Annotated in this window: 46 protein-coding genes, 1 pseudogene and 1 riboswitch (2 of these 48 running past the window's edge); of the genes and pseudogenes, 34 read left to right on the top strand and 13 right to left on the bottom strand. The window is 37.6% G+C overall.

Features of this window, described 5'->3' with window-relative positions; genetic code table 11:
* A protein-coding gene (locus GTK57_RS05190; RefSeq protein WP_163121729.1) for a RelA/SpoT domain-containing protein crosses the window boundary here: on the top strand, positions 1-282 show its 3' portion. Its footprint begins 891 nt before the window's first position; only the last 282 of its 1,173 coding nucleotides appear in the window; its start codon lies beyond the left edge, outside the window; it ends in the stop codon at positions 280-282.
* 11 nt (positions 283-293) lie between these two features.
* Here GTK57_RS05190 and GTK57_RS05185 read toward each other — a convergent pair.
* The 3 genes and pseudogenes from GTK57_RS05185 to GTK57_RS05175 all read right to left on the bottom strand — a co-directional run.
* Positions 294-416, bottom strand: a pseudogene (locus GTK57_RS05185) (DUF3565 domain-containing protein); the annotation flags it as partial.
* Between the two features lie 47 nt (positions 417-463).
* Positions 464-706, bottom strand: coding sequence for a hypothetical protein (locus tag GTK57_RS05180; protein ID WP_163121725.1), 243 nt, complete (start codon positions 704-706; stop codon positions 464-466).
* Positions 707-756: 50 nt separating this feature from the next.
* Positions 757-951: a DUF3565 domain-containing protein gene (locus GTK57_RS05175; RefSeq protein WP_163121723.1), complete on the bottom strand. Its 195-nt coding sequence runs from the start codon at positions 949-951 to the stop codon at positions 757-759.
* A 108-nt stretch (positions 952-1,059) separates the two neighbouring features.
* On the opposite strand from GTK57_RS05175, the gene gshB reads away from it, so the two are divergent.
* The 9 genes from gshB to lpxC all read left to right on the top strand — a co-directional run bounded on the left by gshB (position 1,060) and on the right by lpxC (position 11,541).
* The gene (gene gshB / locus GTK57_RS05170) at positions 1,060-2,007 is read left to right on the top strand and encodes a glutathione synthase (RefSeq protein ID WP_163121721.1); all 948 of its coding nucleotides are present in this window, start codon (positions 1,060-1,062) and stop codon (positions 2,005-2,007) included.
* 20 nt (positions 2,008-2,027) lie between these two features.
* Positions 2,028-3,140: a phytanoyl-CoA dioxygenase family protein gene (locus GTK57_RS05165; protein ID WP_199287341.1), complete on the top strand. Its 1,113-nt coding sequence runs from the start codon at positions 2,028-2,030 to the stop codon at positions 3,138-3,140.
* A gap of 291 nt (positions 3,141-3,431) precedes the next feature.
* Positions 3,432-4,529: an undecaprenyldiphospho-muramoylpentapeptide beta-N-acetylglucosaminyltransferase gene (murG, locus tag GTK57_RS05160; protein WP_163121719.1), complete on the top strand. Its 1,098-nt coding sequence runs from the start codon at positions 3,432-3,434 to the stop codon at positions 4,527-4,529.
* 12 nt (positions 4,530-4,541) lie between these two features.
* The gene (gene murC / locus GTK57_RS05155; protein WP_152875224.1) at positions 4,542-5,990 is read left to right on the top strand and encodes a UDP-N-acetylmuramate--L-alanine ligase; all 1,449 of its coding nucleotides are present in this window, start codon (positions 4,542-4,544) and stop codon (positions 5,988-5,990) included.
* 56 nt (positions 5,991-6,046) lie between these two features.
* Positions 6,047-6,976 carry a D-alanine--D-alanine ligase gene (locus GTK57_RS05150; protein ID WP_163121717.1) on the top strand — a complete coding sequence of 310 codons (930 nt, stop codon included), beginning with the start codon at positions 6,047-6,049 and terminating at the stop codon, positions 6,974-6,976.
* 3 nt (positions 6,977-6,979) lie between these two features.
* Complete coding sequence (locus GTK57_RS05145) at positions 6,980-7,837, top strand: cell division protein FtsQ/DivIB (RefSeq protein ID WP_163121715.1); 858 nt, start codon at positions 6,980-6,982, stop codon at positions 7,835-7,837.
* 68 nt (positions 7,838-7,905) lie between these two features.
* Positions 7,906-9,168, top strand: coding sequence for a cell division protein FtsA (gene ftsA / locus GTK57_RS05140; RefSeq protein ID WP_163121713.1), 1,263 nt, complete (start codon positions 7,906-7,908; stop codon positions 9,166-9,168).
* 158 nt (positions 9,169-9,326) lie between these two features.
* Positions 9,327-10,514 carry a cell division protein FtsZ gene (gene ftsZ / locus GTK57_RS05135; RefSeq protein WP_163121711.1) on the top strand — a complete coding sequence of 396 codons (1,188 nt, stop codon included), beginning with the start codon at positions 9,327-9,329 and terminating at the stop codon, positions 10,512-10,514.
* A 124-nt stretch (positions 10,515-10,638) separates the two neighbouring features.
* Positions 10,639-11,541, top strand: a complete 903-nt coding sequence (gene lpxC / locus GTK57_RS05130) for a UDP-3-O-acyl-N-acetylglucosamine deacetylase (RefSeq protein ID WP_152875231.1) — start codon at positions 10,639-10,641, stop codon at positions 11,539-11,541.
* Positions 11,542-11,638: 97 nt separating this feature from the next.
* On the opposite strand, the gene GTK57_RS05125 is transcribed toward lpxC, so the two are convergent.
* Entirely contained in the window at positions 11,639-12,079 is a 441-nt protein-coding gene (locus GTK57_RS05125) for a DUF721 domain-containing protein (RefSeq protein ID WP_152875232.1), read from the bottom strand.
* Positions 12,080-12,184: 105 nt separating this feature from the next.
* Here GTK57_RS05125 and GTK57_RS05120 point away from each other — a divergent pair, with 105 nt between their 5' ends.
* The 9 genes from GTK57_RS05120 (at position 12,185) to recJ (ending at position 25,276) form a co-directional block, all read left to right on the top strand.
* Entirely contained in the window at positions 12,185-12,868 is a 684-nt protein-coding gene (locus GTK57_RS05120; RefSeq protein WP_152875234.1) for a M23 family metallopeptidase, read from the top strand.
* A gap of 262 nt (positions 12,869-13,130) precedes the next feature.
* Positions 13,131-15,833 (top strand): pyruvate dehydrogenase (acetyl-transferring), homodimeric type, encoded by a 2,703-nt coding sequence (gene aceE / locus GTK57_RS05115; RefSeq protein ID WP_152875236.1) that lies wholly within the window; start codon positions 13,131-13,133, stop codon positions 15,831-15,833.
* Positions 15,834-15,835: 2 nt separating this feature from the next.
* Complete coding sequence (locus tag GTK57_RS05110) at positions 15,836-17,785, top strand: 2-oxo acid dehydrogenase subunit E2 (RefSeq protein WP_163121709.1); 1,950 nt, start codon at positions 15,836-15,838, stop codon at positions 17,783-17,785.
* A gap of 105 nt (positions 17,786-17,890) precedes the next feature.
* Positions 17,891-18,093, top strand: a riboswitch (yybP-ykoY riboswitch).
* 17 nt (positions 18,094-18,110) lie between these two features.
* The gene (locus tag GTK57_RS05105) at positions 18,111-18,689 is read left to right on the top strand and encodes a TMEM165/GDT1 family protein (protein WP_152875240.1); all 579 of its coding nucleotides are present in this window, start codon (positions 18,111-18,113) and stop codon (positions 18,687-18,689) included.
* A 180-nt stretch (positions 18,690-18,869) separates the two neighbouring features.
* A complete protein-coding gene (locus GTK57_RS05100) occupies positions 18,870-19,667 on the top strand; it encodes an oxygen-binding di-iron domain-containing protein (protein ID WP_152875242.1) in 798 nt (265 codons plus the stop codon).
* A gap of 322 nt (positions 19,668-19,989) precedes the next feature.
* Positions 19,990-21,456 (top strand): IMP dehydrogenase, encoded by a 1,467-nt coding sequence (gene guaB, locus GTK57_RS05095; RefSeq protein WP_152875243.1) that lies wholly within the window; start codon positions 19,990-19,992, stop codon positions 21,454-21,456.
* 117 nt (positions 21,457-21,573) lie between these two features.
* The gene (glmM, locus tag GTK57_RS05090) at positions 21,574-22,905 is read left to right on the top strand and encodes a phosphoglucosamine mutase (RefSeq protein WP_163121707.1); all 1,332 of its coding nucleotides are present in this window, start codon (positions 21,574-21,576) and stop codon (positions 22,903-22,905) included.
* 10 nt (positions 22,906-22,915) lie between these two features.
* Positions 22,916-23,572, top strand: a complete 657-nt coding sequence (gene pdxH / locus GTK57_RS05085) for a pyridoxamine 5'-phosphate oxidase (RefSeq protein ID WP_163121705.1) — start codon at positions 22,916-22,918, stop codon at positions 23,570-23,572.
* The gene (gene recJ / locus GTK57_RS05080; RefSeq protein ID WP_163121703.1) at positions 23,573-25,276 is read left to right on the top strand and encodes a single-stranded-DNA-specific exonuclease RecJ; all 1,704 of its coding nucleotides are present in this window, start codon (positions 23,573-23,575) and stop codon (positions 25,274-25,276) included.
* 54 nt (positions 25,277-25,330) lie between these two features.
* On the opposite strand, the gene GTK57_RS05075 is transcribed toward recJ, so the two are convergent.
* Positions 25,331-26,107, bottom strand: a complete 777-nt coding sequence (locus GTK57_RS05075; protein ID WP_163121701.1) for a putative porin — start codon at positions 26,105-26,107, stop codon at positions 25,331-25,333.
* A gap of 416 nt (positions 26,108-26,523) precedes the next feature.
* Between GTK57_RS05075 and prfB the strand changes: the two genes are divergently transcribed.
* The 5 genes from prfB to GTK57_RS05050 all read left to right on the top strand — a co-directional run bounded on the left by prfB (position 26,524) and on the right by GTK57_RS05050 (position 31,273).
* Positions 26,524-27,619 (top strand): peptide chain release factor 2 gene (prfB, locus tag GTK57_RS05070; protein ID WP_163121699.1). Its coding sequence is split into 2 segments (ribosomal slippage): positions 26,524-26,595 and positions 26,597-27,619, totalling 1,095 coding nucleotides; the frame shifts between segments, so codons are not numbered across the junction.
* Positions 27,620-27,755: 136 nt separating this feature from the next.
* Positions 27,756-28,055, top strand: a complete 300-nt coding sequence (locus tag GTK57_RS05065) for an ArsR/SmtB family transcription factor (RefSeq protein WP_163121697.1) — start codon at positions 27,756-27,758, stop codon at positions 28,053-28,055.
* 22 nt (positions 28,056-28,077) lie between these two features.
* Positions 28,078-29,142, top strand: coding sequence for an alkene reductase (locus GTK57_RS05060; protein WP_163121695.1), 1,065 nt, complete (start codon positions 28,078-28,080; stop codon positions 29,140-29,142).
* Positions 29,143-29,240: 98 nt separating this feature from the next.
* A complete protein-coding gene (locus tag GTK57_RS05055) occupies positions 29,241-30,521 on the top strand; it encodes a 3-deoxy-D-manno-octulosonic acid transferase (protein ID WP_163121693.1) in 1,281 nt (426 codons plus the stop codon).
* Positions 30,522-30,562: 41 nt separating this feature from the next.
* Positions 30,563-31,273: a 16S rRNA (uracil(1498)-N(3))-methyltransferase gene (locus GTK57_RS05050; RefSeq protein WP_152875254.1), complete on the top strand. Its 711-nt coding sequence runs from the start codon at positions 30,563-30,565 to the stop codon at positions 31,271-31,273.
* Between the two features lie 2 nt (positions 31,274-31,275).
* Here GTK57_RS05050 and GTK57_RS05045 read toward each other — a convergent pair whose 3' ends face one another.
* Both GTK57_RS05045 and GTK57_RS05040 read right to left on the bottom strand, forming a co-directional pair.
* A complete protein-coding gene (locus GTK57_RS05045; protein ID WP_163121691.1) occupies positions 31,276-32,232 on the bottom strand; it encodes a mechanosensitive ion channel family protein in 957 nt (318 codons plus the stop codon).
* Between the two features lie 110 nt (positions 32,233-32,342).
* A complete protein-coding gene (locus GTK57_RS05040) occupies positions 32,343-32,930 on the bottom strand; it encodes a DUF805 domain-containing protein (RefSeq protein WP_152875256.1) in 588 nt (195 codons plus the stop codon).
* A gap of 280 nt (positions 32,931-33,210) precedes the next feature.
* On the opposite strand from GTK57_RS05040, the gene acs reads away from it, so the two are divergent.
* From acs to GTK57_RS05025, 3 genes are all read left to right on the top strand, one after another.
* Positions 33,211-35,157 (top strand): acetate--CoA ligase, encoded by a 1,947-nt coding sequence (gene acs, locus GTK57_RS05035; RefSeq protein ID WP_163121689.1) that lies wholly within the window; start codon positions 33,211-33,213, stop codon positions 35,155-35,157.
* A 137-nt stretch (positions 35,158-35,294) separates the two neighbouring features.
* Complete coding sequence (locus GTK57_RS05030) at positions 35,295-36,473, top strand: acyl-CoA dehydrogenase family protein (RefSeq protein ID WP_163124607.1); 1,179 nt, start codon at positions 35,295-35,297, stop codon at positions 36,471-36,473.
* Positions 36,474-36,952: 479 nt separating this feature from the next.
* Positions 36,953-38,266: a CitMHS family transporter gene (locus GTK57_RS05025; RefSeq protein WP_152875260.1), complete on the top strand. Its 1,314-nt coding sequence runs from the start codon at positions 36,953-36,955 to the stop codon at positions 38,264-38,266.
* A gap of 59 nt (positions 38,267-38,325) precedes the next feature.
* Here GTK57_RS05025 and GTK57_RS05020 read toward each other — a convergent pair whose 3' ends face one another.
* From GTK57_RS05020 to msuE, 3 genes are all read right to left on the bottom strand, one after another.
* Positions 38,326-38,940, bottom strand: a complete 615-nt coding sequence (locus GTK57_RS05020) for a riboflavin synthase subunit alpha (protein ID WP_163121688.1) — start codon at positions 38,938-38,940, stop codon at positions 38,326-38,328.
* Positions 38,941-39,085: 145 nt separating this feature from the next.
* Positions 39,086-40,195 carry a dimethylsulfone monooxygenase SfnG gene (gene sfnG / locus GTK57_RS05015; RefSeq protein ID WP_163121686.1) on the bottom strand — a complete coding sequence of 370 codons (1,110 nt, stop codon included), beginning with the start codon at positions 40,193-40,195 and terminating at the stop codon, positions 39,086-39,088.
* Positions 40,196-40,218: 23 nt separating this feature from the next.
* Positions 40,219-40,950 carry an FMN reductase gene (gene msuE / locus GTK57_RS05010; RefSeq protein WP_163121684.1) on the bottom strand — a complete coding sequence of 244 codons (732 nt, stop codon included), beginning with the start codon at positions 40,948-40,950 and terminating at the stop codon, positions 40,219-40,221.
* A gap of 375 nt (positions 40,951-41,325) precedes the next feature.
* On the opposite strand from msuE, the gene GTK57_RS05005 reads away from it, so the two are divergent.
* Entirely contained in the window at positions 41,326-41,976 is a 651-nt protein-coding gene (locus GTK57_RS05005) for a response regulator (RefSeq protein ID WP_152875267.1), read from the top strand.
* 71 nt (positions 41,977-42,047) lie between these two features.
* Here GTK57_RS05005 and GTK57_RS05000 read toward each other — a convergent pair whose 3' ends face one another.
* Entirely contained in the window at positions 42,048-45,539 is a 3,492-nt protein-coding gene (locus GTK57_RS05000; RefSeq protein WP_163121682.1) for a hybrid sensor histidine kinase/response regulator, read from the bottom strand.
* A gap of 184 nt (positions 45,540-45,723) precedes the next feature.
* Here GTK57_RS05000 and GTK57_RS04995 point away from each other — a divergent pair, with 184 nt between their 5' ends.
* From GTK57_RS04995 to GTK57_RS04985, 3 genes are all read left to right on the top strand, one after another.
* Positions 45,724-46,056, top strand: coding sequence for a DUF485 domain-containing protein (locus tag GTK57_RS04995; protein ID WP_152875271.1), 333 nt, complete (start codon positions 45,724-45,726; stop codon positions 46,054-46,056).
* Position 46,057: 1 nt separating this feature from the next.
* Entirely contained in the window at positions 46,058-47,767 is a 1,710-nt protein-coding gene (locus tag GTK57_RS04990; protein ID WP_152875273.1) for a cation acetate symporter, read from the top strand.
* Positions 47,768-48,018: 251 nt separating this feature from the next.
* The gene (locus GTK57_RS04985) at positions 48,019-49,992 is read left to right on the top strand and encodes a BCCT family transporter (protein WP_163121680.1); all 1,974 of its coding nucleotides are present in this window, start codon (positions 48,019-48,021) and stop codon (positions 49,990-49,992) included.
* A gap of 49 nt (positions 49,993-50,041) precedes the next feature.
* Here GTK57_RS04985 and omp33-36 read toward each other — a convergent pair whose 3' ends face one another.
* Positions 50,042-50,941, bottom strand: coding sequence for a porin Omp33-36 (gene omp33-36 / locus GTK57_RS04980; protein ID WP_267313487.1), 900 nt, complete (start codon positions 50,939-50,941; stop codon positions 50,042-50,044).
* A gap of 973 nt (positions 50,942-51,914) precedes the next feature.
* On the opposite strand from omp33-36, the gene GTK57_RS04975 reads away from it, so the two are divergent.
* From GTK57_RS04975 to GTK57_RS04965, 3 genes are all read left to right on the top strand, one after another.
* Positions 51,915-53,621 (top strand): GGDEF domain-containing protein, encoded by a 1,707-nt coding sequence (locus GTK57_RS04975; protein WP_163121676.1) that lies wholly within the window; start codon positions 51,915-51,917, stop codon positions 53,619-53,621.
* A gap of 102 nt (positions 53,622-53,723) precedes the next feature.
* Positions 53,724-54,575, top strand: a complete 852-nt coding sequence (gene blaOXA, locus GTK57_RS04970; RefSeq protein WP_163121674.1) for an OXA-1258 family class D beta-lactamase — start codon at positions 53,724-53,726, stop codon at positions 54,573-54,575.
* 74 nt (positions 54,576-54,649) lie between these two features.
* Positions 54,650-56,419, top strand: coding sequence for a P-loop NTPase fold protein (locus GTK57_RS04965; protein WP_163121672.1), 1,770 nt, complete (start codon positions 54,650-54,652; stop codon positions 56,417-56,419).
* 32 nt (positions 56,420-56,451) lie between these two features.
* Here GTK57_RS04965 and uvrA read toward each other — a convergent pair whose 3' ends face one another.
* Positions 56,452-57,671: the 3' portion of an excinuclease ABC subunit UvrA gene (uvrA, locus tag GTK57_RS04960; protein WP_163121670.1), read on the bottom strand. The gene runs 1,612 nt beyond the window's last position; only the last 1,220 of its 2,832 coding nucleotides appear in the window; the start codon falls outside the window, past its right edge; the stop codon is at positions 56,452-56,454.

Here is a 57,671-nt window from a genome sequence, read left to right as displayed (position 1 = left end):
TTAGATACATCTACTCAAAAAATTTCATATGAGTTTTTCCCGAAAGCTAGACATTCTGAAGCTTCTTTAAAATACAGTTATTATGAAAAACTATTTTCAAAAGAAGAAAAGTTAATCGTAACGCTTTTATCTACAGATGCTGTGGGAGGGTTAAAGCAAGCGTATCCAAATTATTTTGCTGACTCTGAATTCTTTCTAGCTCATATTCAATATATTAAAATGGCAGTATTAATTATTGATATTCAAAAAAAGTTAGAGCGTGTACAGTCTCCGATTAATTAAAATTATAGAAATTAATTTTTAATTAATTCATCATCACACTTTTTACATTCTAACATCACACCTAATTTTTCATTGCGACCATCTTTAGTTAATACCCAAGCACGATTCTGCCAAGGCGGAGTATTGCGCACATACTATCGATTTAGCATAAAATATTTTATCCAAAATTTAACTTAATCTACTAATACAACTTATAAAACCGATACTCAGGAAAAATTAACCCGACTATAAAAAGAATGGTAAATCCTATCCAAGTAAATAAAGCCATTGCACGTAATTGTTCTGTACTCCAATCTTCAGAGTTTCCATCAAAGAAAAAGATACTTTTCCATCCCTTAATGATATCTGCACCACCCCATGAAAGAATCCATTTACAAATTAAGCTAATGAAAATATACAAACAAATCCAAACAGGCGTAGACATAAATTTTAATTCTTAATTTTTATAAGTAAATAAAATATAACACTATTATTTTAATTATTTAACTCATCACAAAGCTTACATTCTAACATCACACCTAATTTTTCATTGCGACCATCTTCCGTTAATACCCAAGGACGATTTTGCCAAGGCGGGGTATGACGTACATGTTGATTATGCCCGCAAGCCAAATTTGCTACCCAATGATTTTCATCATCCAAATGAAAACCAATAATTGCTTGTAACATCAAAACATCCTCAACATAAAAGAATAAAAAGGATTACGGAAATTCAGAAAAAGAAATTAAGAATCTCCGTTATACTCCTAAGCAGATCATTTTTAAAAGAGCAGAAATATGCGCGTACTTGTTGTGATGGATCCCATCGAAAATGTAAATCTAAAAAAAGACTCATCAATGGCTATGCTTTGGGCTGCGGCACGACGTGGTCATGAACTAGGTTATGCATTACAACAAGATTTATATATTGATCAAGGCAAAGCATTTGGTCTGATTTCGCCTTTAAAGGTTTTTGAAGATTATGACCATTATTTTGAGTTGGGTGAAAAACAAAAAGAATCAATCGCAGCGTACGACGTGGTACTTATGCGTAAAGATCCTCCTTTCGATATGAACTTTGTCTATACCACGTATATTTTGGAACAAGCAGAGCGTGAAGGCGCATGGATTATTAACAAGCCGCAAAGCCTACGTGATTGTAACGAAAAACTATTCGCAACACAGTTCCCTGAACTTCAAGTGCCGACATTAGTAACATCACAGCAAAGCCTTATTCGTGAATTTATTGCAGAACATAAAGACGTGATTGTAAAACCACTCGATGGTATGGGCGGAACAGGTATTTTCCGTTTAACGATTGATGGTGCAAATACAGGTTCTACGCTAGAAATGCTGACGGAAATGGGACAGCAACCCATTATGGCACAGCGTTATATTCCTGAAATTGTCGATGGTGATAAACGCATTTTAATGATTAATGGTGAACCTGTACCTTATTGTCTTGCACGTATTCCGCAAAATGGCGAAACGCGCGGTAATTTGGCAGCAGGTGGTCGTGGTGAAGCTCGTCCTTTAACTGAAAATGACAAAGCGATTGCAGCAAAAGTTGGTCCATTTTTACGTGAAAAAGGATTGGTTTTTGTTGGTTTGGATGTCATTGGTAATTATGTGACAGAAATTAACGTGACAAGCCCAACGTGTATTCGTGAAATTGACAATCAATTTGGAACATCAATTGCCGATGATTTGTTTGATGTTTTAGAAGCAGACCTGAAAAACAACTAAGTTAAAAATGTGAGAACGTTGTGTTATCTGCATTAAAGAAAGTTTGGACATATCCAAATAAGAAAATAGTCCTACAAGAATTAAAAACAATAGCGAAAGCAAATCCGAAAAAGTTTGTGGTAGATGCCACAACACTTTTCGGATTTGCGAAAAGCTTTGAATCGCATTTAATTATTGGCAATCAACGGTTTAATGAGTTAGGTTTGCATCGTTATCGGGTAGAACTTGCATCTAAACTTGCGTACAACAGACGACAAAAACTCGCAAAAATGCTTACCCAAGATGAAGTGGAGCAATTTCAAAAAAATGGCTTTATTTTAAAAGAAAACTTTTTGCCTGAAGATGATTTTGAAAAGCTATCAAAAGAACTTTTAGAAACGCCATTAGAAACCAGAGAAACATTGCAAGGTGATACGGTTACACGTCGAATGGCGCTAGATGGTGAAACCTTAAAACAATTACCTGCAACTGAAAAATTACTGAATGATGCTAAATGGCAAGGGCTTTTGAACTATGTAGCAAGTTCTAAAGTTCAGCCCATGTATTATGTGCAAGTGATTTTATCGCATGTTCGTAAATCTCGTCCCGATCCACAAACAAATTTACATAGTGATACTTTTCACTCAAGTGTAAAAGCATGGTTGTTCTTAACCGATGTGGCAGAAGATGAAGGTCCTTTTGTTTATGTTCCGGGTTCACATATTGTGAATGAACAGCGTCTAGATTGGGAGCATCAACAATCTGTTGCAATGAATGAAAAATCGAATGCGCTGAGTCGTCGAGGTTCGTTAAGAATTCAGCAGAGTGAGTTAGAAAGTTTGGGGTATGGTCAGCCACAAGCATTTGCTGTGAAAAAAAACACATTGGTTGTTGCAGATACTTACGGTTTTCATGCTCGAGGACCAAGCGTGAGACCATCTACACGTATTGAACTTTGGGCTTATGGTCGACGTAGTCCATTTTTACCGTGGATTGGTTTTAACATTTTTGCATTTCCCATAGTTAAACAACATTTAATTCCTTGGTATTGGACGGGGCTCGATTATATTGAACAAAAATACCACCGAAAAAATCCGTGGCGAAAAGTTGGAAAGTTGAAAGCAACAGATCCTGCTGTAATGACAAGTAAATAGCTTAAATTTCACCAGAAAGTAAAAAAGAGTCATTTCGGCTCTTTTTTATTATTTTGAAAAATAAGGGGGAGAGAGCCAATAATTACAAAATTCCTCATAGATTCTCTAAAAATACGAGAATTTGCGTAGATTAATAATAAATCTAGTTTAAACTTTAATAACTGTAGAAAAAAACGATAAAATGCTGAGTGAAAAAAAGTAAATTAACTTTCACGTACTATACGTTTGTGATTACAATTGTTAGCTTATAACGAAATTTCATTAGCCCTTATTAAGTTGAAGAATTAGACCGTGACCGACGCTCAGAAAAAACAGCCTAAACATGTCATGATGATGGCAGCAGGTACGGGTGGACATGTTTTCCCTGCACTTGCCGTTGCGAAAGAACTTCAGCAACAAGGCATTGATGTCTCTTGGTTGGCAACACCGTCAGGCATGGAAAATCGTCTATTAAAAAATCATAATATTCCAATTTATCAAATTGATATTCAAGGTGTGCGTGGTAATGGCTTAGTTCGTAAGTTAACTGCACCTTTTAAAATTCTAAAAGCAACTTTAAGTGCAATGCGCTATATGAAACAGCTCAATGTTGATGCTGTTGCGGGTTTTGGTGGTTATGTTGCAGGTCCTGGTGGTTTAGCTGCGCGTGCTTTAGGTATTCCTGTCATTATTCATGAGCAAAATGCGGTTGCAGGTTTTACCAATACACAATTATCACGCGTTGCGAAAACGGTATGTCAGGCATTTCCAAATACATTTCCTGTAAGTGAAAAAATAAAAACAACAGGCAATCCTGTTCGTAAAGAAATTACTGAAATTTTAAACCCGACTTGGCGTTATCAAGAGCGTGAAAAAGCAGGCGAACCATTACGTATTTTAATCGTGGGTGGTTCTTTAGGTGCGCAGGCTTTAAATGAACGTGTCCCTGAAGCCTTAAAACAGTTAGATGTTCCGCTTAATGTTTACCATCAATGTGGTCAAAACCATGCGGAAACAACGCTTGCACGTTATGAAGGTAAGTCGGAACATTTGAATGTAGATGTTCAGCCATTTATTGAAAATATGGCAGAAGCCTATTCAACAGCAGATTTAATTATTTGCCGTGCAGGTGCGTTAACTGTAACTGAAATTGCAACCGCAGGTGTTGCTGCTATTTTTGTTCCTTTACCTTCTGCTGTGGATGATCATCAGACTGCAAATGCAAAATTTTTAGCAAATAGTGGTGCAGCAAAAATTTGCCCACAAGCAAGCTTAACGTCAGAAAGTTTAAAAGAAATTTTAGCACCGTTGATGAACCGTCAATTGTTGTCTGAAATGGCAGCAAAAGCGCGTCAACAAGCTCAACCAGATGCAACCCAACACGTGGTTCGTTTAATTCAAGAATTGTAATCCGAGAAAAATATGTCTCCATCAACACCAGCTGATCAAGCTAAAAAGTTAATTAAAGTGCCTGAAATGCGCCGTATTAAACACATTCATTTTGTGGGTATTGGTGGTGCAGGGATGTGTGGCATTGCGGAAGTATTAAAGAACCAAGGCTATAAAGTTTCGGGTTCAGATATCAAAGCATCGAAAACGACAGCACAACTTGAAGAAAACGGCATTAAAGTTTATATCGGTCATGCGGCTGAAAATATTCAAAATGCGAATGTTATTGTTGTTTCAACTGCAATTGATCAGGAAAACCCTGAAATTAAAGCGGCAATTGAATCTCGTATTCCTTTAGTTCGTCGTGCCGAAATGCTCGGTGAGCTTATGCGCTACCGTCATGGTATTGCTGTTGCAGGTACACATGGTAAAACCACAACAACAAGTTTAGTAACATGTATGTTGGCAGAAGAAAACTTAGATCCAACCTATGTGATTGGCGGTTTGTTGAATCGTACAGGTGTAAATGCTGCGCTAGGTGCAAGTCGTTACATCGTGGCGGAAGCAGATGAATCAGATGCATCATTCTTGCATTTACAGCCAATGGCAACCATCGTAACAAACATTGATGCTGACCATATGGATACTTATGGCGGTAGTTTCGATGTACTCAAAGATACATTTGTTCAATTCTTACAAAAGCTTCCATTCTACGGTTTAGCTGTTGTGTGTGGTGATGATGCGAATATTCGTGAAATCATGCCACGTATTGGTCGTCCGTTATTAACCTATGGTTTCAACGAAGATAATGACATTCGTGCAGTAGATGTTGAACAAATTGGTATGCAATCGCACTTTACGGTGCTTCGTAAAGATCGTGAGCCTTTACGTGTCACCATTAATATGCCGGGTGCACATAACATCCTAAATTCATTGGCTGCAATTGGTATTGCAACAGATGAAGGTGTATCTGATGGTGCCATTTGTCGTGCATTGGAAGGATTTAGCGGTGTTGGTCGTCGTTTCCAAGTTCAAGGTGAATTTGAGCTAGACGGTGGTAACGTGAAATTGGTAGATGATTACGGTCATCATCCAAAAGAAGTTGAAGCGACCATTAAAGCTGCGCGTGCAAGTCATCCAGATCGTCGTTTAGTGATGATGTTCCAGCCGCACCGTTTTAGTCGTACACGTGACTGTTTTGATGACTTTGTAGATGTACTTTCACAAGTCGATCAACTTTTATTGTTAGAAGTTTATTCAGCAGGTGAAAAACCAATTGTGGGCGCAGATAGTCGTTCACTTGCGCGCAGTATTCGTTTGCGCGGTGAGGTTGAGCCAACGCTCATCGATCCTGTAGAAGGTAATATTCAAAATGTGATGAAAAATGTACTCAAAGCAGGCGACTTGTTATTAACGCAAGGTGCGGGTAATGTTGGTGCAATTTCAATCGAACTTGTACAAAATAACTTATATTTAAAATAATCTCGGATTGAGATTTAAATTCAATTAAGTGATTTATAAAGTTTAAGGATATAAACGTGTCAAATGCTTTGAAGTTCGGCAAAGTTGCCGTTTTATTAGGTGGGAAATCTGCCGAACGTGAAGTTTCTTTAGACAGTGGTAATGCTGTTTTAGAAGCTTTACTTCGCTCAGGTGTGAATGCAGAAGGCTTCGATCCACAAGAACGAAGTGTGACTGAATTAGTAAATTACGATCGTGCATTTATTGTGTTGCATGGTCGTGGTGGCGAAGATGGTCAAATCCAAGGTGCGCTTGAATGGCTTGGTTTACCTTATACGGGTACAGGTGTTCAAGGTTCAGCAATTGGTATGGACAAAGTAAAAACCAAGCAAGTTTGGCAAGGTTCAGAACTTCCAACAGCACCATATCGTATTGTGACTAAAGATTCGGACTTACAAGAAATTGTAGATTCAATTGGCTTGCCATTCATTATTAAGCCTGTGCATGAAGGTTCAAGTATTGGCATGAGCAAAGTCGAAAAAATGGAAGACTTTGCAGAAGCAATTGCAAAAGCAACGCAGCACGATGCTGTGGTGATGGCTGAAAAATGGATTACAGGTCGTGAATTTACCATTGTCATTTTAAATGGTCAGGCACTTCCGGTGATTCGTTTAGAACCACCAAAAGACGTTGCATTCTATGACTACGAAGCAAAATACAACCGTAATGATGTTCAATACGGTATTCCTTGTGGCTTAACAGAGTCTGAAGAAAAGCAACTACAAGCATTATGCTTACGTGCTTTCCAAGCCGTTGGTGCAAGTGGTTGGGGGCGTATCGATGCCATGCAAGATGAACATGGTAACTTCTGGCTATTAGAAGTGAATACTGTTCCGGGTATGACAAGTCATTCATTGGTGCCAAAAGCTGCAAATGCAATTGGTTACAGCTTCGATGAGTTATGCGTTGTTATTCTTGAACAAACACTGACGGAAGCGACACACTAAATTATGGCTCAATTACCAGCCTCGTTGCGCCGTAAAAAAGCGGCAATTACATCGATACATGAAAAGCCAATGACGCGAAAGGAAAAGCTTTCGAACTTTGGTGGTTGGTTGATGTTATGTGTTGCTATTGCTGTTTTGTTGGTTGGAATATTTGGGCTATATAAGGTGATGACCGATGGGCAAGTTGCACAACTTAATGTTGCGGGCGCTTCGTCGGAGTCAGAACAGAAACAAATTTATACACACGTATCACCTGCTGTGAAAAACAATTATTTCACATCAGATTTAAGAGAAATTCGAGATAAAACACTCGAGTTGTCTTGGGTAGATCGAGTTGTAGTATCTCGATTATGGCCCAATTCAATTCGAGTTCGTGTTATGCCGAAACAAGCGATTGCGCGTTGGGGAACAGGTCGACTACTCAGTGATAGTGGTGATGTATTTACAGAAGTTGTTGTAAAAAATCATCAAAATTTACCACTTTTACATGGGCCAACACATCAGTCTAAAATGATGATGCGTCGATATAATGAAATTAATCAATTATTTCTGCCTGCGAATATGCGATTAAAAGAATTATATTTAACAGATCGTATGACATGGTTTATGCAGTTTGATTCAGGTTTACGTGTTATTGTTGATCAAGATCAAATGATGAGCAAGTTGCAAAGACTGAGTTATCTTGCAAAGAATGATTTAAAACCAGCATGGGGGCGAATTTCTGCAATCGATTTAAGATATAGAAATGGGCTGGCGATTCAATGGAAAAACTCAGTTGCACCTCAAATTGCAAATGGGCATTTTGTTGTAACGATTAGTGACACAACAAACATTGCGGGCGAAGTAGCAGTGAAGCCATAATAATAGGCTTTTAAATATAGGCTTTTTGCCAAAAATTAAACATATACAAGTAATGGTAGTAATAAATAATGAATGAAGCTGTTCCCTCGGTTGTTGCGATAGACATTGGGACACACAAAGTTTCAGTTTTGATTGGTAAGGTGCATGCGCCGGATAACATCCAAGTCATTGGGATGGCGACCGCTCGTAACCGAGGCATGAATAAAGGGAAAATTGTAAGTCTTGATAAGGTTGTTACGGCTATTAAAAATGCCGTACAAGAAGCTGAAGATATGGCTGAATGTCGTATTCATTCGGCTTGGATTTCTATTCCAAGCGCAGAGCTAAAAAGCTACTATGCTTCTGGTCGTACGCCAATTGATAATCATGATCACACAATTACAACCAGTGAAGTGGTACGTGCTTTAGATTTAGCAAAAGCAAGCCATCTCAAATCAGATCATTACTTGGTGAGTGCTGTTCCTTTAGGTTTCGATTTAGATGATTCTGGCGAGTGGGTACAAAATCCTATTCGTATGTCGGCACATAGTATGACTGCGCATTATCAACTGATGATGATGCCAATTAGCATTATGCAAAACCTAGATCGTGCTTTGAAAGGTGCTAACATTTTCGTAGAAAAAATGGTTATTTCAAACCTTGCAACGGCAGAAGCAACCCTACTAAAAGATGAAAAAGAATATGGTGTATGCTTAGTTGATATTGGTGCTGGCACAACAAATTTGGCTGTTTATTTAGATGGTCGTTTGGCGTTGGCACATACATTACAACGTGGTGGTGAAAACGTAACACGCGATATTGCAGCGGTTTTGCAAACATCAACAGAAGAAGCCGAACGTATTAAGCTTCTATACGGTTGTGTAGATTTAAGTGTGGTGAAGCCAGACCATATGATTCAAATACAAGGCATTGATGGACCACAAACCATTAGTCGTATTGAATTGGCTGAAATCATCATTGCACGGTATGAAGAGATATTTGCGCAAATTCGCCATGAATTAGAAAAAAGTGGCGCAATACACGGGCTTTATCATGGTGTGGTGTTAGCTGGTGATGCCTGCCAAATTGAAGGTATGGTGAGCTTTGCTCGTAGAACATTGGGTGTTTCTGCTCATTTAGGTAATCCACCTGTTGAAGTTGCAGCAGATGATCAGCATCAAGCCTCTTTAAGACGTTCACAATACATCACGGCAGCAGGTCTGCTTATGTATAGTCAAACTTATGCGCAAGATACAATTGTTGAACCTGAAGATACAGATGAGCTTTCTGTATGGGGACGTGTTGGACGTGCTTGGTCGGGCTTAAATGAGAAGTTAAAATCAATTTTTTAGTTGTATTTTTAGGGAATATTGTTAGGAAGTTGTATATAAAATAGCTGATACTTGACAAGTTATGCATTGAACAGCATCCTGAAAACAATTTTTATTAAGATCAAGGCAGTATACGGGCTTAAGTGACTGCCAATTATGAATTAGGATATCTAAAGACCATGGCATCATTTGAATTTTTTGAAGATGATCAAGCTGATAATAACGGTCAAGCCCGCTTCACTGTTTTTGGAGTGGGTGGTGCTGGCGGGAATGCTGTACAGCATATGCTTGAATCGGATATTCAGGGCGTAAAATTTGTTTGTGCAAATACAGACAAACAAGCTCTGGATCGTATGAATTCACAATTTAAAATTCAGCTAGGTGAGCAAAGTACACGCGGTTTAGGTGCAGGTGCAAATCCACAAGTGGGTCAAGCTGCAGCAGAAGAAAGCCGAGAGCTTATTCGTCAACAACTTGAAGGTACGGACATGGTTTTCGTAACTGCAGGTATGGGCGGTGGTACAGGTACAGGTGCTGCGCCAGTTGTTGCTGAAATTGCAAAAGAAATGGGTATTTTGACTGTTGGTGTAGTAACAACGCCATTCAATTTCGAAGGCAAGCGTCGTTTGCAATCTGCGGAAAAAGGCATTGAAGCTTTAGAAGCGCATGTTGATTCATTGATTATTATCCCGAACCAACGCTTATTGAAAGTGTTCCGTGATATCTCAATGAAAGATGCTTATAAGAAAGCAGATGACGTATTGTTAAATGCGGTACGCAGTATCTTTGATCTTGTGGTTCGTCCAGGTCACATCAACCTTGACTTTGCCGATTTGAAAACTGCAATGAGTACGCGCGGTTATGCAATGATGGGTGTGGGTTCTGGTCGTGGTGAAACACGTGCGCGCCAAGCTGCAGAACAAGCAATTCGTAGTCCATTACTCGATAACGTGACAATTATGAATGCCAAAGGTATTTTAATTAACGTAACGGGTGGCGATGACGTAACATTTGGTGAAATTGAAGAAATTACCGATGTAGTCAACCAAATTGCCGATTTGGATGAAGGTCAAGTTTTCTACGGAACAGTATTTGATCCAGATGCACGTGATGAAATTAGCGTAACTGTGATTGCAACAGGCTTAACGCGTAATGCAGCTGCTACAGTAGAACCTGTGAAACGTTCAGTTGCTCAATCACAAGTTTCTTCGGCAAATGTTGGTTCAACAGATGAAGATGATGTGCCTGCAATTCAACGTCAGCACAACGATTCGTCAACTTCTGCCAATACATCAGGTTCAACGGGTTCAGCTCGTCCGACACCTATGAGTATTCAAGAATATCTTAAAAACCAACAACATAAGTAATTTCTTTGCTTTTATTGTAGATTTGAGATAAACAAAAAGGTAGCTAAAATGCTACCTTTTGTTTTTTTAAAATGACTAAATATGCTAACGTATAGCTGTTTGATAAACAGATGATTAGAGAAACATGTTGAAACAACGTACCTTACAGCGTGTCGTGAAAGCGAGCGGTATTGGTTTACATAGTGGGCAAAAAGTATTTATGAATTTCGTGCCTCACCATGCCGATGGAGGTATTGTTTTTCGTCGTTCAGATTTAAATCCACCTATTGATATTCCTGCAGATGCTATGCTGATTCAAGAAGCTTTCATGTGTTCTAATTTGGTACAAGAAAATGCCAAAGTAGGTACAATTGAACATGTGATGAGTGCGATTGCTGGTTTGGGAATTGATAACCTAATTATTGAGTTATCTGCATCTGAAGTCCCAATTATGGACGGTAGTGCAGGGCCTTTTATTTACTTGCTTATGCAGGGCGGCTTAAAAGAACAAGATTTACCGAAAAAATTCATTAGAATTCTAAAACCTGTAGAAGCTTTAATTGATGATAAACGTGCGATCTTTAATCCGCATGAAGGTTTTCAATTAAACTTCACCATCGATTTTGATCATCCTGCATTTAAGAAAGAATACCAATCTGCAACGATCGATTTTTCTACTGAAACTTTTGTGTATGAAGTAAGTGGTGCTCGAACTTTTGGCTTTATGAAAGATTTAGATTATCTAAAAGCAAATAATCTTGCTTTAGGTGCAAGTCTTGAAAATGCAATTGGTGTTGATGATTCAGGTGTTGTGAACGAGGAAGGTCTACGTTTCTCAGATGAGTTTGTTCGCCATAAAATTTTAGATGCAGTGGGCGATTTATATTTGTTAGGGCATCAGATTATTGCCAAGTTTGATGGCTATAAATCTGGTCATGCTTTAAATAATCAACTTTTGCGCAATGTTCAAAAAGATCCAACAAGCTACGAAATTGTAACATTTGATGACGAGAGTCAATGTCCGATTCGTTACGTTAGTGTGATCTAACTCATTGTCTTTAAGTGTTAATGTTATAGTGTAATGTATCTATTGTGATGTATGTCGCACTATTCAATACTGTATTGTTAAGAAATATGTAGATTGATTATTTTTTATTACTTGCCAAACGTAACAAAGCTTGGCTAAGCTTGGGGTCAGCCACAAATTCAGCTGCACTTTTGAGCATTTCTTGAGTGTCAGCACTAAGAGATTTGGGTGATGCTTCATTTTTTTGAGGTATGTGGGGTTCTACTCTTAATCGGACATAGATTTTTTGTAAATCATGAAGTCCATCAAGTTGTGAAAGCTGTGCAATATATTGTTTTTGTAAATATGCGAGCTGACTAATCATTGCTTGATTTAAGCCAGTAATTGTTAAAATGCCATGTTGATAACAAGCGACATGCCATTGTTCTGGTTGGGGTAATAAGGGTTGAACTAATTTTGTAAGTTTCTGCCATGCAGCAACTTGTTGAGAGAGAAACGTTAAGTTTCCTGTTTTTGAGTGTTTTCTTGTTTGCTGAAAAACATTAATGGGTTCAGACATATTTTGTCCCTTCATAATTGTGTCTTATGTTATGCCCATTTTTCAGTAGATATCAAGGATGAGATCACCAAGAAACTTTAGTAAAAACAGTTTATGAGGTTTTTTATGCAAGTAAGACGTATTCTAATCGCTTTTTCGGTCGCAATTTCTGCGGCTTCTTTAGCATTTGCAGATTTAGTTCAAGTGAACGCTACACAAAATAATTCACCAGATCGTTTAGAACAACTTACTCGCACTTTAGCTCAAGGTAGCTATGCAGAATCTCAAGATATTGATCTTCCTGCAAATACGCAAATGACTGTTAAGCTTCGCGAAAAATCTGTTGAATTAAATAATGACTCAATTGCGAAAAAATACGGTTCAAAAGCATCATATTCTTCATCAAGTCCTTATTCATGGTTGGTGACACATCCTTTACCAGATATGAAACGTGTAAGTTCAGATTTTGGTGGTCGTACAATGGGTGGTCGTGCTGAAAATCATTCAGGTTTAGATTTATCTGCACCTTCGGGAACACCTATTTACGCAACAGGTCCTGGTATTGTAACGAAATCTGGTTGGGGCACAGGTTACGGTCAATATGTGGAAATTAATCATGGAAATGGTTATTTAACACGCTATGCGCATGCATCACGTTTGGTTGCTCGTGTTGGTGACCGTGTTGACGCTGGCGAACATATTGCAAATGTAGGTTGTACTGGTCGTTGTACTGGTCCACATTTACATTACGAAGTAGTAAAAGATGGTCAACGTAAAAATCCATCATCTTATTTAGCGATGTTGCCATAAGAAAGGAAATGACAGCATTGATGAGTCCGCATAAAGCTCATCTATAAACTGAATATATTTAGGCTATCATTAAATTTTGATAGTTATGTTTAAAAAACCGTCAATATTGGCGGTTTTTTGTTGTTTTGAGTAAATAAAAGTCAATGGGTATTTATTTATTAAATATTAGACCAAAACCGTATTCATCTGGAACGATATCTGCGCTAGTCAAAAGTGTGATACATATATGTATATATAATTAGGCATACAGAATAGGTGAAATATGGCGTTTTATGGCGATACAGATGCGCAAGAAACCCAAGAATGGCAAGATGCGTTTGACTCTGTAATTCAACACATGGGTACAGAACGTGGTGCTTTCTTGCTCGAAAAACTATATCAACGTGCGATTGCTAAACATGTTCCCATTCAGCGAATAAATACGCCTTACTTAAATACAATTTCAGTAGAAGAACAGCCTGCAATGCCTGGCGACCAAGATATGGAGCGTCGTATTCGCGCACTTATTCGTTGGAACGCGCTTGCAATGGTTCTTCGTGCGAATAAAACAGGTGATGATTTAGGTGGTCACTTAGCAAGTTTTGCATCATCTGCAACTTTATATGATGTTGGTTTTAACCACTTCTTCCGTGCGAATAATGAAAACTTCGGTGGTGATATGATTTATTACCAAGGGCATTGTGCTCCTGGTATTTATGCACGTTCATTCCTTGAAGGTCGTTTGACTGAAGAGCATTTAAATAATTTCCGTCGTGAAGTGGACGGTGTTGGTATCCCAAGCTATCCGCATCCATATTTAATGCCTGACTACTGGCAGTTCCCAACAGTATCTATGGGTCTTGGTCCAATCATGTCGATTTACCAAGCACATATTCAAAAATACTTAATGAACCGCGGTTTAATTAAAGAAGAAAACCGTAAGGTGTGGGCTTACCTTGGTGATGGTGAAATGGATGAGCCAGAAAGTACTGGTGCTATTTCACTTGCAGGTCGTGAAAAGCTAGATAACCTGATTTGGGTTGTAAACTGTAACCTACAGCGCTTAGATGGTCCTGTACGTGGTAACGGTAAAATCATTCAAGAACTTGAATCATTATTCCGTGGTGCAGGTTGGCGTGTGATTAAGGTAGTTTGGGGACGTCATTGGGATCCACTACTGGCAAAAGATGAAACTGGCGCACTTAAAGCGGTAATGGAAGAAACAGTTGATGGTGAATATCAACGTTACCAAGTAAAAGGTGGCGCATATACACGTGAGAAATTCTTCGGCAAATACCCTGAAGCGGCTGAACTCGTAAAAGATTTAAGCGATGAAGATATCGATAATTTAAATCGTGGTGGTCATGACCCGTACAAAGTATTTGCAGCTTATGCAGAGGCATGTACTGCGAAAGGTCAACCAACAGTAATTCTTGCGAAAACAGTAAAGGGTTACGGTTTATCTGAAGAAATTGAAGCGGTTAACAAAACGCATCAAATCAAAAAGATGCAAATCGAATCTTTAAAATATGTACGTGATCGTTTCAACTTGCCATTTAACGATGAGCAATTAGAAGAAGTGCCTTTCTATCGTCCAAGCGAAAACTCGCCTGAATTGAAATATATGAAAGCACGTCGTGAAGCTTTAGGTGGTTATTTACCTGCACGTCGTAAAGAAAGTGAACAACTTGCTATCCCTGAATTATCTGTATTTGATGCAGTGTTGAAAGGTTCAAATGGTAAAGAGCAATCGACTACGATGGTGATGGTTCGTTTAATTGCTGCACTTCTTAAAGAAAAAGCAATTAAAGATCGTGTAGTACCAATCGTACCTGATGAAGCACGTACATTTGGTTTGGAAGGCATGTTCCGTCAGTTGGGTATTTACGCAGCAAATGGTCAGCAATACACACCTGAAGACCAAGAACAGTTAATGCATTATCGTGAAGCAAAAGATGGTCATATGCTTCAAGAAGGGATTAACGAAGCAGGTGCGATGAGTGCTTGGGCGGCGTTGGCAACAAGTTATTCAACCAATAACTTACCAATGATTCCAATGTACATGTACTACTCTATGTTTGGTTTCCAACGTATTGGTGACATTGCATGGGCTGCAGGCGATGCACAAGCACAAGGTTTCTTGTTAGGTGCAACAGCAGGTCGTACAACGCTAAATGGTGAAGGTTTACAACACCAAGATGGTCATTCACACATTCTTGCAAATACCATTCCAAACTGTGTGTCTTATGATCCATGTTTTGGTTATGAATTAGCGGTAATTGTGCATGATGGTTTACAGCGTATGTATGTGAACCAAGAGCGTATTTTCTACTACTTAACTGTAATGAACGAAAACTACGAGCATCCAGAAATGCCACAAGGCGTTGAGGAAGGCATTAAACGTGGTATGTACTTACTACAAGAAGATGAAAAAGCCACTGTTCAATTGATGGGTTCAGGTGTAATTCTTCGTGAAGTCATTAAAGCAGCACAAATTCTACGTGATGAATACCAAATTCATTCAAATGTCTTCAGCGTAACAAGCTTTAACGAGCTTGCACGTGATGGTATGGCGTGTGAAGAATATAACCGCCTACATCCAATGGCTGATGTTGCAAAAGAAGCATGGGTATCTGAACAGCTTCGTGGCACTAAAGGTATTGTTGTTTCTGCAACAGACCATATGCGTGCATATAGCGAACAAATTCGTGCGTATCTTCCAGACAGCCGTCCATTCGTAGCATTAGGTACAGATGGTTATGGTCGTTCAGATTCACGCGCTAAATTACGTAGCTACTTTGGTGTAGATGCCGCGCACATTGTTGTTGCGACATTGAAAAAATTAGCAGATGAAGGTGAAGTAGATGCGCGCTTAGTTAAAGACGCAATCTCTACATTTGAATTAGATACAGATCGTCCTGTGGCTTGGGCTCCTCAAGCAACTCCATCTGTACAAGCTGTAGCAGACTACAAAGAGGAGAAATAAGTATGCAAATTACAACTCCTGATATTGGTGTAGACAAAGCAACTGTTGCTGAAATTTTGGTAAAAGTTGGCGATACCATTGCAGTTGATGACAGTGTTGTTTTACTTGAGTCTGATAAAGCCTCTGTTGAAGTGCCTAGCACTTCAGCAGGCGTAGTAAAAAGCATCTTAATTAACTTAGGCGACAGTGTTGCTGAAGGTGCTGTACTGATTGAGCTTGAAGGTTCAGGTCAAATGGAAGCTCCAGTTGCTGAAGCACCGAAAGCTGAAGAAAAGCCTGCTCCTGTTGTAGAAGCTAAAGTTGAAGCAACTCCTCAAGTAACAGCAGCAACTTCGCAAGTCGTTGATGTTCAAGTGCCAGATATTGGTGTTGAAAAAGCAATTGTAGGCGAGGTTTTGGTTGCAGTGGGCGATACCATTGCAATTGATGACAGTATTGTCGTTGTTGAATCTGACAAAGCAACTGTTGAAGTTCCAAGTACTGTTGCAGGTGTGGTTGAATCAATTAGCATTCAAGTGGGCGACAGCGTAAAAGAGGGTGTAGTGATTCTTAAAGTGAAAACTGAAGGATCTGCATCTACAACACCTGCTACACCAGCAAAAACTGAAACAGCTCCTGTAGCTCAAGCACCCGTTGCATCAGCGCCAACAGTAACGACAACTGCTGCAGGCCCTGTAGAAGTTGCTGTACCTGATTTAGGTGTTGATAAAGCCGCTGTGGCTGAAATTTTAGTTGCTGTAGGCGATAAAGTTGAAAAAGACCAAAGCATTATTGTTGTTGAGTCGGATAAAGCAACTGTTGAAGTGCCAAGTACAACAGCAGGCGTAATTAAAGAAATTCACGTGACATTGGGTCAAAATGTTTCTGAAGGTATTGCCTTAGTGACAATCGAAGCTGAAGGACAAGTAGTTTCTACTCCAGCACCTGCGGTAAAAGCTGAAGCACCTAAAGCTACTGCTCCTGTTGCAGAAGTTAAAGTACAAACGACTACTCCTGTTGCTACAGGTGGCGTAGATAAACTTACGAAAGAGCAAAATGCTGCAAATTCGAAAGTTTATGCAGGTCCTGCTGTTCGTAAACTTGCACGTGAATTAGGCGTTGTATTGGCAGATGTTAAAGCATCTGGTCCACATGCACGTTTAATGAAAGAAGACTTATTCGCTTATGTGAAAACACGTTTAACGACACCTCAAGCTGCTCCTGTTGCACAAACAGCAGTATCTGCAGGCTTGCCTAAACTTCCAAGTTTTGATGCCTTTGGCGGTGTGGAAGAGAAAGTATTGACACGTTTACAACAAGTGTCGATTCCACAACTTTCTTTGAATAACTACATTCCGCAAGTGACTCAGTTTGATTTGGCTGATATTACTGAGCTTGAAGCGTGGCGTAATGATCTTAAAGGCAACTTTAAGAAAGAAGGCATTAGCTTAACGATTATGGCCTTCATCATTAAAGCGGTAGCTCATCTTCTTAAAGAAGAACGTGAATTTGCAGGTCACTTAGCTGATGATGGTAAATCTGTTCTATTACGTAATGAAATCCATATGGGTATTGCTGTTGCAACGCCAGATGGCTTAACAGTTCCTGTATTACGTAATCCAGATCAAAAATCTATTAAAGATATTGCTGTTGAGTTGGGTGTGTTGGGTCAAAAAGCACGTGATAAGAAACTTTCTCCGAAAGATCTTCAAGGTGCGAACTTTACTATTTCAAGCCTAGGTGCAATTGGCGGTACAGCATTTACCCCACTTGTAAACTGGCCTCAAGTTGCAATTTTGGGTATTTCACCTGCAACAATGCAACCTGTTTGGAATGGTCAAGGTTTTGATCCGAAGTTAATGCTTCCATTGTCATTGTCATACGATCACCGTGTGATTAATGGTGCAGATGCAGCACGCTTTACCAATAAATTAACGAAACTTTTAAAAGATATTCGTACTTTATTGATCTAAGCCCCTCTTTGTATTTCTCCCAAAGGGAGAAAGAAATAGGATGAAAAACCTGCTTCGGCAGGTTTTTTTTTGGTTTGAAAATTCAACTGAAATTGTTTATAATGGCTACACTTCATTGGGGAGTAGCCGCCTTTTGCGCAAAGCGAAAGGGTGATGATCAACATATTTGTTCTAAACAAGAACATGGTCATCATAGCAAATAACCAAATGAGCTTTTCCTAAAGCTTTCTTTTGTTGGCAAGACCTTTGATTTACCACTCTGCACATTGGCTAGCAGGAGGGGTGAGTCATTGGTATATGTTATTGCTAGCCAGAGAAACACATCATGCTTTCAGCTTTTTTCATTTCTTTAGTTGTTGTTGCTCTTTCTGAAATGGGTGATAAAACACAACTACTTGCATTGCTTCTTGCCGCACGATTCCGTAAACCTGTTCCTATTCTTTGTGCTATTTTTCTAGCGACCGTTGTCAATCATGGTGTTTCTGCTGTACTTGGTCAATGGATTACAACTGTACTTAGCCCAACAATTTTATTATGGATTGTATCTTTAGGCTTTATTGGTATGGCAATTTGGATGCTTATTCCAGATGAACTAGGCGATGAGTCTGAAAGTATTAATAAATGGCAAAAATATGGTGTATTTGGTGCAACATTTGTTTTGTTCTTTTTAGCTGAAATTGGCGATAAAACTCAAATTGCGACAGTTGCATTGGCAGCCCGATTTGACAGCATTGGTTGGGTAACATTAGGTACAACTCTTGGTATTATGTTAGTGAACGCACCTGCTGTTTTCATTGGTAATAAGCTTGCTGAAAAACTTCCTATTTCACTTATTCATAAAATTGGTGCTTTAGTTTTCTTAGTGATTGGTATTGCTGCATTGGCACAACATTATTTCTTTTAAAATAGACTGAAAATTAAAAAAACCCGAGTTTTAAGCTTGGGTTTTTTTGTGATTTAAATCTCAAATGTTTGATATTATTAAAAATATTTAAACTATATTCGTTGTAAGTTTTTGTAATTAAATATATGTTATCCCCATATAGAAATATGTTTTTAAAAATTAAAAATTTGGGGATTTGGCATGGCATTTGACCGCACTACATCGCAAGTATTATTTGATAATGGGTCACATAAATGTATTAGCTTTACCAGTTTGGTAAAAGGCGAGGGTGTGCAGGCTAACCAATTTTTAATTATTGATAATGAGCGAGCAGCAGTCCTCGACCCAGGTGGTGACTTAACTTATGTTCCACTGACGATGGAGTTAAATAAATATACGCGTCTTGCCAATCTTGATTATGTAATGGCTTCGCATCAAGACCCCGATATTATTACTTCAATGCCACGTTGGTTGGTCTACACAGAAGCAAAAGTTGTGGCTTCAAAATTATGGGCACGTTTCTTACCCCATTTAAATTCGGCATTTATGAGTGACCGAATGAAGGGGAGTTGGCTAGAGCGTTTAGTTGAATTACCTGACCAAGGTCAAAGTATTCAATTAGGAAATTCTTCAATTATTGCTGTGCCTGCACATTTTTTACATTCTGTCGGTAATTTCCAATTCTACGATCCAATCTCAAAAATTTTATTTTCAGGCGATATGGGTGCATCTATGGTTGAAGATGCAGGTATACCACTTGAAAATTTTGAAGACCACATTCCAAAAATGAAAGGCTTCCATCAACGATATATGTGCAATAACAAAATTATCCGTCTTTGGGTGAAAATGGTGCGTACTATGGATGTAGAGAGTATTGTTCCTCAACATGGGACACCATTTATTGGCAAAGAACAGGTGAATCAATTCTTAGATTGGATTGAAACGCTTGAGTGTGGCACAGACTTAATGGATGAGCGTGTATTTACGTTTCCAACATAAATAAAAGCATAAGAATTGAACCTAAAAGGCAATATTTCTAAAAAATTTCAGTTAAAAATGATGTTTGGCTGATGAGTGAAGGATGGAAATATTGCTTTAATTTTGAATATTAAATTTGGGTTGGGCTTGTTGTACTAATTGTCGTTTTTTTGATTTAAATTTTCTAGATGTTATTGTTACGAAAAAATATATTATTTAAGTACCTGAGTTTTATTAAGTTAAAATGAAAAGCAAGAGTAAAAATAAATATTTGATAATAATCAATGAAATTTACATGTAAATTTGTTTATAATGGCGCACGGAAATTACCAGTGAGACTGTTATGTTGACCATCGTTCAAGAAGCCCTAACCTTCGATGATGTCCTATTACTCCCTGCCTACTCAACGGTCCTCCCAAAAGATGTCTCATTAAAGACACGTTTAACACGCGGAATTAATCTTAATATCCCTCTCGTTTCTGCTGCAATGGATACAGTGACTGAATCACGTATGGCTATTGCCATGGCACAAAGTGGTGGTATTGGTTTTTTGCATAAAAACATGGATATTGCGCAGCAAGCTGCAGAAGTGCGCCGTGTTAAGAAATTCGAAGCCGGTATGGTGAAAGATCCTATTACCGTGTCTCCTGAAACAACAGTGCGTGAACTTATTGCAATTACTCAAGCGAATAACATCAGCGGTGTACCAGTTGTAAAAGACGGTAAAGTTGTTGGTATTGTGACAGGTCGTGATACACGTTTTGAAACCAACCTTGAACAACCAGTAAGTAATATCATGACTGGTCAAGATCGTTTGGTGACTGTTCGTGAAAATGCATCTAAAGAAATTATTCAATCTCTTCTTCAAAAAAATCGTATTGAAAAAGTGATAGTTGTTGGTGAAAACAACGAATTAAAAGGCTTAATTACGGTTACAGATTTCCGTAAAGCTGAACTTTATCCAAATAGCTGTAAAGATGACTTGGGTCGCTTACGTGTTGGTGCTGCAGTTGGTACTGGTTTAGACACTCCAAGCCGTGTTGAAGCATTGGTAGAAGCTGGTGTAGATGCGATTGTTGTAGATACAGCACATGGTCACTCTGCGGGTGTAATTGAGCGTGTACGTTGGGTGAAAGCAAACTACCCACAAGTACAAGTGATTGGCGGTAACATCGCAACTGGTGATGCTGCTCTTGCACTTTTAGATGCAGGTGCAGATGCTGTTAAAGTGGGTATTGGCCCTGGTTCAATTTGTACAACTCGTATTGTTGCTGGTATTGGTATGCCACAAATCTCTGCGGTTGATAGCGTTGCGAACGCACTAAAAGATCAAATTCCATTAATCGCAGATGGCGGTATTCGCTTCTCTGGCGATATGGCAAAAGCGATTGGTGCTGGTGCAAGCACAATCATGGTTGGTTCACTTATGGCAGGTACTGAAGAAGCACCTGGCGAAGTTGAATTCTTCCAAGGTCGTTACTACAAAGCTTACCGCGGTATGGGTTCATTGGGTGCAATGGCGGGTGCAACAGGTTCTGCTGACCGTTATTTCCAAGACTCTAAAGCAGGTGCAGAGAAACTTGTACCAGAAGGCATTGAAGGTCGTGTACCTTACAAAGGTCCAATGGGCAATATCGTGCATCAGATGATGGGTGGTTTACGCTCATCTATGGGTTATACAGGCTCTGCAACAATTAATGATCTTCGTGAAAATGCAAAATTTGTGAAAATCACTTCAGCAGGTATGTCTGAATCACACGTACATGATGTAACTATTACGAAAGAAGCACCAAACTATCGCGTTGGTTGATTTTTCGTAGTTTTTACTCGAAAAAGCCGTCAGAGTTATGACGGCTTTTTTGTTTTTGGTGTAAAGTAATTAATATAAATGTGATGATGAAGATCACCATCAAGAAGTGAGTAGAACATGAGTTATTTTGGTACCGACGGAATTCGAGGCAAATTTGGTGAATTGCCAATTACACCTGAATTTGCTTTGAAATTAGGGTTTGCCGCAGGTAAAGTATTAAAAAATTATAGTAAAAAAAGTAAGCCTATTGTTGTTCTTGGGAAAGATACACGCCTTTCAGGTTATATTTTAGAAGCAGCGTTACAAGCAGGCTTAAATGCCGCAGGAGTTTATGTTCATTTACTTGGACCATTACCAACACCTGCTATTGCTCACTTAACACGTGCATTACATGCAAGTTTAGGTATTGTAATTTCAGCTTCACATAATCCGTATTTCGACAACGGTATTAAGTTTTTCTCCGGCGAAGGCAAAAAACTCCCTGATGAAATTCAAGAAGCCATTAACAAAGAATTAGAAAACGATATTTACATTGAAGATACTGCAAACTTAGGTAAAAGCGTACGTGTTAAAGATGCGAATGGTCGCTATATTGAATTTTGTAAATCGACTTTCCCATATCATTTAGACTTGAACGACTTAACCATTGTTGTTGATTGTGCAAATGGTGCTGCTTATAACGTGGGCCCTGCTGTATTCCGTGAGCTTGGTGCAAAAGTTGTTGCTATTCACAATGAGCCAAATGGTTTAAATATCAATGAAAATTGTGGTTCAACGCATCCTGAAAGCTTACAAAAGGCAGTTATAGAGAACAAAGCAGATTTAGGTATTGCTTTTGATGGCGATGCTGACCGTGTCATTTTAGTCGATAAAAATGGCGAGCAAATAACAGGCGACCATATTTTATATATTTTAGCGACTCAAGCGAAAAACAAACCTGCAGGTATTGTGGGTACGGTTATGAGTAATATGGCTTTGGAAATTGCACTTGATCAAGCACAAGTGAAATTACATCGTGCCAAAGTAGGCGATCGTTATGTACTTCAAGGTTTAGAAGATAATAAGTGGGCGATTGGTGGTGAACCATCAGGTCATATTCTTACCTTAGATAAGAGCACAACAGGCGATGCAATTATTGCAGCACTTCAAGTTTTAACCGTAATGGTAGAACAGAAAAAAGCGCTTCATGAATTGGTCGAGGGCTTTACACTATTACCAAATGTCTTGGTGAATGTTCGTTTGGCTGCAATGTTTGACCCGTATGCTGTGCCTGCTTTAGTTACTGAATTTAATAAAGCAGAAGAACAACTTAAAGGTCGAGGTCGTCTCTTAATTCGTAAATCCGGAACTGAGCCCGTAATTCGTGTTATGGTCGAAGGGAACGATTTAGAAGAAGTAACCGCATTGGCAAATCATTTGGCTGATGCTGTACGTGCTAATGCAGCTTAGGTAATTCATTATGAATGATGTTATTAAAGATTTGAGTGAACTTCGTTTAAGTTACCAAAAAGGTGAGTTACATGAAGATCAAATTGAGCAACATCCGCATGAACAATTCCTAAATTGGTTTAATCATGCTTTAGAGGCACAGCTACATGAACCGTATGCAATGTCTTTGGCGACAGCAAATTCGCAAGGTCGTCCGCATGTTCGTACGGTTTTGCTACGTGGTGCAACTGAAGCAGGTTATGATTTTTATACCAATTATGATAGCCAAAAAGGCATCGATTTAGCGACAAATCCGTATGCTGAATTATTGTTTTATTGGCAAGAGCAAGAACGTCAAATTCGTGTTTCAGGTCGAGTTGTGAAAATCTCTGAAATCGAGTCGACAGATTATTATCACAAACGTCCTCGTGATAGCCAAATTGCAGCGCATATTAGTACGCCACAAAGTGGTGTGATTGCCAATCGTGAAGAGTTGCAAAATCGCTTTCAAAAACTTCATGATGATGTTCAGGACAAATCTGAATTATCGAAACCCATTTTTTGGGGTGGTTACCGCTTAGAGCCTGAATATTACGAGTTTTGGCAAGGTCGTCCAAATCGTTTACATGATCGTATTACTTATGAAAGAATTGATGGTGTATGGAAAATTCAGCGATTGATGCCTTAAATGTCTAAAACTCTAATTAAACAAAGACCATTACTTACGCGCCCTGAAAATATTCAGGGCGTGCTTCCATTTGTCGCTGAAATTTTGGCGCGACGTGGTGTTGAATCTGAACAAGAGCTTGAATTAAAACTCAAAAATTTACTTGCTCCAACCATGAAGGGTTTAGATCAAGCTATTCAAATTATTGATGAAGCCATTGATCAACAACAAAAAATTGTAATTGTGGGCGATTATGATGCCGATGGTGCAACAAGCACAGCATTAATGATTTTAGCCCTTAAAGAAATGAATGCAGATGTTCATTACTTGGTGCCAGACCGTTTTAAATATGGCTATGGTTTAACGCCTGCTATAGCAGATTTAGCATTTACAAGTTATACGCCAGATCTATTAATAACTGTAGATAACGGCATTTCAAGCCATGCAGGGGTCGAGCAAGCTCAAGCACATGGCATGAAAGTGGTGATTACAGATCATCATTTAACCACCAAAGAAACGCCAAAAGCAGAGGCTGTGGTCAATCCCAATCAATTGGGGTGTGAGTTCCCAAGTAAAGCCTTGGCAGGTGTTGGCGTTGCATTTTATTTATTGGCGCATCTTTCAAGTTTCCGTGCGAAGCAAGCAAAATCATCTGCAAAAATGTCTCAGTATTTAGACCTTGTTGCGCTTGGAACTTATGCAGATGTAGCAAGTTTAGACTATAACAATCGAATATTAGTCGATGCTGGCGTTAAACGTATTCAGCAAAATTTATGTCGACATGGAATTAGCGCCTTATTAGATATTGCAGGACGAGATCCTGCATCTTTAAAAGCACAAGATCTTGGTTTTGTCATTGGTCCACGCATTAATGCGGCAGGACGCATGGAAACCATGGATATTGGTATTGAATGCTTACTTGCATCTGATATGCAAACTGCTTACCAATTGGCACAACAACTCAATGATTTGAATTTAGAACGTCGTCAAGTTGAAGGGCAGATCAAACAAGATGCGTTGCTCGAACTTGAAAAATTAGAACTTGATCAGAAAAATTTACCTTCAGCTTTGGTGATGTATGAAGAACATTGGCATCAAGGTGTGATTGGTATTGTTGCAGGTAGATTGAAAGAGCAATTTCATAGACCTGCGATTGTCTTTGCTTCCGATGAAGATGGCATTCATGTTAAAGGCTCAGCACGTTCAATTGACGGTATTCACATTCGCGATGCAATTGAATTGGTTGCTGAACAACATCCACATTTAATTAGTCATTTTGGTGGACATGCAGCAGCAGCAGGCTTAACGGTAAAAAAAGAACATTTTTCTGAATTTAAAGCTGTATTTGAACAGCTTATTGCCGCTATGGATGATGAATTATTTCAAGCGGTGTTATGGACAGATGGGGCATTACCTGCTGAAGCGATTCAATTAAATACCGTCGATTTAATTCAAAATTTAGCGCCGTGGGGGCAAAAGTTTCCATTGCCAATTTTTGAAGGTGTTTTTAAATTATTAGATTATCGTTGGCTGAAAGAAAAACATTTAAAACTTCGTTTAGCTTTAGATAATGGGCAAGTGGTTGATGCCATTTCATTTGGTGCAAAGGATAAATTTGAGTTTGATCCAATGCTTGATTCAGTACGATTGGTGTATGAGTTAGACCGAAATGCGTTTAATGGTAATGTGAATTTACAGCTTCGAATTATTCATTTAGAGCAATAAAAAAAGCCACTCATCAGAGTGGCTTTTTTTATGGGGAAGTAAATCTTTAAAGTCTTAGAAACGGTATTTACCAGCTAAACCAAAAGATTTGTAGTCATTGTCAGCAACATCACCGAAACCAATACGACCTTCTAAACTGACTTGTGGTGTAAAGAATTTACGTGCATTGATACCAAATTCTTTGTTATCTGTTAAGTCATTACTGTAATAATCTGCACCAATACTGAATGATTTGTCGATGTAGTAATCGGCAGCAAGATTGAATTCATCTAAGTCACCAAATGCTGCACCAGCTTCTAAGTTAATGTCTTTACCATTGCTTAGTGTTGTTACGTATTTAGCGCGAATAGTTGGATCTACACCGTCTTTACGATCGTTGTCATAACCTTTAGCACCAACAGCAACTAAGAAACCAGGTGCAGGCATGTAACCAACTTCAGCGCTATATAGTGTTGTGTCATCTTTAGCGCCATGTTTGATTTTTACATCTTGACGACCAACATTACCACTTAAATAGAAATCTGAATTTGGTACAAAATATTCAACACCAACACCGTAGTTATGGATTTTTGCATCATCTAACTTACTGTATTGATACTGAGCGTTTACGTTGCTTGCGCGGTCTAAATATGCAGCTTCTGCAAGTGGAGCATTACGTGTTTGAACAGGGTTAAAGTAGAAAGTACCATCTACACCATATGAACCGCTTGTGCTGCCGTGATCTGGATCGATAACACCGGCAGAAGCGCCTACTTCAGCTTGGTATGCATTTGCAGTGCCTGTAATGGCTAAAGTAGATAGTAATGCTGAGGCAATTGCTAATTTTTTCATGGATTGTACCCCTATCTTGTTAACTTGAATTTATACATTTTTTGTTACAAGTTTTAGTCTAGAGAAAAATGTAGAGTGGTCAATGAAGAGAAAGTTACAGCAATGTAAGTCTCGTAATGTTGTGTAATTTTAAAATTATAATTACTTGAATAATATAGTGAAATTATTATTGATTTTTTTACCTAATATTTGAATATAAATATAGAAATCACTAGTCTGATTAAAAAATAAACATGATATTTTGAGTCATCAATGAAAATTTTGTTTGAAAAAACCAATTTTAAATCATTTATAAATGCATTTTTCTTTTAAAGAATAAGCTCAAGTCGGGTAAAACATTTAAGTTCAAAACGGAGTATTGGGTATGTGATATAATTTGACGCTATTTTGAATGTTTTAAATTGCGAGTACTTCACGTGGAAATTAATCCTTATCTAAACCAATTAAAAGACTTAGGCGAACGTGGTCAAACACTACGGGGGTATCTTTGACTACGATCTGAAAAAAGAGCGTTTAGAAGAAGTTCTCCGTGAATTAGAAGATCCAACAATTTGGAATGATCAAAGTCGTGCTCAAGCAATGGCCAAAGAAAAAGGTGAGCTTGAAAACGTATTAAATGTCCTCGAAGGTCTATCTACACAATTAGAAGATGCGCAAGCATTACTCGATTTAGCTGTTGAAGCAGATGATGAGAGCTTACTTGTAGATGTACAAGCAGAATTAGATGTTTCTGAAGCAGAACTTGCTAAGTTAGAATTCCGTCGTATGTTCAGCAACCCAATGGATCCGAACCCATGTTATGTGGAAATTCAAGCGGGTTCAGGTGGTACAGAGGCTCAAGATTGGGCATCTATGCTACTTCGTATGTATATGCGTTGGATTGAACGTCATGGCTTTAAAGCAGAATTGATGGAAGAGTCTGATGGTGATGTTGCAGGTATTAAATCTGCGACCATTCGCGTAGAAGGCGAGTATGCATACGGTTGGTTACGTACAGAGTCAGGTGTTCATCGTTTAGTTCGTAAATCACCATTTGACTCGGGTAACCGTCGTCATACATCTTTCTCGGCAGTATTCGTATCGCCTGAAATTGATGACAACATTGAAATTGAAATCAACCCTGCGGATGTTCGTACAGATACTTACCGTGCATCGGGCGCGGGTGGTCAGCACATTAACAAAACCGATTCTGCAGTACGTTTAACGCATGCACCAACAGGTATTGTGGTGGCTTGTCAGAACCAACGTTCTCAACATGCTAACCGTGACCATGCTTGGAAACAGTTACGTGCAAAATTATATGAATTGGAAATGAAAAAACGTAATGATGCCGCTCAAGCGCTTGAAGATACTAAGTCTGATATTGGTTGGGGCAGTCAAATTCGTTCATACGTTTTAGATGATTCGCGTATTAAAGACTTACGTACAAGTGTTGAAAGTTCTAACACAGGTGCTGTGCTTGATGGTGATTTAGATAAATTTATTGAAGCGAGCTTAAAGCAAGGCTTATAAATTTTATTCGTTAAAAAAAAGCTCAATTGAGTATTTTTCATTAAATCGTAAAAAATCGATATTAATATCGTAAAAATACGATATATTATATGCAAAGATGCTGAATTGAGCTTTATTCATTTAAAGTGTCTGAATTATGGATATAGATTTAATTTTTAAGGCCCTTGCCAATCCTACACGTCGTCAAATTTTAGAATGGTTAAAAACACCTGAGAAATTTTTGTCGAGTGATGAATGTGGTGGTTTTAAACGTGGCGTATGTGCGGGTCAAATTGAAAACTTAGGTCAAGTTTCTCAATCGACCATGTCGAACCACTTATCTGTATTGCAACAGGCAGGTTTAATTAAAGCTGAAAAATATGGGCAATGGTCTTATTTTTCACGTAATGAAGAATTAATTCAGCAATATATCGAACAATTAAAGCATTCACTTTAATAACGTGAATAACGAGGCGAATATGGCTGACTTAGGCTCTCCTGTACAATTTGGTGATTTAAAACTTAAAAATCGTGTCGTAATGGCGCCTTTAACACGAAGCCGTGCAACAGATGATCGTGTACCAACGGCAATGATGGCGGAGTACTACGCACAACGCGCGAGTGCAGGTTTAATCATTTCTGAAGCAACGGTAATTGCTGAAGATGCAAATGGTTATTTAAATACACCAGGGCTTTTCACAGATGCTCAAGTTGAAGGTTGGAAGCAGGTTACTTCAGCTGTTCATGAAAAAGATGGCTTAATTGTTGCTCAATTATGGCATGTGGGTCGTGTATCTGACCCTGAATTATTGAATGGTCAAACACCTGTTTCTGCAAGTAATGTTCAGCAAGCAGGTCAGGTAAGTTTATTGCGTCCAAAACGTGATTATGTTGTGCCTCGTCCACTCGAAATTTCAGAAATTCATTCAATTACAGAACAATTCAAGCAAGCGGCAATTCGCGCTAAAGAAGCAGGATTTGACGGTGTTGAATTACATGCTGCAAATGGTTATTTAATCGATCAATTTCTACAAACTAAAACCAATAAACGTGATGATGAATACGGTGGTTCAGTTGAAAATCGTGCACGTTTCTTATTAGAAGTTGTCGATGTTTTAATTGAAGTTTGGGGCGCAGGCCGAGTGGGTGTGCATTTGGCTCCGCGTGGTGATGAACACGATATGGGCGATGATGCTCCACGTGAAACTTTTGGCTATGCAATGGAAGAACTTGGCAAACGTCATATTGCTTTCTTCTTCACCCGCGAATATTTAGCAGAAGACAGTATTTCTGAATATATGAAACAGCGTTCAGGCAATGTTCCATATATTGCAAATATGCGTTTAAGCCGTGAAGATGCAATTGAGCTATTGGCATCGGGTAAAGCAGATGCAGTTTCATTTGGTAAAGCTTATATTGCAAACCCAGATTTATTTGAACGTTTAGTTGATAATTCACCTTTAAATGAATTGAAGTTCGAAAATATGATTGGGACAAATGTGGCAGAAGGGTATATTGATTATCCTGCATTAAATAAAGCATAAGTCTTTACATAATAAAGTAATTCTAAAGAGCCACATTGATTAACAAGTGAATGTGGCTCTGTTATATTTTAAGTTAACCCTCTTTTAAGGCGATACATTTGGCTACTCCATTTTGGTATAACGCAGCACTTTCACTTTTAAAACCAGTCTATAAATGGAAAATTAAAAAGCGTGCAGATAGTACTGAACAATTACAACAGGAGTTGCTAGAGCGTTTTGGTCCTTTTCAAAATCCTAAAAATTTAGATGCCATTTGGTTTCATGTAGTATCCGTTGGTGAAACCAATGCAGCACAGCCACTCATTGAACATTATCTTAAAAAGGGTCATCCTGTATTGGTGACCAACACCACGAAAACAGGTCAGGCACGTGCAAAATCATTATTTTTAAAAGCACCTTATTTAGATTTATTTCAGGCGGTGTATTTACCTGCCGATCAAAAATATTTAATTGAAGAGTTTTTTCAGTTGTATCAACCTAAATTATTGGCTTTGGTTGAAACTGAATTATGGCCAAATTTAATGGATCAAGCACATGAATTTAATGTGCCATGTATTTTAATTAATGCACGTCTTTCAGAAAAATCGGCTAAAGGTTATGGAAAAGTTCCAAGCTTAACCAAGCCAATGTTAAGTGGTTTAAATCAGTTATTAGCGCAAGATCAAGCATCTTTAGATCGATTTATTGCTTTGGGTGCAAATACTGAACATAGTCAGGTTGTAGGTAGTATTAAATTTGATATTACTGCGCCTATTTCTTTTATTGAAAAGGCTGCAAACTTAAAACAAGATTGGCAATTAGATTCACGTAGAATTATCACCATTGCAAGTACACATGCGCCTGAAGAAACCAATATTTTAGCGGCTTTAAAACCATTTTTAGCGCAATATCCTGAACTTTTATGCATTGTTGTGCCACGCCACCCTGAACGTTTCGATGAAGTATTTGAGGCAAGTCAAAGTTTAGGATTAAACACACAGCGTCGTAGTTTAGGTGAAAGCATCCAAGCAGATACGCAAGTATATTTAGCAGATAGCATGGGTGAAATGTGGCTTTGGTATACCATGAGTCAAGCTTGTTTTGTGGGTGGCTCTTTGAATGAACCGGGTGGTGGTCACAATATTTTAGAACCTCTTGCTTTGAATGTTCCGACAGTTTTAGGTAAAAACTATTTTAATTTTCAAAGCATTGTCGATGAATTCATTGAAGCATCGGCCATTAAAATTGCGACAACGGCTGAAGAAGCAGCTCAAGATTTGGTGCAATTGACTTTCGATTCTGCATTGGTTGAACAACTGAATTTAAATGCTGAACAGATTATGCAAAAGAATAAGGGTTCATTAGAAAAGCATATTCAAGCCATCGATCAATATTTATAAATGTTGCCCACTTATATCTCCTATTTTAGTTTTAAGATTTTATGAATATAGTTTTAGTCGATGAGCGACAAACGCAAGCAGATGTTTGGAAAATTACATCAAAACGTCAGCTTGAGCATCTTCATACGCATTTGGAAGTGAAAATTGGAGATACCTTAAAAGTTGGTATTCTTCAAGGAAAGCGTTACCTCACTGAAATTGTAGAGATCTCTGAAAATTCAATTTCGATTAAACCATTACATGAAGAAACGGTTCCGGAAAAATTAGCTGTCACCTTAATTGTTGCAATGCCACGTCCAAAAGTTTTACGACGCTTAATTATGGATAGTGTGACTTTGGGTGTTGAAAAAATCATTTTATTGCATAGTTATCGTGTTGATAAAAGCTATTGGCAAACGCCATTTTTACAACAGCTTGATCATTATATTGCTTTAGGATTAGAACAAGCAGGCGATACCATTGCACCAAAAATAGAAATCTATAAGCGTTTTAAACCTTTTGTGGAAGATATTTTACCTACACTTATTTCAGATGAATGTCCTGCATTTGTGGCACATCCTTATGTGGAAGATAAAATGCCATCGGCTATTTCACAACGATGTACGATTGTGATTGGTCCCGAGGGTGGTTTTATTCCTTATGAGATTGATTTACTCATAAAAAACGGCTGCCAAGCAGTAAGCTTAGGCAACCGAATTATTAGAACTGAAACAGTAATTCCTTATGTTTTAGGTAGACTGTTTAGTTCATAAGCTTATTCAGGGATTACAGATGCACCACGATGCACTTTCACTTCCTGAATAGGGTATGGAATGTTGATGTCATGTTGAGCAAAACCATCAATAATATGTTCTTGAACATGACTAATTGAGTTTGCAATTGTTGTTTCCGTGGTATTTACCCACCAACGAACAGTTAAGTTAATTGAGAAGTCTGCAAGTGAAGAGACATTCACACTGAAGCCTGGTTGGCTTAAAATAGACGTATCACGGTCTAATATATTTAAAATAATTTCACGTGCTTTTTGAATATCGTCCTCATAGCCAATGCCAACAATAAATTCACAACGACGACGTGTATAAGCTGTATTTACAGTAACTGCACTGGTATAAACCGTTGCGTTCGGAATAACGATTCGACGACCATCTGGTGAGCGTAAGAAAGTTGCACGAATTTGAATATCTTCAACCGTACCTTCCATACCTGAAACAATAATGTCATCGCCAATTTTAAACGGTTCGCCAAGTAAAATAAGAATACCTGACAATAAGTTCTGGAAGATGTCTTTGAATGCAAAACCGATTGCAACAGAACCAACCCCTAAGGCACTCATGAGCTGTCCAGGCGTAAAGCCAGGAATGGCAATGACCATTGCAATCAAGAAACCAATGAAAATAATAGCTGAACTACCAACACGGTTTAAAACTAGGACTAAATTTTGTTTTGTGTATGAACGATCTGAAAGGGCTTTACGTACAAAAAATTTAAATACTTTGGACAACAAATAGAAAATGCTAAAAACAATTAAAGCGATACAAATATAAGGTAGGCGTTCCCAAAAACCATCCATAAACTTATCGATGGTTGAGTAGGCATCATTATATTTAGCAGTATGTGCAATGACAGTTTGAGCAGTTTTTTCTGTTGCTTCGTGCAAAAGATCCGTTGTACCTTGAGTGACTTCGCTCAAGGTGGTTTGTTGTCCAGGCACAGGCTTTCCAATTGATTCAAATTGGCTCTATTTTGCCTTAAATTTATATAATATTTAATAACTAAATTTTTACTGCATGTATTGTTTTGTCAAAAAGTTAGAGCATTTGTTTAAAAATAATCCGTACTTTTTTCAAGGATTTCAGTTGGTGTTTCTAATTGCCCTGAACCCATCATATAAGACACGATACTCCCTGTTCCCAATACAGACAAAATAGTCACAATAATCATGAGCCACGCTAAAATCTTTTCCCAAACAGCACTTATGCGTTGAGGACCGTATTGATTCGGACCTTGTGTACCTGAACCTAACAGTAAATAGAAAAATACAAAGAGATTCACCAGTGGCAAGATCAATAACAATATTAACCAACCTGAATGATTCATGTCATGGAAGCGACGTATTTGAATCACAATATTAAAATAAATATATAAAATCGAAATGATGAGAAAGCCTAATCCACCTAGTCCTGTTAAGGTATCAATAAAGTGTGAATCTAAAGATTGCGTACTTAAATTGAAAATGCCTAAAGTTAGGCTTAGTGCAATTACTGCAAAAAATGCAATTAAATTTAGAAACCCGTACCAAGCGATATAACTTAAACGTCCAAAACGACCGCTTAAAGACAGAGGATTGTCTGGTGGTTGAGCTTGCGTTTGTTGGCGTGAAAAGAAGTTGGATGATTGGTTTGGATTCATGGATTTACCCAAGTCATAAAGAAGAGGCAATATTTAGATCATTGATCATCTGAATATCTGCGTGAATTATAAAGTGAATTAAACAGATCAGATAGAAAAATACAAAACTCAATTCATTTAAATTGTAATTTGATCAAGAGAGTTGTAGAAATATTATACGACTAAAGCATCATTGAGTTGTTTGAAAAATAACCGTAATACTGACGGTATGCAGAAATAAAAATTGAATAACGGGCATAACATTTCGAGATGAAATGTAAAAATATCAAGGAAGTAGAAAATGAAAGAATTGTATCCTGTAACAGAAGGATTTAAAAAAACTGCGCGTACAAATGAGGCGGAATATTTTGAACGCTATCAAAAATCTATTGATCATCCAGAAGAATTTTGGGCAGAGCAAGCGAAAAAATTAGACTGGATTAAGCCTTTTACCAAAGTGAAAGATACAAGTTTTTCCCCAGATAATTTTAAAATTGAATGGTTTGCAGATGGTCAATTAAACCTGAGCGCAAACTGTTTAGATCGTCATTTAAAAGAACATCCTTACAAGCCTGCCATTATTTGGGAAGGTGATCATCCATCACGTCATAAAATTATTTCTTTTGCAGAATTGCATGATGAAACCTGTCGTTTTGCCAATGTATTGAAGAAGCATGGCGTGAAAAAAGGTGATCGTGTGGTGTTGTATATGCCAATGGTGTCTGAAGCTGCCATTGCGATGTTGGCTTGCGCGCGTATTGGTGCAGTGCATTGTGTGGTATTTGGTGGCTTTTCACCAGATTCACTGGCAAGCCGCATTGAAGATAGCCAAGCAAAAGTGGTGATTACCGCAGATTCAGGTATGCGTGGTGGTAAACCCATCCCACTAAAAGAAAATGTTGATGCGGCGCTTAATATTGCAGGTACAGAATCGGTTCAAAATGTGATTGTGGTACATCGAACAGGTAACCCAATTGAGATGAGGGATGGTCGTGATTTGTGGTATCACGCAGAAATTATGACGGTCAATGAAGTTTGTCCACCTGAACCGATGAATGCAGAAGATCCACTTTTTATTCTTTATACATCGGGTTCGACAGGCAAACCCAAAGGCGTACTTCATACCACGGGTGGATATTTAACTTATGTAAACTGTACCTTCCGTGAAGTTTTTGACCTAAAACAAGATGATGTATTTTGGTGTACAGCAGATGTTGGTTGGATTACGGGACATTCATACGTACTTTATGGGCCACTTTCCAATGGTACAACCACCGTCATGTTTGAGGGTATTCCTCAATATCCGACATGGGCACGAACAGGTCATATTGTCGATAAACACAATGTCACGATTCTTTATACAGCACCTACCGCTATTCGCGCCATGATGCGTGAAGGTGATGCATTTGTACGAGAAAGTGACCGTAGTAGTTTACGTTTATTGGGTTCAGTGGGTGAGCCAATTAATCCTGAAGCGTGGAATTGGTACTACAGCGTAGTGGGTGAAAGTCGTTGCCCAATTGTAGATACGTGGTGGCAAACAGAAACAGGTGGTTTCATGATTACGCCATTACCGGGCGCAACAGATTTAAAACCGGGTTCTGCGACACGACCATTCTTTGGGGTAAAACCTGCCATTGTAGATGCTGAAGGTGTCGAACTTTCAGGAGAAGCGGAAGGTAACTTAGTTATTCAAGATTCTTGGCCGGGACAAATGCGAACTATTTGGGGTGATCCTGAACGTTTTATCGAAGCTTATTTTTCTACCTATCTGGGAACATATTTCACAGGAGATGGCGCACGTCGTGACAAAGATGGTTATTACTGGATTACAGGTCGTGTAGATGATGTACTGAATGTATCGGGGCATCGTTTAGGAACAGCAGAAATTGAAAGTGCCTTGGTTGCGCATGAACATGTTGCAGAAGCTGCTGTTGTGGGCATGCCACATGACATTAAAGGGCAAGGAATTGCAGCGTATGTAACATTACAAGCAGATACGCCCGAGTCGGAAGATTTACGAAAAGAACTTGTTTTATGGGTGCGTAAAGTTCTTGGACCTGTTGCAACGCCTGATGCAATTTACTGGGCGCCCGCTTTACCTAAAACACGTTCGGGGAAAATTATGCGCCGTATTCTAAGAAAAATTGCAGCAAATGAGCTTGATTCATTAGGTGATACTTCAACTTTGGCAGATCCTCAAGTGGTAGATCAATTGATTGTTGAAGTGAAATCTCAACATTCGTAATTTGTTGTTTATATGCAAATACCGTTAGAAATTCTAGCGGTATTTTTGTTTTATAGATAAGGTCTTCATGCATTGAGATAAAGCAAAAACTGAAGGTCTGTTAAGCTAAAAAAGTTATGAAAAATGCTGACAATATTATGAATGCTTCATCTCCTATTCAATTTGAACCTTTAAAAATTGCACAACAACTCGCAAAAACTTTTGCAGAAACAGCAGCAGAGCGAGATAAGAAAGGGGGAAATCCTAAAACTGAACGCAATTTAATTCGTCAAAGTGGTCTTTTAGGATTATCTATTCCAAATGAATTGGGTGGGCGTGGAGCAGACTGGAAAACTATATTTAAAACCATTCAAACACTTGCGCAAGTTGATAGCTCATTGGCTCATGTGTATGGTTTTCATCATTTACTTATTGCGACGGTACAGTTGTTTTCCCAACCTGAACAATATGGAAAATGGTTCAAACAAACAGCGAAAAATAATCTATTTTGGGGAAATACATTAAACCCTTTAGATCGACGAACTACAGCAATAAAAACATCAGAAAAAGAATATCTATTTCAGGGTGATAAAAGCTTTTGTTCAGGCTCTATAGATTCAGACATTTTACTTTGTTCGGGGTATAACGAAGATGGGAAATTATTGATAGGCGTTATTCCAACGGCACGTGAAGGCGTGAGCTTCTTAGGTGATTGGAATAATATGGGACAACGCCAAACGGACAGCGGAACAAGCCATTTTGAACAAGTGAAAATTCACGAAGATGAATTGCTTTTAAATCCGGGGCCGTTAAGTACGCCATATTCAAGTTTAAGACCGCTTATTGCTCAGCTTATTTTTGTGCATATGTTTTTAGGTGTGGCGGAAGGTGCTTTCGAAACAGCAAAACAAACGGTGCAAAGTCAAAAAGCATGGTCAAAATCTTTAGCTGAAAATGCGGTGAATGATCCATTTACGCAAAAGCATTTTGCTGAGTTTTATGTGCAACTTGAAGGTGTACGTTTACTTGCGAATAAAGCCATTGAAACGCTTCAACAGGCTTGGGATGTTGGCGAAAAACTAAGGGCTGAACAGCGCGGTGAAGTTTCAATTGCTATAGCTACAGCAAAAATTGCTGCAACCAATACATCGTTATATATCACACAAAATATCTTCCAAGTGATGGGTGCACGAGCAACAACAGCGAAACTCAATTTAGATCGTTTTTGGCGTAATGTACGTACGCAAACGTTGCATGATCCTGTTGATTATAAATACCAAGAAATTGGGGAGTGGGTACTCACAGGAAAAGTGCCAGATCCAAGTTTTTATTCTTAAAAAGTTAAGCCTCCTTTTGGGGGCTTATTTTATGGTTTTAGCTCAGCTTTTTAGATAACTATTACATCTATTTAAAAAGGATTCACTGGTGGTAATCATGACTTATTTGTCTGAATCATGTTTTAAATGAGAAAAATAAGAAATACGTTATTCATGTGTTTTATCTATTGTTAAATTTTTAACCCTAATTTTATAAAAGTGAGTTTTTATAAGTAAGACTAATCAATAAAAAATTAAATCGTTGATTTTGGTTTCAAAAATGCAACGAGAACATCATAAATACATTATATTTTTTAGATTTATTAACATATAGATTATCAACAAGAATTTTGGGTTCAGTTTTGAATCAATATTCAAAAACAAATTTTTGCGATCCTCATGATTTGAATTTTAATTCCAAAAATCGTGTAAAGAGTCAATTTAAGACAGGAATCGTCTTAGCGTTTTTATGCCAAAAAGCGTATCAGAAGGAGTGTTAAATGCTAACGTTAATTGGCGTTTTAATTATTATTACTATTGTTGCCCTGCTTTTAACAGGCAAAGTGAATCCTATTTTAGCGATGTCAATTATTCCATTAATTGGTGCTTTTATCGCAGGATTTACACCCTCAGAAGTTTCAACATTCTTTGAATCTGGTATTACCAAAGTCACCAAAGTTGCGGTGATGTTCCTCTTTGCTATTTTGTTCTTTAGCGTTTTAAAAGAACTGCATGTGTTTGATCCACTCATTAAAAAAATGGTGGCATTAACTCGAGGTAATGTCATTGTTGTTGCAATTGTCACGACTTTAATTGCTGCTGTTGTGCATTTAGATGGTTCAGGTGCTGCAACATTCTTAATTATTATTCCTGCACTATTACCGTTGTATCGTAAGTTAGGAATGAGTCCATATTTAATGCTATTGCTGATGGCAGGTAGTATGGGGGTTATGAACATGGTGCCTTGGGGTGGTCCATTAGGTCGTGCTTCAGCGGTTACAGGTGTTGATGCATCACTGTTGTGGCAAAGCATTATTCCTGTGCAAGTCATTGGTATTCTTGCCATGGTTGGTGTTGCTGTGATTATGGGTTTACGTGAAAAACGTCGAATTGCAGCTGCACACTTAATGGGAACAACACCATTTGAACAAGACTGTACAATAAGTGATTTTGAAGATAATGCACATGAAATTATTAAGCCAAAAAACTTTTGGTTAAATATTGGGTTGATTGTATCTGCAATTATCTGTTTAGCATTTGGCTTATTTTCAGCACCTTATGTTTTTATGATAGCGCTGTCTTTGGTATTGTTTATTAACTTTCCAAATCCTAAAGAACGTATGCAGGCCATTAGTCGTCATGCACCGCAAGCTTTAACTATGATTGCCATTATTTTTTCGGCAGGGGCGTTCTTGGGTATTATGACTGAATCGGGCATGTTGAAATCAATTGCTGTCGATTTAATTCAAGTTTTACCATCTGCATGGGTGGGTGGGTTACACATTTTTGTGGGTATTCTTGGTGTGCCAATGGATATTTTCACAAGTACAGATGCGTATTACTTTGCTCTATTGCCTATTGTACAAGAGGTGACAGCAACTTCAGGTGTTGCACCTAATTCAGTGGTCTATGCCATGGCAATTGGCAACAATGTGGGCACGTTTGTTAGTCCATTTTCACCTGCAACGTGGCTAGCAATGGGACTAGCAGGTACTGAAATGGGTAGGCATTTACGTTACTCATTTGGATGGTTGTGGTTATTTAGCTGGTTCTTATTGGCTGTTGGTTATGCTTTTGGATTGTATTCATTCTAATTTAAAGTAACATCCAATTCATAAATAAAGGCTACTTCAAATGAAGTAGCCTTTATTTTTTAACGTCGATGAATATTTTCTAATGTATCGACAAGTGTTCGTGTCATTTGATCAATTTCATAATTCACGTGATCGCCAATTTTTACATCTTTCCATGTGGTTAAACGTAAAGTTTCAGGAATTAAATCGACAGAAATTTGTTGTGTATCTCGATCTACACGGTTCACTGTTAGGCTACATCCATTTAATCCAATAAAACCTTTTAAGAAGAAATATTTGATATTAGCTTCAGGAATTTCAATATCTAAATGTAAGGTTTCACCTGTACGAATTAAATTCACGATTGTAGCTGTACCTTCAATATGACCATATAAATTATGACCACCATTTTCTGTACCCACTTTGGCAGAGCGTTCAATATTTACTTCTGCACCGGCTTCAAGAAACTTTAATGTTGTGAGCTGATTGGTTAAGTTTGAAATATCAAAATGAACCGTATTTTTGTCTAAGTCGATGTGTGTTGCTGTGAGGCAAACACCATTAATTGCGACACTTGCACCAATAAAAACATCTTGGAAAAAGTTATTTGTATTTGAAATAATAATGGTTGTAAAACCGTCACCTTGACGAACGTCAAGAACCTTTTCTAAACCTTGAACAATACCTGTGTACATATTTACATCTTCTTATTTGCCAATCTTAAACATTGTAAAGCCGATTGAATGGGCAAACTATGCTTATTCGTTAAAAAAAATCCCCCAAGCCGAGTCTTGAGGGAAATTTGGAACATTAGAATTCTATTTAATTGTTATCTCAAAATTACGCAGATTTTGCTGTAATTTGATTCTTTTGTGCTTCTTCAAGTTCACGTACCAAAGGCAGAACTTTTTCGCCAAAGTATTCAACTTCTTCAATGAAATTTAAGAAGCCTGAAAGAACTAAATCGACACCCACAGATTTCAATTCAACAATACGTTCAGCAATTTGTTGAGGTGTACCAATTAAATTTGTACGGAAACCATCGTTATATTGAACTAAATCTTCAAAAGTAGATTTTGCCCAGTTGCCTTCACCTTCAGTTGTTGCCGCCCCAGCTTCTTTGGTTGCATCACCAAAGGCTTTGACTGCTTCTACATTTGCACCATCAATAATTTCTTGAAGCACAGCTTTCGCTTCTTCTTCAGTATCACGTGCAATAATGAACGCATTTACACCGACTTTAACTTCATGATTATTCGCCTTAGCTTTTTCACGAATATCATCAATTTGTTTTTTCAGTTCTTCGGGTGTATTTCCGTTAGTGAAGTACCAGTCAGATACGCGAGATGCCATATCACGGGCTGCACGAGAACTACCTCCTTGGAAAATTTCAATATGTGGTTTTTGAACAGGTTTTGGAGAAAGTGTGTAATCTTTAAATTGATAAAACTTACCATCAAAACTAAAGTTATTTTGCGTCCAAACACCTTTTAAAGCGCGAATAAATTCTTCCGAGCGGGCATAACGTTGATCATGTTCAGGCCATTCTTCACCAATCGCATCGAACTCACCACGGAACCAACCACTCACGACATTAATTGCAATACGGCCATTGGTTAAATGATCGATGGTTGCTAATTGTTTTGCGGCAAGGGCAGGTTTCCAAGGACCTGGCAAAATAGCCGCAATCACTTTTAGTTTTTCTGTTTTAGCTAAGATGCCATGACTGAAGCTCACAGATTCATGTTGATGTTCTGCATTGTAGCCAGCTGTAAAACGAATTTGAGTTAATGCATATTCAAAACCGCTTTTTTCCGCTGTTTGAGCAAGTTTGACATTGTAGTCATAGCTCCAATCGGTACGTTGTTTAATGTTGCTTACAACTAAACCGCCACTTACATTTGGAACCCAATAGGCAAATTTGATCGCTTCATTTTTTAACTGTGTCATGGTTCTTCTCCAGTGTATTTATTTTATGCAACCTGAGTTTTAGGCGTTTTCGCATGTAAGCGTGACTCAGCTGCATCTAAGCTAGGAACTGCCGCAGATGGAAGGACTTCTTCTTGTTCAATTTGTTTGTTAATACCAAGGTTTTGGTTTGCTAATTGCGTTTTCTCTTTCACCACTTCGGCACGTTGACCTTTTGCAGGCGCCCATTCAAGAATTGGCAATGCACGAGCAACAGCAAGCGTAATACGGTCAATCAGGAATTCACTGTGAATGGTGTATTCAGGTGTGAAATCACGATCAGTTGCGTACACGCCAATAGGTAAAGTTTGTGCTTGGAAGAAGCTAAATAAAGGACGTAATTGATGCTCAAGGACTAAAGCATGACGATCACTACCGCCAGAAGCAGCAAGTAATACAGGAACATCTACAAGTGCAGTTTGTTCAACAAAGTCAAAGAAATGTTTAAATAAACCTGTGAAAGATGCACGGTAAACGGGTGTACCTACAATGAGCGCATCGGCCGCTTCGACAGCAGCTAAATCATCTTGAACACGTTGAGGAAGTTGATTACGGTAAATTGCACCACCTAAAAGAGGACCAATTTCACTGAATTTGATGAAATGTACATTAATAGGAGTTGCTTCACCAAGCTCATTTAAAATGGCTTGAACCAAAGCTTCTGTTTTAGATGGATTGTTTAAGCCGCCAGAAACAGCAACGATATTCAGTGGTTTTTGTTGATTAACATTTGACATGGGGGAAACCTAAAAATCTATATATCTTTGAATAGCTCTATTAATCAACAAGTGCTTATTCCTGTAAAATAAACAAATAAAGATAAGTTATCTGATTTTTATATATGGCGAATGGTATTTATATTCTTTTATAAAAGATTAAATAAATGCATGAAAAATAAAATTATATTTAATGTTGATAAGCTATTTATTAGTTTTGATAAAATTTATATGAAAAATAGATTTATTAAGTCAAAAACAAGAAAATGATAAAAAAAGTTAAAAATCCCCTAAAAATTGAATAATTAAATGCAAAATATAGCTTTTTTGCATATCCATATATATCGATGTGTGGTTAGAATAGACTTACCGCGCACAAGATCTCTCTCGTGACTTATGAATATTTTAATCGTTGATGATCACCCATTATTTCGTCATGCTTTAATTCAAGCTGTTCGTTATAGTTTACCGCAAGCTCAAATTCATGAAACAGCTGCTGTTAATGAACTTTATGAGCGTTTGGAAAAAGGCCCTGAACCAGATCTTGTTTTACTCGATTTAAACTTACCTGGTGCTTCAGGTTTTTCTGCATTGGTTCATGTTCGCGCGCAATATCCATCGCTTCCAATTATTGTGGTATCTGCACACGAAGATGTATCTATTATCCAACGTGCAATTGCACATGGCGCAATGGGCTATATTCCTAAGTCGGCACACCCAAGTAATATTGGTGAGGCGATTCGTCAGGTATTAGAAGGCGAAATTTGGTTGCCTGCAAACTTACCTGCAAATTTAAGTTTCGACCCTCGCGCGGCAGATGAAACTGCATTAGCAGAACGTATTCAATCATTAACTCCGCAACAATTCCGTGTGTTAATGATGGTTGCTGAAGGCTTACTGAATAAGCAAATTGCTTATGAGCTAGATGTTTCTGAAGCAACAATTAAAGCGCATGTAACGGCTATTTTCCGTAAGTTAGGTGTACAAAACCGAACACAGGCGGTATTGGCAATTAATGCGTTAAATATTGAAGAAAAAAATATCTAATAGTCTTTCAGATGCTTATCTAAGATATATAAAAAAAGACCTCATGAAGAGGTCTTTTTTATGCTCTGATTTTAAGAGCTACTAATTTTTAAGCCAGATAACCATGAACGTAATGATGCAGGTTTCAATGGTTTCTTGAGTAAAATAACATTTAACTCTTTTAGTCTTTGTGGAAGTTCAGGGTCTGAATCTGCTGTAATCAGCGCAACAGGTGTATTTTCTGGGCGATGTTTCAAAATAAAATCTAAGCCAAGTTTGTTATTGTTTAGATGTTGATCGACCAACCAAACTTGAATGTTTTCACGCTGAATAATTTCTGCTGCTTGCTCTGGCTCAGTCGCTTTAAAAACTTGATAGCCCCATTTAGTCAGTAAAGTATTCATACCTTCTAAAATAGTTTCATCATTATCTAAGCACAAAATTTTGTAAGCTTTAGATTTTAAAGGAATGGCTTGCGCAGGAGTTGCGATAACTTTAGGTGCCTCAACAATAGGCACTTCAATTATAAAACATGAGCCTTTCCCATACGTTGAATAGACATGCACAGGGTAATTTAGCAGCCCCGTCATACGTTGAACAATGGCAAGCCCTAAACCTAAACCTTGTTCGCCCCAAGGGGAGGTGTGACCACATCGCTCGAACTCTTGGAAAAGTTTAATGCGTTGTTCTTCTGCAATGCCGGGGCCTGTATCCCAAACACCAATACGAATATGATTTGGTTTTTCAGCCGAGCGCAGAATACCAACAACAACACGACCTTTAGCCGTATAACGTAGAGCATTGCTGACAAAGTTTTGAATAATACGTCGAATCCATTGTGGATCGGTATCAATCCAAAATTGTGCATCATGGACACTTAGTTTGATATTTCGTTGTGCTGCAATCGATTTGAATTGAAGTTTTAAATCGCTTAATAAATCATGTAATGGGTAAGATTGACGTTTTGGTTGAATAGATCCACCTTCTAAACGAGCAATATCTAGTAAAGCAGAGAGCATGCTTTCTGCACCATGTAAGGCACGATCAAGCTGTTGTAGTGTTTGTCGATCATCATCACACTGAACGCTTTGTTCTAAAGCAGTACTAAATAAACGAGCAGCATGCATTGGCTGTAATAAATCATGACTTGCAGCAGCAATAAATCGACTTTTCGACATATTGGCTTTGTCTGCTTGTTCACGGGCAAGTTGTTGTTCCGTAAGTGCATTCGCCAATTGTTGCGTACGATCTTTAACGCGACCTTCCAAAACGGCTTCATTTTCACGGAAAGCGGTAATATCGGCAAAGGTTGTAACGAAACCACCACCTTCAATCGGGTTACCACGCATTTGAATAACGCGACCATCTTTACGGATGCGTTCAAATTCATGTGCGCTACCTACACGCATCCAATGCATTCGCTTACGAACGTGCTCTTCAACAGAACCTGGACCACATTCTCCACGTTCTGCGTTATATCGAATTAAGTCTGAAATTGGACAACCGACATAAACAATATCTCTTGGATAATCGAAGAGTTTTAAATATTGATTATTCCATGCAACTAAGCACATGTTGGCATCGACCACACTTACACCTTGGGTCATATGATCGATCATGGTCATAATGAGGTTTTGATTAAAACGCTGCCATTGCGATGCTTGGTCTAGAATATTGGCAACTTGCCCTAAAGCTAAACCATTATTCACCATTGCTGTTGTAAGTAATGTACGTGCAGATGCTGCACCAATCGTTCCTGCCAAATACTGCTCAGTGAAGCGCCACCACATGCCATTGGCGCTGCTATTTTCATTTAATTCAACATTATTGAGCATGCAGAATTGCTCAAATGCTTTAATGGTTGGTTCTTCACCTGTAATGCGTTTTGCTAAAGTAATTAAGTCCCGAACTTTTAAACGAGCAACGTCTTGATAAGAGAAACTTGTTTCGTTATTTGTATTTTGAGAGGGAAGTGGTTTGGTTTCATAGTAAAAGAAACTCTCGGCTTGAATTTGCTCTGCAACACTAGGTCGAAAAATTCGTGAAACCCAAATATATAAAATGATATTTAAGCCTAAAGACCAAAATACGCCATGTGTAAGTGGTGCTAAAGATTGAAAACCTAAAAGTGCTTCAGGGCGTAACCAATGAATTCCAGCAGGACCTACATTTAAGAAATAGTGAGAAAAATCAAGATAAGTTTCTGGGAGACTCTTTAAAATTGTAGGCAATAACAATGTATATGCCCATACAACAAAGCCAGTAATTAATCCTGCATAAACCCCTTGTTTACTGCCACCGCGCCAATAAAGACCACCAATCAGCGCAGGTGCAAATTGTGCAACAGCACTAAATGCTAATAAACCAAATACTGAAAGTTGGTCAATATCATTAAAGAAATGGAAGAATAAAAAGCCAAGAAGCATCACCACTAAAATGCAAACTCGACGGGTAAACTTCAGCACCAAAGGTAAACGTTTATCATGGCGAGAAAAGATATTGAACCGCCACAATGCAGGCATGATTAAGTCATTACTGAGCATGATTGATAATGCAACAGAAGAAACCAGTAACATGCCTGTAGAGGCAGAAAAACCACCTAAAAATGCGAGTAGAGTGAGCCAATCTTGGTTGTAACTTAAAGGTAAAGATAAAACAGCAATATCTGGAATAGCTAAATAATTGGGTGCTGCATGCATTGCCCAACTTGCAATAGGAACAATGGCAATAGTTGTTAAAATTAAATAAACCGCAAACCAGCGTCTTGCACCTCGAATATGTTGCTCATCTCGAAGCTCAACAACGGCAACGTGAAATTGGCGAGGTAAACAAATAATTGCTAAGCCTGCCAATAAAGTTTGAACCCAGAAAGTGTCTGGAACGCCATACATTTTTACTTCATTAAAGGTACTTGAAACATCACTAGAAATTTGATGAATATTTTCAGGCGAATCGAAAATAAAAAAACAGGCAACAGCGAGTAAGGCAAATAATTTCACAAAAGATTCAAACGCCACAGCAAGCATGAGACCGCCATGTTGTTCTGTATTGGCAATTTGTCGCGTACCAAAAATCATCGCCAAAATAGCTAAAATACTCGTGAGGAATAAAACACTATTGGTTGTGCTCGCAATACCTGCTGCGGGTTCTAAAATGACGGCAGCACTCAATGCAATAGCGCGAAGCTGTAAGGCTAAATAGGGGATAATCGCAATGACGGCAAGAATGGTGACTAAGGATGCAAGCGCGCCTGTTTTGCCATAACGGGCTGCAATAAAATCGGCAATAGATGAAATAGCATGGTGCTGTCTGACTCGTCCTAAACGTCGCCAGATGTCATAGCCTAAAGCAACAAAAAGTAAGGGGCCCAAGTAAATAGGAAGGAAAAGAATACCTTCACGGACGGCTGCACCTGTTGCGCCATAGAATGTCCAAGATGAACAATAAACACCTAAAGTGAGACTGAATAAGAACATGCGACCACGCGTACTGAGGCGGCTTGCATGTTTTTCACCGAAAAATGCACAAATAAAAAGTAATGCGATATAAAGGGCAAGCACCCCAATAATTAGCCAGCTATTCATATTGCCCACAGCAAAAAATCTATAAGCTAATCATACTCTATAGATGAACTTGTCAGTTTAAATTGCTCATTTTTTAGCGACCAAAGTCTAAATTACAAGAACTACTAACATTGATACCGTGAATAGTGAAAATTCGAATTAAAAATGTTGTGTCCAAGGTCGGGCATTTAAAGGAGTTAGTTTAATGGATGATAAACAGGTAGAACGTATTCTACAAAATCCAAAATTCAAGGAAATGGTCAGTAAAAAAAGTACATTAAGTTGGACTTTAACAGCCATTATGCTTTTTGTTTATGTTGGTTTTATGCTTTTAGTTGGTTATAACAAAGAATTTCTTTTGAGTTCAATCTCTGGTGGTGTAACCACTTGGGGGATGCCTCTAGGTTTAAGTATTATTGTTCTGTCTTTTTTATTGTGCGGCGTTTATTCATATATCGCCAACAATAAGTTAGATAAATTAAACGAAGATGCAATTCGTGAAGTTGAAGCAATTGCTCATGAGAAAGGACAAAATTAAGATGAAATGGAATTCACTTAAAGCACTTGTCGCATCTACGGCTCTTATGTCAGGAATGGCATTTGCAGGCCCAGATTTAGGTGCAGCTGAACAGCAAGCGACAAACTGGCATGCAATTATCATGTTTGTGATTTTTGTAGGTGCAACATTATTTATTACCAAGTGGGCTGCGAAGCAAACAACAAATACCAATGACTTCTATACAGCAGGCGGTGGTATTTCAGGCTTCCAAAATGGTTTGGCAATTGCTGGTGACTACATGTCGGCAGCATCATTCCTTGGTATTTCTGCCATGGTGTTCATGTCAGGTTTTGATGGTTTACTTTACTCGCTTGGTTTCATGGTCGGTTGGCCAATTGTATTATTCTTGGTGGCAGAACGTTTACGTAACTTAGGTAAATTCAACTTATCTGATGTTGTATCTTTCCGTTTAGCAGAAAAACCAGTTCGTACGTTAGCTGCAATTAGCTCATTGGTTGTTGTTGCATTCTACTTAATCGCGCAGATGGTAGGTGCAGGTCAGCTGATTAAACTATTATTCGGTTTGAACTATAACATTGCCGTTGTAATTGTGGGTTTACTCATGATGGCATACGTGATTTTTGGTGGTATGTTGGCAACAACTTGGGTGCAAATCATTAAAGCGGTGATGTTGCTTTCAGGTGCGACTTTCATGGCATTTATGGTAATGAAAGGTGTTGGTTTCAGCTTCACTGAAATGTTCTCACAATCGATCCAAGTTTATTCTAAAGTACATGATGTTACGCTTGAACAAGCGGGTGCAATCATGGGACCTGGTAAATTAGCATCTAACCCAATTGACGCAATTTCTTTAGGTCTTGCATTGATGTTTGGTACAGCAGGTCTTCCACACATTCTTATGCGTTTCTTCACAGTGAAAGATGCAAAAGAAGCTCGTAAATCGGTTGTGGTTGCAACAGGCTTTATTGGTTACTTCTACCTTTTAACATTCATCATTGGTTTCGGTGCGATTCTTTATGTATCGAATAACCCGCAATTCCTTGATGTGGCTAAAATGGCTGTTACTGGCAAGTTAGAACTTGTTGGCGGTAACAACATGGCTGCGGTTCATTTGTCTGATGCATTAGGCGGTGACTTGTTCATGGGCTTCATTTCAGCAGTAGCATTCGCAACAATTCTTGCGGTTGTGGCTGGTTTGACTTTGTCAGGTGCATCTGCAATTTCACATGACTTATATGCAAACGTATTCAAAAAAGGTCAAACAACACCTGAATCTGAACTTCGTATGTCAAAAATTGCGACTTTAGGTTTAGCAATTTTCGCAATGATTTTAGGTATTGTGTTTGAAAAGCAAAACGTAGCATTTATGGTTGGTTTAGCATTCTCTGTAGCAGCATGTGCAAACTTCCCAGTTCTTGTGCTTTCAATGTACTGGAAAGGTTTAACTACACGTGGTGCCGTTATGGGTGGCGTAGTTGGTCTAGTATTAGCAGTAACGCTCATTATCTTATCTAAAGCAGTTTGGGTAGATACATTGGGTATTTCTGAAACACCAATAAACCCATTCAATGGCCCTGCAATTTTTGCAATGCCATTAGCCTTCTTCTGCTGTTGGTTATTCTCTGTGACTGATAATTCAGCACAAGCACAAGCAGAGCGTAAAGCTTTCGATGCACAGTTTGTACGTTCACAGACGGGTGTAGGTATCTCTGGCGCATCTGATCATTAAGATGACATTGCCAAAATAAAAAGCCCCGAAAGGGGTTTTTTATTGTCTACAAATTAATATTCATAATTTTTTATATGTATAAAAAATGTGTTAACAATAAAGGAACAGTTGTCTAACAGCTTTATTTTAAACATTAATTTATTCTTGGGTTCTGCTTTATTTATTGAAGCACGCATTTTATCTACATCACGTAGATGTCTCTTTGACCGTGAGGTCTGTCTGTTTACATTAATAATTAATATGGGGGAAATATGCCTTCCAAGAAATTAGCATGGTATTCCAATATAAATCCAAATGTATTTGTGAGTACGGTGACAATCATTGGTCTATTTTTAATGGTTGTTTTGCTTGCACCAAGCTCATTTGGTTTAGTGACAAAGTATTTGAATCAATGGGTAACAGATTCTTTTAGCTGGTTTTACGTACTATCTGTTGCCATTTTTTTGATATTACTGGTTTATATTGCAATATCAGACATGGGCAAAATCAAGCTTGGTTTAGAACATAGTCAGCCTGCATATAGCAATCGTTCATGGTTTGCGATGTTATTTACAGCAGGTATGGGTATTGGCTTGATGTTCTTTGGTGTCGCAGAACCTGTTATGCATTATGTGTCACCGCCAACAGGAGATGCAAAAACCATTGAAGCGGCACAACAAGCAATGCAAGTCACTTTTTTCCATTGGGGCTTACATGCTTGGGCAATTTATACTGTTGTTGGGTTATCTCTTGCATATTTTGCTTATCGACATAATTTACCCCTAAAAATACGTTCTGCTTTATATCCACTCATTGGCAAAAGAATTTATGGACCATTGGGCGATGCTGTAGATACCTTTGCCACTATTGGTACAGTTTTTGGTGTAGCGACAACTTTGGGTTTTGGTGTTACACAAATTAACTCAGGTCTTAATTATTTATTTGGTATAGAGCAATCTTCTACCACACAAGTAATTTTGATTATCGTGGTTAGTATCATGGCATCTTTATCGGTCTTTTTAGGCTTAGATAAAGGAATAAAAAGACTTTCTGAATTAAATCTCGTTTTAGCTTTAGTACTTTTACTCTTTGTTTTCTTTGCAAGCTCAAGTATTTATTTACTGCAAACGACCATTCAAAATGCAGGACAATACGTCTCCAATCTTTTTACAATGACTTTTAATCTTTATGCATATCAATCTAATGGATGGATTGGCGGTTGGACCATTATGTATTGGGCGTGGTGGATTTCATGGTCACCATTTGTAGGGATGTTTATTGCCCGTGTTTCGAAAGGGCGCACTATTCGTGAATTTATTGTAGGGGTGCTTTTTATTCCTACAGGTTTTACTTTAATTTGGATGGGATTCATGGGAAATGCTGCACTTAACAGCATTTTAAATGAAGCCAATACAACGCTTGTAAGTGCCGTTCAGCAAGATTCATCGGTTGCCTTATTTGAATTTTTAAACACATTACCTTTTTCAGGCGTAATGAGTTTAGTTGCAACGTTCTTGGTGATGCTATTTTTTGTGACTTCAGCAGATTCAGGTGCATTAGTCACCGATTATTTAACTGCAAAATCTGAAAACTCCCCAACATGGCAACGGCTATTTTGGACAGTACTCATGGCTTTCTTAGCAATTGTATTGCTGTTAAATGGTGGTTTAGGTGCATTGCAATCTGCAACCATGTTAAGTGCATTACCATTCACTTTTATTATGCTGTTTATTTGTTGGGGCTTGGTCAAAGCTTTGCGTTTAGATGCGACCAAGATGCAAGCTTTACAAGCTGCTCGAATTACTCCAAGAGCTATTCAAAACCCGCGAAGTTGGCAACAACGACTGGGTCTTATTATGCATTATCCGCATACACAGCAAGAAGTACAAAGCTATATTGAAGACGTTGTGAAAAAAGCCTTTTTGAGTGTTCAAAAAGAACTTAAGCGCCGTAAATTAGATATCAGCATCAAAGATGTAGAAGATGGATTACAGTTACGTGTTAACCATCATGATGAAATCAATTTTGTTTACCAAGTAATTTCGCGTGAAACATCTACACCAAGCTTTATGGCGGAACCGAAAGCTGAAGATAGCCAAAACTATCAAGCAGAAGTTTTTCTAAGAGAAGGTGGGCAAAACTATGATGTTATGGATTGGACGGTTGAAGATTTAATTCAGGATATTATTGATCAGTATGAACGACACTTGCATTTTTTAAGTTTAGTACGAACCGATCAACCATAAAAAAAAGGACGCATAAGCGTCCTTTTTTTTATTCAGAATCTAATTTAACTTAGAAACGGAATTTAGCATTTAAGCCAACAGTTTGAGTGTCTAAATCAAGAGTTTGCTCTTTGTTAGCATCTTTAGCTTTGAAGTTAGCATTTACATAGCTTGCGCCTACAGATACAGCAGGAGTAACGAAGTAGTTTACGTTAGCACCCCAAGCGTTGCTTGGAGAGAAATCGTAGCTAGATTCCATGTAAGAAACGCCAACGCTTAATTTGTTGTTAAGGTAAAGCGTAGTGCCTAAGTTATAAGCAGAATCTTCGCCATAAACTAAGCCAGCATCAAAACCGATAGACATGTTAGTACCATCGATTGCACCTACGTATTTAGTACGTGCAGTAATTGCATCTTGATCTTCAGCAATTGTTTTTGATTCGATAGCAGCTTTAGCAACACCATTTGAAAGGATGTTGAAAGCGTCATAAGAAACTTGGTCAGCAACGCTTGTATAACCAACAGCAACTAAGAAATTAGGCGCAACTAAAGCACCAAATTCTAATGCATAGCGGTCGCCATTGTCGTCAGCACCACCAGTTTTGCTATCAGAGATAGTGTGATTGTAAGAAGCGCTTGCATAAGCAGGAACTAATTTAGTAGGAATGTAAGCTTCAGCTTTAACGCCGTAAGTATGGTTAACTGTACGTTCGCCAGCTTGTTTGTTTTCGCCGTAGTTATAAGCTACAGAAACGTTAGAAGCTTGGTTTAAAAATGCTGCTTCAGCTAAAGGACCTTTAGAAGAGTCAACATTGTTTAAGTAGTAAGTACCTTGAACAGCGCCAGTAAAGTCGTTGTGGTTAGCAGTGTTGTCGATGAACTCTGATTGACCTTGAACTTCGAATTGGTACGCTTGAGCACCGGTCATTGCTAATAATAATGCAGTGGCTAAACCGAGTTTTTTCATGATAGTTACCAGTTTTATTAAAAAAGGGATAAGCGGTTTGCATTATATTGTAACAATTTATGATGTCAATCAAGTTAGGCATCATAATTGGTTTGAGCAATTGCACTATAATTTCTTTGTTTGAAAAATGAGCATTTGGTTATTTTGTTGTCAACCTAAAAACATTCAGCATAACAAAGAGCTAATTGATAATTAAGAGCAGAAAGAAATAGTTGTCATGTTTTTACTTATTGAAATATTAGATTAAATATCAAATAATAATTAAAATATCAATTAATTGCCTTGTTTGAAATTCGGGAAATAAATTTTGAAAATGAAATTTCATTTGTTTAAAAATAGTACAAAATAGTCAGAATAAACTTTACATATCATATAATATATTTAATAATCATGAGGTAAGTCCAACTTCTTTAGTCGGATTTATTTTCAATAAATACATGAAATTTATTGTGATTAATTAAGTTAATTCTCCACCAGTTTTATTTTATCTGCCCAACTTTCCCCAAGGTTGGGCTTTTTTTTATCTCCAATTAATATGCGTCAATATGGTGCATAAGTTGATATAAAAAAATATATTTAAGAAAAAAAAGACATAAAAAAACCAGTTTTCAATGAAAACCGGTTTCTTTATCGCCAAAAATTGCGGGTAAATTCATAAATCTGCTGAGGAATTTATTAACTTGCCCTAATGAGGTGCATTATGCACCTATTTGATGCATGTGTAAATGATGTGAATATATTTTTTATATTATTTGTTAAAAATATCGTCTTTTTATGAATTTATGTGGAAGTTGGTACTGTAGTAAATATATGGGCTGTATTTATTGTCGTTGAAAGTTTAAATGCAATTTATAAGTTTTAGCATCGAAATTTTAGGGTTAATTAATATATGTTTCTTGCATACATCTGTATATTATATATGCATGAAATTCTATGGTCGAAATGTTTGACCTTTATGTAATGGGGATAGGCTCATATGAATCAAAAATTACGTTCCGAGCATATTCGGCATAAACTTTTTTGGTCGATGAGCATTATTATTTCATCCTTGCTAATTATTTCTGTCCCATTAACTGTAAATAGTTATTTAAATTATAAAAAATCAGAACTTGCACTGTCTGAAATTTTGGTTTTACAAGATATTGCTGAATTGGCAAATAATATTTCGAAAGAGCGTGCACCTGCGAATAAAGCTATGTCAAGTTCTCCAGAAGAACTTGGAGAAAACTTAAAAGAGCTCAAACAATATAGAAATAAGGTTGATCAACAAATAGGAAAAACGATTTATGTCTTAAATAGTCATGGTTTTACAAAGCAAGCAGAATGGTTGTATGTCAATTTAATTAAAAATCTTGAAAATGGACGTAATGCAGTAGATGAATATATTGCTACGCCAGTTTCACAAAGAGACGCTGAGCAACTTGATCAAGCTATTAAGAAAATGTTCGTTGCTTGGGATTCTACACATGATGTATTAAAAAGAATTGTTTATCATTCGGTTGGTAGAACATCAAATATTTCAGATAATTATACTTTAGTACTTCTATTAGCAGATTTAAGAGATCAAGCAGGTCGAGTCGCATCAACAATTATGGCATCTGTTACTTATGGGCAGCCAATTTCTGAAGAGAATATTTCACATTCTTTACAAACGCAGTATCAAGTCGATTATTTATGGGATTTAATTAATACCTTACAGCCTTCTGAGCAACGCACTGTTGAATATTTAGAATTACATAAAAAAGTTCAAAGAGAGTTTATTAATAAAGGTATACCTGTTGTTGCTGGTTTAATTCAAGAAAGTCGACAAAACAAGCCTTATTCACTTAAAGGAACAGAATTAACGAAGGTAATGGTGGATAAGTTTGTAACCGTTGTTGATTTGCAGGGGTATATTCTAAAAAGTAGTTTATCTTCAGTTGAAAGAGCTTATAAACGAGAGTTTAGAGGATTTATATTTACACTATTAGTTTCTGTTGTTTCATTGTTCTCTGCTTTGTTTACATTGATTTATGCACGTAGGAAAGTATTTGTTCCTCTTATTGAAGCAAGACAAAAAATCCTAGAACTTTCTGAGTCTAAACAAAGTTTGGCTTTTCCTTTGGAAAAGGCGGATAAGGAAGTTTCTTTATTTGAATCGATTCAAAAACTTCAAAATATGTTGCAACAACGAGATATTTTGGAATTTCAATTACGTAATATCGCAAACACAGATGTTTTAACGGGTGTTTCAAACCGTCTTGCTTTGAATGAATATATTCGTTTGTTGGAGCTAAGACCTGAGCGTTTGACTCAAACGGGTTTAATTATTATTGATATTGATGATTTTAAAATTGTGAATGATCATTTAGGGCATATTATTGGTGATCAGGTTATTAAATTTATTGCCGATAATTTGAAAGAGCATTTAACGTCGTCGGAATTGGTTGTTCGTTATGGTGGTGATGAGTTTCTAATTATTGTAGATAATACAAACTTTAAAGATGTATTAATTCTTGCTGAAAAGATTCGTTATTCTATTAATAATTCTGAATTTTACGTTAAAGATTTGAATGAGTTTGTGAGTGTTTCTATTAGTGCGGGTGTTGCTGTTGGAGCGGTATCTTGGATGGCTTTGTTGGAACGTGCAGATAAGTCTTTGTTGAAGGTCAAAACGCAAGGTAAGAATGCTGTTTTGGGGTAATCTGAAACAGTTTTTAATTTTCCTCATTTATCAATATACGAAAACTCAATGGTGTTTTTTTCACACCTCATTCAATCTAGTTTTTTTATCTTACTTTTTAATATGAAACTATTTCAATATTGTGCTGTGATGTTTGTCAGCATGGGGCTTATGGCATGTGCATCGACTTATAATCAAAATCAATTGACACCTCGGCCAACCGCATCTCATTTAAATTCAGTAAATCCTGCTTTAAGGATTCAGGCTTTATTTAAAGAAGCACATGCAGATGCTGTTTTTGTCACATTCGATGGTATAAAACTTAATGCATACGGTACACATTTGAACCGTGCAGATACTGCTTATATTCCTGCATCTACTTTTAAAATTACCAATGCCTTAATTGCTTTAGAGCAGGGGAAAGCCACGTCTACAGAAATATTTAAATGGGATGGAAAACCCAAATTTATAAAGTCTTGGGAAAAGGACATGACTTTAGCTGAAGCAATGCAAGTTTCAGCTGTGCCTGTTTATCAAGCTTTGGCACGTCGTATTGGTTTGCCATTAATGCAAAAGGAATTGGAAAGAATTGGCTATGGGAATATGCAAATAGGTTCTCAGGTCGATCAGTTTTGGTTAAAAGGTCCTTTAACTATTACCCCAAATGAACAAGTGAAATTTTTATATCAACTCGGCAAAGGGCAGTTGGCGTTTAAACCTGAAGTTCAGCAACAAGTGAAAGAGATGTTGTATGTGGAGCGTAGAGGGGAAAATCATTTATATGCGAAAAGTGGTTGGGGAATGGATGTTGACCCGCAAGTAGGTTGGTATGTGGGTTTTGTTGAAAAGGCTGATGGTCAGGTTGTGAGTTTTGCTTTGAATATGCAAATGAAAGATGGCGATGATGTGAGTTTGCGGAAGCAATTAACTTTAGATGCATTAGATAAGTTGGGTGTTTTTCATTATTTGATATAGTTAGCTTTTTGGCGAATTGGTTTTACGAAGTACTTGAGGTATAAGTGCTTTAAGTATTTTGTAAGACCATGATTATGAATGTTAAAGAGCGAGAAAAACGCTTAGAAGAAATTTTTAGAAAGAAAAATAACGAAGGTTTTGCTGTAGCTATTACAGGATGTTGGGGCATTGGCAAAACTCATTTTTGGAATAAGTTTTTTAAAGAAAAAACTCAAGAAGAAAAAAAGATAAAAGAAAAATTTTATTATGAGGCAAGTCGAGTAGATTTTGCTTCGGCATTTGAAAACAAAAAGTATGCGTATATTTCTTTATTTGGTATAGAAAGCATTCAAGATTTAAAAAATGCTATTTGTACTAAATTATCTACCAATCCTTATGTTAAAGAAGCACCTAAAAGGCTCGAATTTTCTTCGCTATTAAAAAAGTCATTAGAGCAATTTAAAGATATAAAAGTTTCTCAATATGGTGTTAGTGCATCGGCAAAACTATTAGAAAATTTACTTTACGCTCAAGTCAAAGATGCAATTATTTGTTTTGATGACTTTGAAAGATTATCAGATAAATTAAAAATTCAAGATGTTATGGGCTTAGTTAATCAATTAAAGCTAGAGAGAAATTGCCAAGTTATTTTGATTTTAGATGAGTCTAAAAATGATGAAGAAAATAAGAAAAAATATGCTGAATACAAAGAAAAATTAATAGATGACACAATCAAAATTACATCAGTTGAACCTTTAATTCGAGTGAAAGCTGAAGAGGCAGAGATTGATCAGCCATTAATTGATTTAATGGTGAAATTTGCTGACGAATTAGAAATTCATAATTTTAGATTCTTTCAGAAAGTTATTAAGTTATATCGTGAATTTTTAGAGCAATTGCCAAATGAAGTTGCCTATTGGACCAAAGAAATTATTTTAGTTCGAATATTACAAGGATATTTTATTGAGGATTTTGGACAGAATCTTGATATTAATTGGGACCAATTTACACGTAAAAGTCAGTTTAGTGCTGAAGTTAAGAAAAAACATGATAAAGATCATATTGGCAAAGATAATATTCAACTTAACCTTATAAACAGTATTTCCCCCATTTTTTCTCAAAATGATTTATGGGCAACTGAATTTAAAAAATGGTTTGAACAAAAAAGTAGTTTTGATTCGAAAATTATTCGACAGCTCGTCGAATCAGATTTAATTGATGATAATTATATGAAGGCAAAAGCTAAGATTGATCAGTTAATTAATAATTATAAAAACTATAATCTAGACTCTGGATTTACTAAAAAATTGTCATCTGAAATTAAAAAAATCATCAAGTTCGATGTGTTAGAGAATATTGAATTTTATTGTTCTTTTCTTTCAGAGTTTGATGCACAAGAGGAAATTAATCAGATTGATCAATTAGTAAAAGAACATCTTCAAAGTGCATTTCATGAGAACCATGAAAGAATGCTAAAACTTTATTATTGGCATGAGGATCAAACACAAAAATATAGAAAGTTTATAAAAGATTTATTAGATGATCCTAATAGTTTCAAACAACAAGAATTTTTAAGAATACTCGAACTATATCTTTATAAAGGTGAAACAGCATATGGAAGTGAAGAAGTTCTTTATCACATGACGAAAAAGCATCTAGAAAATTTTATTAAGGATGAGTATCCATCTGCTTTCAAGACATTATCATTGAAAACTATCTGTAAAAAAATAATAGAATTATATCAATTGAAACAATCTCAAATGGTACAAACAGTAAAATCTTGGCTCAAAGAAATTATTGAAAATATTGGTAAATCAAAAGGCTATCCTCAGCATTATATAAACTACTTTACTGAGGAATTATAATAAAAAAAGGGCTCTTACGAGCCCTATTTTTATCACTTCAACATCGTCTTTAAAAATCTCGCTGTATGCGAAACTTTAGATTTAGCCACTTCTTCAGGCGTGCCTTCGGCAATAATCATACCGCCACCTGCACCACCTTCAGGGCCCAAATCAATCACCCAATCGGCAGTTTTAATTACATCTAAATTATGCTCAATCACCACAATGGTATTACCCTTATTACGAAGCTCGTGAAGAATATCTAAAAGTTTCGCAATATCATGGAAATGCAAACCTGTTGTTGGTTCATCTAGCACATATAAGGTTTTACCCGTATCACGCTTCGCAAGTTCACGTGCCAATTTCACACGTTGCGCTTCACCACCCGAAAGTGTCGTTGCAGATTGACCTAAACGGATATAACCCAAACCAACTTGATGCAAGGTTTCCAAACGACGGTGAATGACAGGAATGGCATCAAAGAAATGCATCGCATCCTCAACAGTCATTTCTAAAACATCGGAAATATTTTTGCCTTTATAGCCAACTTCCAAAGTTTCACGGTTATAACGTTTGCCATGACACGCATCGCAAGGCACATACATATCGGGTAAAAAGTGCATTGCAACTTTAATCATGCCGTCGCCTTCACAGGCTTCACAACGACCACCTTTCACGTTAAACGAGAAACGACCTGCGGCATAACCACGTGCTTTTGCTTCAGGTGTTTGTGCAAATAATTCACGAATTGGTGTAAACAAACCTGTATAGGTTGCAGGGTTTGAACGAGGCGTACGACCAATAGGGCTTTGGTCAATATCAACCACTTTATCTAAGAACTGCAAACCATCAATCGAGTCAAATTTTTCCGCTGTAAGCGTTGTTGCACCATTCAATTGAGTTGCAGCAAGCGGTAAAAGTGTACGGTTAATTAAGGTTGATTTACCTGAACCTGAAACACCTGTCACACAAGTCATAATGCCTAAAGGAATCGTCAAATCTACATTTTTTAAGTTATGACCTGCTGCACCCATCAGCTTAATTTGTTCTTCAGGTTTTGGCGGTTGAATGCGAACTTTAGGTACTTCAATTTTTAACTTGCCCGATAAATATTGACCTGTTAAAGATTTAGGGTTTGCCAAAATTTCATCATAAGTACCCTCGGCAATGACGTGACCACCATGAATACCTGCGCCAGGACCAATATCAATAATATGATCGGCTGCACGAATGGCATCTTCATCATGTTCAACCACTAAAACAGTATTGCCTA

This window comes from Acinetobacter portensis (assembly GCF_010646905.1).
GTDB lineage: Bacteria > Pseudomonadota > Gammaproteobacteria > Pseudomonadales > Moraxellaceae > Acinetobacter > Acinetobacter portensis.
Note: the sequence above shows the minus strand (reverse complement) of the source record. Positions and strands in the feature narration are given on the sequence as shown.

Excerpts from the sequence above, each read along its gene's own strand:
- GTK57_RS05180 (WP_163121725.1), bottom strand. The coding sequence starts at position 706 with ATGTCTACGCCTGTTTGGATTTGTTTGTATATTTTCATTAGCTTAATT.
- GTK57_RS05175 (WP_163121723.1), bottom strand. The coding sequence starts at position 951 with ATGTTACAAGCAATTATTGGTTTTCATTTGGATGATGAAAATCATTGG.
- gshB (WP_163121721.1), top strand. The coding sequence starts at position 1,060 with ATGCGCGTACTTGTTGTGATGGATCCCATCGAAAATGTAAATCTAAAA.
- murC (WP_152875224.1), top strand. The coding sequence starts at position 4,542 with ATGTCTCCATCAACACCAGCTGATCAAGCTAAAAAGTTAATTAAAGTG.
- GTK57_RS05145 (WP_163121715.1), top strand. The coding sequence starts at position 6,980 with ATGGCTCAATTACCAGCCTCGTTGCGCCGTAAAAAAGCGGCAATTACA.
- ftsA (WP_163121713.1), top strand. The coding sequence starts at position 7,906 with ATGAATGAAGCTGTTCCCTCGGTTGTTGCGATAGACATTGGGACACAC.
- ftsZ (WP_163121711.1), top strand. The coding sequence starts at position 9,327 with ATGGCATCATTTGAATTTTTTGAAGATGATCAAGCTGATAATAACGGT.
- lpxC (WP_152875231.1), top strand. The coding sequence starts at position 10,639 with ATGTTGAAACAACGTACCTTACAGCGTGTCGTGAAAGCGAGCGGTATT.
- GTK57_RS05125 (WP_152875232.1), bottom strand. The coding sequence starts at position 12,079 with ATGTCTGAACCCATTAATGTTTTTCAGCAAACAAGAAAACACTCAAAA.
- GTK57_RS05120 (WP_152875234.1), top strand. The coding sequence starts at position 12,185 with ATGCAAGTAAGACGTATTCTAATCGCTTTTTCGGTCGCAATTTCTGCG.
- aceE (WP_152875236.1), top strand. The coding sequence starts at position 13,131 with ATGGCGTTTTATGGCGATACAGATGCGCAAGAAACCCAAGAATGGCAA.
- GTK57_RS05110 (WP_163121709.1), top strand. The coding sequence starts at position 15,836 with ATGCAAATTACAACTCCTGATATTGGTGTAGACAAAGCAACTGTTGCT.
- GTK57_RS05105 (WP_152875240.1), top strand. The coding sequence starts at position 18,111 with ATGCTTTCAGCTTTTTTCATTTCTTTAGTTGTTGTTGCTCTTTCTGAA.
- GTK57_RS05100 (WP_152875242.1), top strand. The coding sequence starts at position 18,870 with ATGGCATTTGACCGCACTACATCGCAAGTATTATTTGATAATGGGTCA.
- guaB (WP_152875243.1), top strand. The coding sequence starts at position 19,990 with ATGTTGACCATCGTTCAAGAAGCCCTAACCTTCGATGATGTCCTATTA.
- glmM (WP_163121707.1), top strand. The coding sequence starts at position 21,574 with ATGAGTTATTTTGGTACCGACGGAATTCGAGGCAAATTTGGTGAATTG.
- pdxH (WP_163121705.1), top strand. The coding sequence starts at position 22,916 with ATGAATGATGTTATTAAAGATTTGAGTGAACTTCGTTTAAGTTACCAA.
- recJ (WP_163121703.1), top strand. The coding sequence starts at position 23,573 with ATGTCTAAAACTCTAATTAAACAAAGACCATTACTTACGCGCCCTGAA.
- GTK57_RS05075 (WP_163121701.1), bottom strand. The coding sequence starts at position 26,107 with ATGAAAAAATTAGCAATTGCCTCAGCATTACTATCTACTTTAGCCATT.
- GTK57_RS05065 (WP_163121697.1), top strand. The coding sequence starts at position 27,756 with ATGGATATAGATTTAATTTTTAAGGCCCTTGCCAATCCTACACGTCGT.
- GTK57_RS05060 (WP_163121695.1), top strand. The coding sequence starts at position 28,078 with ATGGCTGACTTAGGCTCTCCTGTACAATTTGGTGATTTAAAACTTAAA.
- GTK57_RS05050 (WP_152875254.1), top strand. The coding sequence starts at position 30,563 with ATGAATATAGTTTTAGTCGATGAGCGACAAACGCAAGCAGATGTTTGG.
- GTK57_RS05040 (WP_152875256.1), bottom strand. The coding sequence starts at position 32,930 with ATGAATCCAAACCAATCATCCAACTTCTTTTCACGCCAACAAACGCAA.
- acs (WP_163121689.1), top strand. The coding sequence starts at position 33,211 with ATGAAAGAATTGTATCCTGTAACAGAAGGATTTAAAAAAACTGCGCGT.
- GTK57_RS05030 (WP_163124607.1), top strand. The coding sequence starts at position 35,295 with ATGAATGCTTCATCTCCTATTCAATTTGAACCTTTAAAAATTGCACAA.
- GTK57_RS05025 (WP_152875260.1), top strand. The coding sequence starts at position 36,953 with ATGCTAACGTTAATTGGCGTTTTAATTATTATTACTATTGTTGCCCTG.
- GTK57_RS05020 (WP_163121688.1), bottom strand. The coding sequence starts at position 38,940 with ATGTACACAGGTATTGTTCAAGGTTTAGAAAAGGTTCTTGACGTTCGT.
- sfnG (WP_163121686.1), bottom strand. The coding sequence starts at position 40,195 with ATGACACAGTTAAAAAATGAAGCGATCAAATTTGCCTATTGGGTTCCA.
- msuE (WP_163121684.1), bottom strand. The coding sequence starts at position 40,950 with ATGTCAAATGTTAATCAACAAAAACCACTGAATATCGTTGCTGTTTCT.
- GTK57_RS05005 (WP_152875267.1), top strand. The coding sequence starts at position 41,326 with ATGAATATTTTAATCGTTGATGATCACCCATTATTTCGTCATGCTTTA.
- GTK57_RS05000 (WP_163121682.1), bottom strand. The coding sequence starts at position 45,539 with ATGAATAGCTGGCTAATTATTGGGGTGCTTGCCCTTTATATCGCATTA.
- GTK57_RS04995 (WP_152875271.1), top strand. The coding sequence starts at position 45,724 with ATGGATGATAAACAGGTAGAACGTATTCTACAAAATCCAAAATTCAAG.
- GTK57_RS04990 (WP_152875273.1), top strand. The coding sequence starts at position 46,058 with ATGAAATGGAATTCACTTAAAGCACTTGTCGCATCTACGGCTCTTATG.
- GTK57_RS04985 (WP_163121680.1), top strand. The coding sequence starts at position 48,019 with ATGCCTTCCAAGAAATTAGCATGGTATTCCAATATAAATCCAAATGTA.
- GTK57_RS04975 (WP_163121676.1), top strand. The coding sequence starts at position 51,915 with ATGAATCAAAAATTACGTTCCGAGCATATTCGGCATAAACTTTTTTGG.
- blaOXA (WP_163121674.1), top strand. The coding sequence starts at position 53,724 with ATGAAACTATTTCAATATTGTGCTGTGATGTTTGTCAGCATGGGGCTT.
- GTK57_RS04965 (WP_163121672.1), top strand. The coding sequence starts at position 54,650 with ATGAATGTTAAAGAGCGAGAAAAACGCTTAGAAGAAATTTTTAGAAAG.